Raw genomic sequence first — 43,240 nt, forward strand, 5'->3', positions numbered from 1 at the left:
GGGCAGGGGCAGGGGCAAGGCGGGGGCAGAGGCAGCGGGCTCGGAGGCCGGGGCGGGGGCGGTGGTGCGGACCGGCCGTGGCATCGTGACCGGCGGACCGGGTGCGGCGTACGCGGCGGACGGACTGGGTGTGGCATACGCGGACGCCGGACCGGGAGCCGCATACGGACCGGGACCGGCACACCTCCCACAGGGACACCGAGGGCGAGCGGACCGGAACGGACGGGAACCGACGGGACCTCGGCGGTGGGCGGGCCGCGGCCGGCCGGGGGTCAGACGCGGCGGTGGTGGCGGGCGAACCGCTTCTCGGGCTCCGCGAGGTACTTCCAGGGCCAGCTGTCGGTGTAGGCGCCGTCGAGCGTCTGGAAGACCCGCCGGATCGTGTGCCGTTCGTCGGCCAGCGACAGGGCCATCGCGAAGAGGTTGAAGTCGTACTGCCAGCCGGGCTGCCGCTCGTAGGAGGGGTGGAGGATGCTGTGGTCGGCCGCCTGCCGCAGCTCCGCCCGGATCTCGTCGGTCCGCAGGCAGTCCCCGCTGTCCGACTCGACCCAGTCCTCGATGTGCGCGATGGCGATCACGCAGCCGAGCCGGTGTCCCCGCGGGGCGCGGGCGAGCGCGTCGCGGGCGTACGCCAGGGCCTCGCCCGGCTCGCCGCCCCAACGGGGCTGCAACTGCGACACCCACTCGATGTGGCACTCCAGGTCCAGCGGGTCGCGGCGCAGGGCGGCGTCGCGCCGGGTCTCGTTGACGGCGGCGCCGAGCGACATGCCGCGGCCGGAGGTGAGCAGGCTGCGCCAGGGTGTGACCCATTCCGGCCGCAGTTCGGCGGCGGCGAACAGGTGCTCCTCGGCGATGTGGAGCCGCTCGTGGAAGGTCCGCCACTGCTCCTGTGTGACGTTCACGGCGCGGTCGCTGGTGCGTGCCTCCCAGCCCCAGCTGAGGTGGCGCTTCCCGGAGATCAGCAGGGCCGTCGCCCGGTGCTCGTCGTCCTTCTCCTCCTCGACGGCACGGCCGATCCAGTCCTGCACACCGTCCCGGTCGGCCAGCTGGCCCAGGACCTGGTGGTCACGGCCGGCGTCGAAGGGGGCCAGCGCCGTCTTGACCGCGTCCCAGTCACCGGCTTCGGCGGCCTCCACCAGGGCGTGCACCCGCTGGTCGCCGAGCGCGCGCAGCGTGTACACCCCGTTCTTCTGTCTGTGCGGAACGGGAAGGGCGTGCGGGTCCGCCGGTCTCTCCCCGCCCCTGCCGAACAGCTTGCCGAACATGCCGCGTCCTCCCCTGGTCCCGCGTGATCAACTGGTGCAGCATAAGCGGCCCCACTGACATCACGCCCACAGGGTGTTCACGGATGCTTCACGGACCCGGCCCCGGACTCCAGGCCCGCGGGGAGCACGGCGGACGCCGCCGCCCCGCGGTCCGTACGGTGCGGGGCGGCGGCGTGCCGGGGCGTATCTGATCAGTGTCCCGCGACGACCCCCGACAGCTCGTTGGTGCTCTCCGGCAGGGTCACGGAGGTGATCTTCTTGCCGGTCGCGAGGTCGACGGCGTGCAGGGCCTTCTCGCCGGGTTCGGAGACGTAGGCGGTGGTGCCGCGGACGAACAGGGTGGGCCGGGCCTGCTGCCAGTCCAGCGGTTCCTGCCACTCGGCCACGACGGGGATCTTCTTCTCGATCTTGCCGCTCGCCGGGTCGATCACACGGATCGCGCCGTCCGTGCCGAGGACGAGTGCCTCGCCCTCGGGGCCGCGGGCCAGTGAGCGGAAGGAGTAGCTGGTACCCAGGTCGACCAGGCGCAGCTTCTTCTTCTCGGTGTCGATGAGGGAGATGCGGGTGGGCCGCTCCAGCTCGGCCTCCGGGTCGGTCTTGTAGTCGCCGAGCAGGACCGGGGAGGCGTCGCTGCCGGCCTGGTTGCCGATGCGGCCGTAGTCGTCGGGGGCGTCGATCTTGGTGAACTCGCCGTCCTTGTAGATCAGTACGCCGTCCTCGCAGCCGACGGCGATCGCCTCGTTCTGCGCGGCGGCCTCACCGTGGACGCCGGGGCACTTCTCGTTGCGGTCGATCTCCTTGTTGTTCTTGTCCAGGACCAGCGCGCCCGTGCGCTTCTCCTCGGTGCCGAGGGTGCTGAGGAGTTCGCCGTTCGCCAGCTCGATGGCGACGCCGTGGTGGGCCTCGGCGGAGGTGTAGGTGCGGGTCTCGGGCTTCTTGCCGGCGCCGAGGTCGGCGGGGTCGAAGACGTTGACCTCGCCGGTGCCGTCGGTGAAGAGCACCGTCTTGCCCGCGTGGCGGACGACGTGGCCGGGCTTGGCGCCCTGGTACGCGATGTCGGTGAGGGCCTGGCCGGTGGCGTCCAGGACGCGGAAGCCGCTGTCGGTGGAGACGATGACGTGGTCCTCGTCGCCCGCGGGGTTGACCCGGTTGAAGCCGGCCAGCTCGATGGTCTTGCCGAGCTTCAGGGTTTCGCCGTCGAGGATGTAGAGGCCGCCGTCGAAGGTGGCGACCAGCGGGTCCTTGACCGCCGCGGCGGGTGAGGCGCTCGCGGTGTCCTCGGTCTTGGCCTCGGCGTCGGAGGAGGAGTCCTCCCCGCCGCAGGCGGTCAGGACGGTGGACACCGCCAGGGCGAGTGCCGTACCCGTGAGGGCTCTCCTGCGTGTGGTCGTGTTCACCGGTGTGTTCCTTCCGTGGCCGCGTGTGGCGGCGGGAGTTGGTGGGTGTCCCGGCCGGTCGGCCGGGGCCGTTCGGGTCGGTGGGAGGTCAGCCGCCGGCGGTCAGGCCGTCGGTCATGGCGGTGGTGTTGGCGCGCATCATCCGCAGGTAGGTGTCGGCGCCCTCGCCCTTGGCGGTCAGCGACTCCGAGTACAGCTCGACGACCCGCACCTGGCCGCCGAGTTCCGTCTTCAGGACCTCGGCCAGCCGTGTGGGCTGGGAGGAGTCGGCGAACACGGTGCGTACTCCGGCGTCCTCCATCGCCTGGGTGAGGGAGCGCAGGTCGGAGGAGCTGGGTGAGGCGAGCGTGGTGCCGCTGGGGATGACCGCGCCGATCACCCGGAAGCCGAAGCGGTCGGCGAGGTAGCCGAAGACGTGGTGGTTGGTGACCAGGGCGCGCTTGTCCTCGGGGACCCGGTCGAAGGACTTCTCCATCCAGGTGGTGAGGTCCGCCAGCTCCTTGTCGTAGCGGGCGGCGTTGGCGCGGACGGTGTCCTCGTCCACCGCGTCGACGTGCTCGATCACCTGGTCGGCGATGAGCCCGGCGGCCTTGCGCACCCGGTCCGGGTCGGTCCAGAAGTGCGGGTCGGGCTGTCCTTCCGCGTCCTCGGGGCCGCCGTCGTCACCGGCCTTGAAGGTGAGGGGGTCGGCGGCCTCGCCCGCGGCGAAGGTGGCGACGCCCGCTTCACGGGCGGCGGTCACGTGCCGCAGTACGTTCTCCTCCAGGCCCAGGCCGTTGTAGACGACGAGGTCGGCGCTCTCCAGCTCGGCGGCCTGGACGGCCGACAGGCCGAAGGAGTGCGGGTCGGCGTTGGGCTTCATCAGGACGGTGACGTCGGCTTCGTCACCGACGATCTCCCGGGTGACGTCGCCGAGGATGTTGGTGGTGACGACGATGGCGGGCCGGTCGTCACCGGTGGCGCAGGCGGTGGCGGTGGCGGCCGTGACCAGGGCGAGCAGGCCCATCAGCGCGCTGCGCAGCCGTGCGGCGCCCAGGCGCACCCGCCGCTTCGTCGCGCCGCGGCTCATCGGCCGGTCTCCGCCATGAGGACCGGCTCGATGTCCAGGTCGAAGGAGCGGGCGATGCGCAGGCCGTCGTTGTAGTCGATCTCGAACACCTGCTTGCCGTCCGGGTCGTTGACGTACGCGCGGCTGCGGTCCACCTCGATCACCGGTGCGCCGTCGTCCGCGCCCGCCCGCTGTTTCCCGGTCAGCAGGCTCTTGGTCCGGGCGGTCTGCTTGCCGGTGGCGATGTCGTAGCCGTGCAGTGCTCCGTCGGTCTCCAGCACGAGCAGCGGGGAGCCCTCTCCGGCGGTGTTGGCGGCGACCACGGGCCCGGTCTCCACCCGGGTCCAGCTGCGTTCGGTGACGTCCAGGACCCATACGGCGTCGTCGCCGGCCGGTGCGGTGAGGGTGTCGCTGCCGGCCCGCTGCCGGAAGGCGGTGGCGCGTTCCGCGGCCGGCACGTCCTCGTCGTAGGCGATCTTCTCGGCGGTGAAGGCGCCGTCCTCCTCGCGGACGAGCAGGGCGCCGTCGGCGCAGCCCAGCACCACGCCGCGCCGGGTGACGGCGTCGCCCCGCGGCTTCTCGCACGCGGCTTCGGGGGCGGCGACGCGCTTGCCCGCGCGGTCGAGTACGACGAGTTCCGTGGCGCCGTCCTCGCCGGTGAAGCCCAGGAGGTGTTCCGCGTAGGGGACGACGGCTCCGTCGTAGCTGCCCGGCAGGGTCCGGGAGGACGCGATCTCGCCCTGCTCCAGCTTGCTCCGGTCGTACAGGACGGCCTTGCCGTCCTCGTCGGTGACCGCGGTGACGGTGATGTCGCTGCGTATGCGCGCCTCGGCGCCGACGGGGAGTTCGCCGACGTCGCGTATGGCAGCGCGGTAGTAGTGGACGTGGTCGCCGTGGTCCACCATCCAGGAGCCGCTGTCGACGACGTGCGTGGCTCCGGAGGCGTGCAGATAGCCGAACCGGCCGTCCGTGGCCAGCCGGGCGGCGCCCGTCACCTGGTCCGTCTCGGTCACCTTGCCGGTGATGAGGTCGAGGACCCGGGTGTTCCCGCTCGCGGGGTCGTTGAGCAGCAGCCGGGACTGCTGCTCGGCGGCCTCCTGGGCTCCCTCGACATAGCCGTGCGGGGTGGCGGACGGCGAACTCGCCGCCGGCCGGCTGTCGTCGTCCTGCTCTCCGCCGCAGCCCGTGGCGAGCAGCGCGGTGAGCGCCAGTGCGGCCGGAGCCCATGGCTTGACGTTTCTGCGGACGGTGTTTCTGCGGACGGCGCCGGCAGTGTTCAGGTTGCGGACGGTCAAGACGATCGCCTCGGATTTCCTTCGGTCGGCTTCACAGGGCAGGGGTGGCGGCGAGACGCGCGCGGCGGTGGCGGAGGCCGGACGCCAGGTGGGAGAGGAAGAACAGGCTCACCGCGAGGGCGGAGACGGTCGCTCCGGCGGCGGTGCTCAGATGCCAGGACAGGAGCAGCCCGCCGAACGTGGCGACGGCGCCGAGGAGCGCGGCCAGGACCATCACCCCGCGCACCCCGCGGGCCCACGGCAGGGCGGCCGCCGGCGGGGCGATGAGCAGGCCGAGGACGAGCAGGGTGCCGACGATGTGGAACGAGGCGACGATCGCCAGCCCCAGCAGACCGAGCAGCACGGCGTGCGCGAGGCGCGGACGCAGCCCCAGGGTCTGCGCCTTGCGGGAGTCGAACGTGAGGGCGAGGAAGGCCCGGTGGCCCAGGACCGACACGACCAGGGCCGCCAGCAGCGCGCCCGCCAGGAGGAAGAGGTCCTGCTCCCGGACGGCGAGCACGTCGCCGAAGAGGAAGCCGGTCAGGTCCACCGCGAAGGACTGCGACCGCGACACGATGATGACGCCGAGCGAGAGCATGCCGACGAACAGCAGCCCGATCCCGGTGTCCTGGGAGAGCCGGGGCGTACGTCCGAGCGCCGTGACGCCGGCCGTCATCACGGTCGCGCTCACCACCGCGCCGACCATCAGGTTGCCGCCCAGCAGCGCCGCCAGCGCCACCCCCGGCAGCAGCCCGTGGGACATGGCGTCGCCGAGGAAGGCCATCCCCCTGAGCACCACCCAGGTTCCGGCGAGCGCACAGATCGCGGACACCAGGATCCCGCCCCACAGGGCGCGCTGCACGAAGGTGACCTCGAACGGGGCCGTCAACCAGTCCATGGCGAGGACACTACAATGAAAACCATGTTCAAAAAACCAGGCCCTTCGCCCGCCCCGCCCCGGAAGCGGACCGCACGCGTCCGCCTCACCGAGCTGTGCGCCGGCTATCCGGGGCGCCCCGTCCTGCGCCAACTCAGCGCGGACATACCGGGGTTGGCCATGACCGCGCTGGTCGGGCCGAACGGCAGCGGCAAGTCGACCCTGCTCGGCGTTCTCGCCGGTGTGATCCACCCGACATCCGGCGAGACGCACCACCACGGGGAGCTGCCGCCCGCCTTCGTGCCGCAGCGCGGAGCCGTCGGTGACACCCTGCCGCTCACCGTCCGGCAGACCGTGGAGATGGGCCGCTGGGGCGAACGCGGCCCCTGGCGCCGGCTGACCCGGCGCGATCACGCGACGGTGGACGCCGCGCTCGACCGGCTCGGCATCGGCGGCCTCGCCGCACGCCAGCTGGGCGAGCTGTCGGGCGGCCAGCGGCAACGGGCGCTGATCGCCCAGGGGTTGGCGCAGGAGTCCGACCTGCTGCTGCTCGACGAGCCGACCACCGGCCTGGACCCCGAGGCCAGGGAACGGATCGGGACGCTGCTGACGGACCTCGTCGCCGACGGCGTGACGGTCGTGCAGGCCACGCACGACCTGGCGGCCGCCCGCTCGGCGGACGCCTGTCTGCTGCTGCGCGACGGACACCTCGCCGGACAGGGACCCCCCGACCAGGTGCTCACCACGTCGGCGCTGGCCGAGATCTGGCAGCCGGCCTGACGGCGGAAACGCGCCGGCCACCGCCGGGGCGGCGAGGTGCCGTGGACCGCACCGTTAACAATGAACACCGTTTTCATATAGCGTCGTGGTTCCACTCATCTCCGCAGTCTCTGGAGGCGGCCATGACGGCACGGCGTGAGGTGTCACCCGGCACGGTGCAGGAGACCCTGCTGATCCCGCTGTACGGGCGCGCGGTGGAGAACCGCAAGCCCGAACCGGCACTGCACGATCCTCGGGCCGAGGAGATCGTCGCGGCGATCGACTACGACTTCACCCGCTTCGACGGTCTGCCCAGCCTGGTGGGTTCGGTCCTGCGCACCGCCCTGTTCGACCACTGGGTGTCGGAGTTCCTCACCGGCTCTCCCGAGGGGACCGTGGTGGAGCTCGGCGCCGGGCTGAACACCCGTCACGAGCGGATCGACAACGGCCGGGCGCGCTGGTTCGAGCTGGACCTGCCCGACGTGGCCGACCTGCGGCGGTCCTTCTTCGCCGACACCGCGCGCCGGACCTCGATCGCCGCCTCCGTGACCGATCTGTCCTGGGCGGAAACGATCGCCGCCGGGTCGACCGGGCCGTACTTCTTCGCCGCCGAGGCCGTCCTGCCGTTCCTCACGGAGGACGACGTGCGCGGCGTCGTCGACGGCATCGCCGAACGGTTCCCGGGCTCCCTGCTGGCCCTGGACACCGCCGGCCCCGGCATCGTCGGCGCGCAGGACGAGCACGACGCGCTCAGCAAGGTCGAGGCGCGGATGCGGTGGGCCTGTGCCGGTCCCGCCGACGTCGCCGCCTGGCTCCCGGGAACCGAGGTGCTCGCCTCGTGCACCATCGCCGCCCTGCCGTCACCCCTGCGCGACCGTCTGCCCGGCCCCTACCAGGAGATGCTCTCCGGCCTGGCGCGGCAACGCCTGCCGCAGGTCGAGGAGTACCGGCTCGGACTCCTGCGGCTCCCGTAGCACCACCTCCCACCACTCCCCCCGTACCCCCACGAAAGGATCCGCTCCATGGCCGTTGAGAGGCCGCCGTCACGACGTCTTCCCGTCACCGTGCTCTCGGGTTTCCTCGGCGCCGGGAAGACGACACTGCTCAACCACGTCCTCACCAATCGCGAGGGCCTGCGCGTGGCGGTGATCGTCAACGACATGAGTGAGATCAACATCGACGCCGCGCTGGTGCGCGGCGGCGAGGCCGCGCTCTCCCGGACCGAGGAGCGGCTGGTGGAGATGACCAACGGCTGCATCTGCTGCACCCTCAGGGACGACCTGCTCGACGAGGTCGACCGGCTCGCCCGGGAGGGCCGCTTCGACTACCTGCTCATCGAGTCCAGCGGCATCTCCGAACCCATGCCAGTGGCCGCCACCTTCGCCTTCGCCCGCGACGACGGCGCCACCCTGGACGACGTGGCACGGCTGGACACCATGGTCACCGTGGTCGACGCGGCCAACTTCCTGGCCGAACTCGACCGCGGTGACGACCTGGCCGAGCGCGGGCTGGCCCCCTACGAGGACGACGAGCGCACCGTCAGCGATCTGCTGATCGACCAGGTGGAGTTCGCTGACGTACTGGTGCTCAACAAGCTGGATCTGGTGGACGACGCCGAAGCGGACCGGCTGCGCGGGGTGCTGACCCGGCTCAACCCCCGGGCCCGTCTGATCACTTCGGTGCTCGGGCGGGTCGACGCGCGGGACGTCCTGGAGACCGGGCGGTTCGACCTGGAGCACGCCCAGCAGGCGCCGGGCTGGGTGCGGGAACTGAACGGGGACCATGTGCCGGAGACCGAGGAGTACGGCATCTCCTCCCTGGTCTTCCGGTCGGCGGCGCCGTTCCACCCCGGCCGGCTCTGGGAGTTCGTCACCGAGGGCCTGGACAGCGGGGCGTACGGCCGCGTCCTGCGGTCCAAGGGGTTCTTCTCCCTGGCGGGCCGCGAGGGCGTGACCGGGCTGTGGTCGCAGGCCGGTTCCGTCGCCCGGTTCGAGCCCTCCGGCACCCGCGACGCCGAGCTGCCGGACGCCCAGGAGCTGGTCTTCATCGGCGTCGGCCTGCGGGCCGAGGCGCTGCGGAGCGCCCTGGCCGGCTGTCTGCTGGCCGAGGGGGAACCGGTGCCCGCGGCCGATCCGTTCCCCGGCTGGGACACCGGGGAGGTCTGCGCGCACGAGCACGACCACGGACCGTCGTCCCTGGCAGCGGCCGTCTGACCGGGGGCGGGCCGTTCCCGCCGTGACGGAGGCACACCGATGTACGGAACGACCCGCGGCGCTTGGCGCTTCACCCCGCAACGGGCCGCCGTCCTGGAAGCGCTGACCGCGTGCGACGGCTTCACCTCGGCCCAGACCCTGCACGCGGCGCTCACGGCCGACGGGGTCGAGGTCGGCCTGACCACCGTCTACCGCACGCTCCACCTGCTGGAGTCCGCCGGGCAGGTGGACATGGTGCGCGACAGCGACGGCGAGCGTCTCTACCGGCCCCGGCCCGCCGACGGCCACCGGCACTACCTGCTGTGCCGGCGCTGCGGCCTCAGTCTCGCCGTCGACTCCGACGAGGTCGAACGGTGGGCGGCGGAGATCGCGCGCGTCACCGGCTTCCACGACGTGGACCACACGCTGGAGCTGACCGGCATGTGCGACGACTGCCACACCGGACGTACGGACGCCTGACGACACACGTGTGCCGCGCCCGGAAGGCGCGGCACACGTGTGTCAGGCCCCGCGGCCCGTGCTCAGAGCACCCCTTCCTCCATGCTCTCCGTCTCCGTGCTCTCCGCCGCCGTCCGGGCGCGGGCGAGGTCGGCGAAGGCGCCGACGGTCGGCCGGGCGAAGAAACGGGCGAGGGGCAGCCGTACCCCGAGTTCACCGGCGGCCCGTTCGACGAGCCGGACCGCCTGGACGCTGTCCCCGCCGAGGGTGAAGAAGTTGTCCTCCGCCGTGCGCACGGGGGTGTCCAGGACGCTCTCCCACAACCGCGCCACCGACCGTTCGACCTGGTCGAGTTCCCGGTCCGCCGCGTCCTGTCCGAGGTTCCGGTCCGCCGCCACGGCCGCGGTCACCGCCCGCCGGTCCACCTTGCCGTTGGCGGTCAGGGGGACGGCGGGCAGCGTCGCGATCCGGCGCGGCACCATGGCGGGCGGCAGCCGGTCCGCCAGCCAGCGCGGCAACTCCTCCGGGAGCGCCGCGCCTTCGTGCCCTTCGGCGGGTACGACGGCCGCCACCAGCTCACGTGCGGCGCCGGTGCCGGAGACGGCGACCGCGGCGCGGGTCACCGCCGGGTGCGCGGACAGCGCGGTCTCGATCTCCCCCAGCTCGATGCGGTGGCCCCGGATCTTCACCTGGTCGTCGGTGCGGCCGAGGAACTCCAGCACTCCCCCGGGCCGGTACCGGCCGAGGTCGCCGGTGCGGTACCAGCGCAGGCCGCCGTCGACGACGAACCGGGACGCCGTCAGCTCGGGTGCGCCCCGGTAGCCGCGGGCCAGTCCGGCGCCCCCGATCCACAGCTCGCCGGGCACCCAGTCGGGCCGGTCGGCGCCGCTGTGCGGGTCGACGACCCGGTAGCTCTGGTTGCGCAGCGGCCGGCCGTACGGGATCGACGGCCAGCCCGGGAGCAGGCGCTCGACGTCATGGGCGTTGGACCAGATCGCCGCCTCCGTGGCGCCGCCCAGCGCGACGAGCCGGGCGGACGGGACCAGCGCGGACAGCCGCCCCGGCAGGTCGAGGCCGATCCAGTCACCGGACAGCAGCGCCAGCCGCAGCGTCCCGGGCACCCGGCCGGGCTGGTGCTCGGCCACCGTCAGCAGCATGTCCAGCAGGGCGGGAACGGTGTTCCAGACGGTCACCCCGTGCCGGACGCACAGGTCGGCCCACCGTTCGGCGTCGCGGCGCTCGTCCTCGGCGACGGTGACCAGCGCGCCGCCGGCCGACAGCAGGCCGAAGACGTCGTACACCGAGAGGTCGAAGTCCAGGGCGGAGACGGCCAGGACGCGGTCGTCGGCGCCCACCCCGTAGCGGTCGTCGATGTCCTCGACGGTGTTGGCGGCGGCGCCGTGGGTGATCTCGACGCCCTTGGGGGCGCCGGTGGACCCGGAGGTGAAGATGACGTACGCCAGTTGGTCCGGCGGGGCGACGACCGGGGCCCGGAGCGGCTCGTGCCGGTCCGCGTCGGTGAGGGGCAGGGGTACGGCCGGCCAGTCGTCGGCGGCGTCCTCGGTCAGGGCCAGGCGTACGCCCGCCCCGGTGAGGATGCGGTCCCGGCGGGCCGGGGGCTGGTCGACGCCGACGGGGACGTAGGCCGCGCCGGCGGCGAGGACGCCGAGGACGGCGGCGATCTGGTCCGGGCCCTTGGGCAGGCTGACGGCGACGGGTTCGCCGGGGCGGACGCCGTGCGCGGTCAGCAGGGCGGCGATCCGGCGGGCCCGCAGCGACAGTTCGCCGTAGGTAACGGTGGTGTCGCCGGCGAGGAGCGCCGGGGCGTCCGGGCGGGCGACGGCGTTGCGGAAGAACGGCGTGTGCAGGGAGGTCTCCCGCAGGGGCGCGGCCGTGTCGTTGGCCCGGTCGCGCGCGGCGCGCTGGGCGGCCGGGAGGGGGACCGGGCGGGGTGCGGTCCAGTCGGCCTCCAGCAGGGTGCGCAGATGGGCGGTGTACGCGGCGAACAGGGCGTCGAGGACGCCCTCGGGGAACAGGTCCTCCACCGCGTCCCAGTGCAGGTCGATCACGGTGCCCTCGGGGGTGCGCCGCTCCACGGCCTGGTGGTCCAGCCAGACCTGGGGGGTCTGGGTGATGCCGTACACCTGGTCGGTGAAGAGGCCGGCCGGGTCGTCGCCGGTGTCCAGGCCGAGGGCGCTGGTGAAGACGACGGGCATGGTGACGTCGGCCTGTCCGGTGCGGCGGGCGAGCCGGCGCAGTACCTGGACGGCGGAGAGGGAGCGGTGGTCGAGGGCCTCCCACAGCTCGCGCTGGGTGCGGCGGGCGCCGGTCAGCCAGGGCTCGCCGGGCCGGTGCTCGTGGCCGACCAGGACGAGGGAGGTGAAGTCGCCCAGCACCCGGGTGATGTGCGGATGGGCCTCCCGCCGGTCGAACAGGGTCAGGTTGACCGTGAGGTCCGGTTCGGCGCTCCAGCGGGACAGCACCTCGCAGTACGCCGTGAGCAGCACGGCGGACGGGGTGACGCCGTGGGCGCGGGCGCGTTCCTCCAGGGCGCGGCGGGCGGCGGCGTCGAGGACGGCGGTGCGCCGGGCGAACCGGGGCCGGGCGAGGTCGGCCGGGTCGCAGGCGAGCGGCAGCCGGGGGGCGGCGGGCAGGGTGTCCAGCCGCTGCTCCCAGTGCCGTTCGGCGGCCTCCAGTTCGCCGGGGTCGGGCCGGGCGGCGAGGACGTGGTCGCGGAAGGAGACGTCCACGGGCGGCAGTCCGGCGTCCGGGTCGGCGTAGAGGGCGGAGAGTTCGGCGTAGAAGGTGAGGATGCTCAGGGCGTCCAGGACCAGGTTGTCCATGCCGACGGCGAGCCGTACCCGCTGCTCGTCGCGGACGGCGGCGACGCTGAACAGGGGCCAGCGGCCGGGGTCGAAGACGTGGTGGGACCAGGTGTCGCGCAGGGCGGCGCGGGCGGCCTCGGGGTCCGGTCCGGCGTCGGTGACCTCGATGGTGAAGCGGGGCACGTCGGGCAGGACGCGCTGGTGGCCGTCGGTGTCGAAGACGGCCCGGAGCATCTCGTGCCGGGCGACGAGACGGTTGACGGCCTCCTCCAGGCGGGCCACGTCGAGGCCGGGTATGTCGTACTCGCGGTAGAAGTGGCAGCCGACACCGCCCAGGGTGAACTCCTCGCCGCGGCCGAGCCAGTAGGCGAGCTGGACGTCGGTGGGCGGGAACGGGTCGTGGCGGTGCGCCGGGTCGGCGGCGGGCGGCCGGACCGGCGGGCGGGCCGGGCCGAGGTGGACGGTCTCGGCGAAGTCGGCGAGGACCGGGTGGGCGAACAGGGCGCTCAGGGCGGTGCCCCGGGCGCCGTCGGCGCGCAGCCGGGTGAGGAGCCGGGTGGCCAGCAGGGAGTCGCCGCCGAGGGCGAAGAAGTCGTCGGTGCGGCCGGGGCTGGGGATGTCGAGTACGTCCTGCCAGGCGGCGGCGACCAGGCGTTCGGCGTCGGTGCGGGGCGGCTCGTGCCGGTCGGGTGCGGTCCGCTCGGCCAACTGGGCGGTGACCGCGGCGCGGTCGGTCTTGCCGTTGCGGGTCAGGGGGAGTTCGGTGAGCACGGCCGTGGTGTCCGGGAGCATGGCGGGCGGCAGGAGGGTGCCGAGGTGCTCCGCGAGGCCGGCGGGTGTGGGCCGGCGGCCGGGGACGGGGACGACCGCCGCGGCCGGCCGGCGGGTGGGCAGCAGGACCGCCACGGCCCGCGCCACGTCGGGGTGGGCGGTCAACGCGGCCTCGATCTCGCCCAGTTCGACGCGGTGGCCGCGCACCTTGACCTGGTGGTCGGCGCGGCCGAGGAACTCCAGGTGGCCGTCGGGGCGGTAGCGGGCGCGGTCGCCGGTGCGGTACCAGCGCACGCCGTCGTGGTCGACGAAGCGGTCGGCGGTGCGCTCGGGGTCGCCGCGGTAGCCGCGGGCCACTCCCCCGCCGCCGATCCACAGCTCGCCGGGCACCCAGTCGGGCCGGTCCCGGCCCAGCGGGTCCACGACCCGGCAGCGCACGCCGGTGAGCGGACGGCCGTAGGGGACGATGCTCCAGTCCTCCGGGACGGGGAGGGTGACCTGCTGCCAGGTGGAGTGGATGGCGGTCTCGGTCGTGCCGCCGAGGCCGGCGAAGAGGCAGTCGGGGGCGCGGCGGGCGAGCCGTTCGGCGAGGTCGGGGGTGATCCGGTCGCCGCCGAGCAGGACCGCCCGCAGCGGCAGCGGCGTGGGCTGCGTCTCCGCGACGGTGAGGAGCATGTCCAGCAGCGCGGGTACGCAGTTCAGCACGGTCGCCCGGTGGGTGTGCGCCAGGCGCAGCCAGGCGTCGGCGTCCCGGCGGTCCGGTTCCCGGACGCAGATGACCGCGCCGCCGGTGCTCAGCGGCGCGAACAGGTCGAAGACGGAGAGGTCGAACTCCAGCGCGGAGAGGGCGAGGGTGCGGTCGGCGGGGCCGAGTCCGAGGCGGTCCCGGAGGTCGGCCACGGTACACATCGCCGCCGCGTGGGCCACCTCGACGCCCTTGGGTTCGCCGGTCGAGCCCGAGGTGTACAGGACGTAGGCGAGGTCGTCGGGTGAGCCGGGCACGGGAGCGGGCAGGGGCTCGGCGGTGCGGGCCGCGTCCAGGTCGTCCAGGAGCAGGCGGGCACCGGCGGAGGCGAGGACGCGGGCGCGGCGCGCGGCGGGCTGGTCGACGGCGACGGGCAGGTAGGCGGCGCCGGCCGCGAGGACGCCGAGGACCGCGACGACCTGCTCGGGGCCCTTGGGCAGGCTGACGGCGACCAGGTCGCCGGGGCGCACTCCCTGGGCGCGCAGGTGGCCCGCGACGGTGAGGGCGCGGGCGGCGAGGTCGCCGTAGGTGTGGTGCGCGGTGTCGTCGCCGAGCAGCGCGGGGGCGTCGGGCGCGGTGGCGGCGTGGCGGAAGAACTCGTCGTGGAGGCGGAGTCCGCTGCCGGGCGGACGGCCCGTGTCCTCGTCGGCGGCGTGCCGGGTGCGCCGCTGAGCGGCGGGCAGCAGGTCGCCGACCGGGGCGGTCCACGCCCCGGGGTCGTCGGTGAGCCGGTCCAGGAGACCCTCGTACGCGGCGAACATGGCGTCCAGCACGCCGGGCGCGAACGCGGCCTCGCGGGCGTCCCAGTTGACGAGCAGTCCGCCGTCGAGTTCGGTGATCTGGGCGTCCAGCCAGACCTGCGGGCCCTGCGAGATGATCCACACCGGTTCCCCGAAGACGCGGGTGACGGAGGCCGGGAAGAGCGGGCCGAGGCCCAGGGCGCTGGTGTGCACCACGGGGGCGAGCAGCTGGGCGCCGCGGCGGCGGGTCAGGTCCCGCAGCACCTCCACGCCGGAGTGCCGGGCGTGCGCGGCGTCGGCGTGGAACCGCTCCTGGAGCCGTCCGGCCCGGTCGGCGAAGCCGCCCGGCGCGGTGCCGTCCCAGGCGAGCAGGACCGAGGAGGTGAAATCGCCGACCAGGGCGTCGACGTCGGGGTGCAGCGGCTCACGGTCGAACAGGGGGAGGTTGAGCAGGAAGGAGGGCTCGGCGGACCAGGCGGTGAGGACCTCCGCGAAGACGGCGGTGAGGGCGAGCGCCGGGGTCAGGCCGTGGGCGCGGGCCCGCGCCTCGAAGGCGGCGGCCCGCTCGGGGGCGAGCAGCCGGTGCCTGCGCACGACGGTCGTGGCGTCGGCGTCGTGGCCTGCGGCGGGCAGCTCCGGCGGCCCGGGGAGCGCGTCGAGGCGCTCCCGCCACCAGGCCCGGTCCGCTTCCCGCGCGGCGCGGCCGGGGCCGGCCCGGTGGGCCTCCCGGTCGGACAGGTAGCGGCGGAAGGAGTAGCCGGGCTCGGCCCTGGGCACCTTGCCGCCCGCGGCGTAGGCGTCGGCGAGGTCGGCCAGCAGGACGCGCAGGCTGAGCGCGTCGGCGGCGATCATGTCGAGGTTGACGTGGGTACGGGTACGGCCGTCCGGCAGGAGGGTGAGCCGTACGTCGAAGACCTCGCCGGCGCCGATGTCCAGGGTGCGGTGGGACAACGCGGCGCGCAGGCGCTCCAGTTCCGCCTCGGCCCGCTCGGGGTTCTCGTGGCGCAGGTCGGTGACGCGGAGGCCGGGCCAGGGGGCGGCGGCGAGGATCTCCTGGGTGCCGTCGTCGCGGACGCGGACCCGGAGCATGTCGTGCCGGGCGAGGACGGACCGTACGGCGTCCTGGAGGCGGTCGGGGTCGACGCCGGTGCCGTCGAACTCGTGGTAGAAGTGCGCGGCCACCCCGCCGAGCCGCTGCCCCGGGGAGCGCCCGGCCCAGTAGGCGTGCTGCATCAGGGCCAGGGGGAAGGGGCCGGTCGCCTGGTCGCTCGCGGGAGCGGTGGCGGGGGTGGTGTCCGGCTCCGTACGGGTGGCGAGGAGCGCGTGCCAGGCCGCCGGGGTCGGGTGGGCCGCGAGGGCGCCGAAGGTGAGGTCGGCCCCGGCGCGGCGCCAGCGGGCCGCCAGCTTCATGAGGGTGATGGAGTCCAGACCGAGGGCGATGAGGTTGTCGTCGTCGTGGACGGCGTCGGGCGACAGGTCGAGGACCGAGGCGAGCCGGGCGCGCAGGGCGGGGAGGTCCGTCAGCTCGGCGGCGGCCGGGTCCGTCCTGGCCACCTTGTCGATCGGGGCGGTCTGACCGGTCTGGTCGGTCGTGGCTGTCTGGTCGGTCGGGTCGGTCAGCACGGTCTTCCTTCTGTCTCGCGGGTGCGCGGGGCTGTGTCGCTGGGGCGCCGGGGCTGTCTCGCTGGTGCGCGGGGCTGTCCCGCGAGGGCGCCGGAGCTGTCCGGCGGGGCGCGGCGGGGCTGTCTCGCGGGGCGCGGTGGCGCACGGCCCGGCGTCGGGCGGGGCGGGGGTGCGGGGGCCCGGCGGTGTCACCAGCGCACGGGCAGGGTGGCCGGGCCGCGCAGGAAGGCGGCCGGCCTCCAGGTCGCGTCACCGGCCGGACGCAGGCCGGGCAGCAGCCGGGCAAGGGCGGTCAGACCCTCCTGGAGTTCGACCCGGGCCAGGGCGGCGCCGGCGCAGTGGTGGATGCCGTGGCCGAAGGCGAGGTGCCCTGAGGTGTCGCGGTCGGGTTCGAGGCGGTCGGGCCTCGGGAAGCGCAGGGCGTCACGGTCGGCGGCACCGATCGCGACCAGGACGGGTTCGCCGGCGCGCACCTTCACGCCGCCCACCTGTACGTCCTCCAGGGCGTAGCGCGGCAGGGAGGCGGACGCGGCCAGGGGGACGTACCGGAGCAGTTCCTCGACCCAGGCGCGGGCCCGGTCGGGACGGTCGGCCAACTCGGCTAGGGCGTCCGGGCGTTCGGTGAGCAGCACCCAGGTGAAGTTGGCGAGCTGGGCGGCGGTGGTCTCGTAGCCGCCGAGCAGGATCGCGACGCACAGTTCGACGAGTTCCTCGCGCGAGGCCCCGCCGTCCGGGGCGTCCTCGTCGCCGGCGTGCAGCAGCGCGGTCATCAGGTCGTCGGCGGGGTCGGCCCGCCGGCGGTCGAGCAGGTCTCCCATGTACTCCTTGAGCGCGGCGGTGGCGGCCAGGACGTCGTGCGGTCCGGCGCCACTGGTGGACAGCACGGTGTCGCTCCAGCCGCGGAAGCGGTCGCGGTCCTCGGCGGGGACGCCGAGCAGTTCGCAGATGACCGCGATGGGCACGGGCAGCGCGACGTGCTCCACCAGGTCGGCGGGGGCGCCGGCGGCCGTCATGCGGTGGATGGCGTCCTCGGTGATCTCCCGCACGCGCGGGCGCAGCGCCTCCGCCCGGCGCGGGGTGAACGCGCGGGCGGCGGGGCGGCGCAGACGGGTGTGGTCGGGCGGGTCGGTGGCGACCAGGCCGATGGGGCTGACCGGGGTGGTGCGGGGCGCGTCCCGTCCGGCGTCCGCGCGGGAGAAACGGGCGTCGGCGAGGACGGCGCGGGCGTCGTGGTGGCGGGTGACGAGCCAGGCCGGTTCGCCGTACGGCAGTTGGACGCGGAGCAGGCCGGGGGTGCGCTGGGCGACGCGGTAGGCGTCGGCCAGGTCCAGGCCGTCGGGGGTGTTGAAGGGGTAGGGGCAGGGGGCGGGCGTGTCCGGGGCCGGCGCGGACGCGCCCGAGCCGGAGGCACGCACCCCCGGACCCGGCACAGACGTGTCCGAGCCCGAGGCGGGCGTCCCCGGATCGGCGGCGGGCGTGCTCACAGGGCCTCCGCGACGGTGTTCAGCGTGCGGGTGAGGGCGACGCGGTCGACCTTGCCCGCGCCGGTACGGGGGAAGCGGTCGACGGTGCGGACCCGGTCGGGGTGCTTGAAGGCCGCGACGCCCCGGCCGACGAGGTGGTCGATGAGGTCGCGCCGGGTGGGGGCCTCGCCCCGGGGGACGACGAAGGCGCAGGTCCGCTCGCCCATGTCGGGGTCGGGGAAGCCGACCAGGGCCACGTCGTGCACGCGGGGGTGGGCGAGGAGGTGGTTCTCGACCTCCTCCACCGGGACCTTGTCGCCGCCCCGGTTGATGACGTCCTTCAGGCGGCCCTCCACGACGAGGTTCCCGCCGGGCAGCCGCCGGACCAGGTCGCCGGAGCGGTAGAAGCCGTCGGGGGTGAAGGCGGTGGCGTTGTGCTGCTCGGCGCGGAAGTAGCCGCGCAGGGTGTAGGGGCCGCGCGTCCACAGTTCGCCCATCTCGCCGTCGGGGACGTCGGTGCCGTCGGGGCCGACGACACGTACCTCGTCCGCGTCGGCCAGCGGGCGGCCCTGGCTGGTGAACACCGTCTCGTCGGGGTCGTCGAGGCGGGTGAAGTTCAGCAGCCCCTCGGCCATGCCGTACACCTGCTGCAGGGCGCAGCCGAGGACCGGGCGTACGCGGCGGGCGGCCTCTTCCTTGAGACGGGCGCCGCCCGCCTGGAGGAGGGTGAGGCTGCTGAGGTCGGGGGCGAGGAGTTCGGCGGCGTCGAGCCAGGCCAGGACCAGCGGGGGGACGAGGGCGACGGTGGTGACGCGTTCGCGGGCGATCAGGTCGAAGGCGGTCTCCGGGTCGGGCGAGGGGGCCAGGACGGTGGTACCGCCGGCGTGCAGGGTGCCCAGCAGGCCGGGGCAGGCGAGGGCGAAGTTGTGGGCGGCGGGCAGGGCGAGGAGGGTGACGGTGGAGTCGTCGAGGCCGGTGACGCGGGCGCTGGCGCGCAGGTTGTAGGCGTAGTCGTCGTGGGTGCGCGGGATGAGTTTGGGCAGGCCGGTGGTGCCGCCGGACAGCAGCAGGACGGCGACGTCCTGGGGGCGGGCGTCGTCGGGGGCGCCGGGGTCCGGTTCGGCGGCGGTGAGCGCGTCGAAGGGGCGGTACGGGCCGGGCGCGACGGTGAAGACGTGGCGGACGGTGTGGGCGGCGGTGCTCACCGTCCGGGCGAGGCGCTCCTGCTCGGGGTCGCCGCCCGCCATGACACAGGCGGCGGCGCCGGAGAGGCGGGCGAGGTGGACGAGTTCGCTCTCCCGGTGTGCGGGCAGGGCGAGGACGGGGACGACGGCGGCGCGGAAACAGCCGAACAGGGTGAGGACGAACGGCAGTCCGTTGGGGAGGTGGACCAGCAGACGGTTGCCGGCTTTGAGGCCGTGGGCGCGCAGACCGGCGGCGACCCGGTCGGCGGCCTCGTCCAGTTCGGCGTAGGTGAGGCGCCGGCCGTCGGTGACCAGTGCGGTGTGTCCGGGGGTGCGGCGGGCGCCGTCCCTGAGGACGGAGCCGAGGGTGGTGCCGGTCCAGTAGCCGTCGGCGCGGTAGCGGGCGGCGGCGGGTTCGGGCCAGGGGGTGAATCCGTCGAGCAGGGGCACGAGGAGTCCTCCGTCGGAAGGATCGCGAGTAGCGGAGTAGGTGGCGGGGTCAGCGGGCGGCCGGGCCGAGGCGCAGCGGGAGGGACTCCAGGCCGTGCATGGCGGTGGAGAAGCGCCAGCGCAACGCGGACTCGTCGACGGCCAGTTCGAGGTCGGGGAAGCGGCCCAGGAGCCGGCCGAAGGCGATCTCGCCCTCCAGCCGGGCCAGGGCGGCACCGACGCAGTAGTGGATGCCGTGGCCGAAGGCGAGGTGGCCGCCGGCCGGGCGGGTGATGTCGAGCCGGTCGGGTTCGGCGAACCGTTCGTCGCGGTTGGCGGCGAGCCAGGACACCATCACGAAGTGGCCGGCGGGGATGGTGACACCGCCGAGTTCGACGTCCTCGGTGGCGTAGCGGGGGCTGGAGAGGTTGTTGGGGGTCTCGTAGCGCAGGAACTCCTCCACCGCCTGCGGCAGCAGGTCGGGGCGCGCCTTGAGCAGCGCGAACTGCTCGGGGTGGCGCAGCAGGGCGAGGACGCCGCTGCTGATGAGGTTGACGGTGGTCTCGAAGCCGCCGGTCAGCAGGACGACGGCGGTGGAGATCAGTTCGTCGCGGCTGAGCCGGTCGCCGTCCTCACTGACGTGCACCAGGCGGGTCAGCAGGTCGTCACCGGGGTCGCGGCGCTTGGCCTCGACCAGGTCACCGAGGTAGGCGGCCATGCGCATCGAGGCGGCGCCGATCTCCTCGGGGGTGACGGCGGCGACCATGGTGCGGGTCCAGGCGGTGAAGTCGTCGCGGTCCTCGAAGGGGATGCCGAGGAGTTCGCAGATGACGCGGATGGGCAGGGGCAGCGCGTAGTCGGCGAGGAGTTCGCTGTCCGGGCCGGACTTCTCCATGGCGTCGAGGAGTTCGTCGGTGATGGCCTCGATGCGCGGGCGCAGCGGGGCCACGGCGCCGGGGGTGAACACCTTGGTGATCAGGGACCGCAGCCGGGTGTGGTCCGGCGGGTCGAGGTTGAGGAGGTTCTTGGCCAGTTCGGGCGCGAAGTGGCTCTCGGTGTCCTCCCCGCCGCCCAGGCGCAGCCGCTCCAGCCGGTCGTAGACGCCGTCGCTGCTGAAACGGGGGTCGGTGACGGCGGTGCGGGCCTCTTCGTGGCCGGTGACGAGCCAGACGGGGAAGCCGCCGGGGAGTTCGACGAACCGTACGGGCGAGGCCGCGCGCAGGCCGGCGGCGACGGTGTGGGCGTCCTGGATGAAGCTCTCGTCGAGCGGGAGGGGGGCGGTGGTCACGGGGTTCTCCGGTGGGTCGGTGCGGCAGGGGGCGGGGCGGTCACGGGGTTCTCCAGTGCGCCGGCGGGAAGAAGGCCGCCCGTCACGGGGTCCTCCGGTGCGTCGGCCAGAAGGGGGCCGCCGGTCACGGCAGGTCCAGCGTGGGCCGGTACAGGTCGGCCCAGACGTGGAAGTCCAGGAGGCGTTCGAGGCCGGTGCGGACGGCGCCGGTGACGGCGGCCGGGTCGGCGGCGGCGGTGGAGCGGGCCCAGTCGGGGTCGAAGACGGCGAACACCGGGTGCCCGGGGTCGGTCAGCACCTCGCGGACCTGCTCCTGGAGGGCGGCGGCGTACGCCGTGTCCTGCGTGGACGGGTACGGGCTCTTGACGCGCTCGGTGACGGACCGGGGCAGCAGGTGGGCGACGGCCTGCCGCAGCAGGCCCTTCTCACGGCCGTCGACGGTCTTCAGGGACCAGGGCGCGTTGTAGACGTAGGAGACCAGCCGGTGGTCGGCGAAGGGGACGCGGACCTCCAGGCCGGTCGCCATCGACATGCGGTCCTTGCGGTCGAGCATGGCCCGCACCAGCCGGGTGATGTGCAGGTGGCTGCTGGTGCGCATCCGGCGTTCGAAGGCGTCCTCGCCGGGCAGGTGCTCCACCTTGGCGACGGCACCGGCGTACTCGTCGGCGACGTAACCGCCGATGTCGAGGGCGGTGCGCAGTGCGGGGCGGAGCGGTTCGGTGCGGTCGGCGGTGTAGGTGTTCTGGAAGGCGAGCCAGGGGAACGTGTCGGCGTCGCGGGCGGCCGGGTGGTGGAACCAGACGTAGCCGCCGAAGAGTTCGTCCGCGAACTCCCCGGACAGGGCCACGGTCGACTGCTCCCGGATGGCGCGGAACAGCAGCAGCATGGAGCTGTCGATGTCGCCGAGGCCGATGGGCATGTCGCGGGCGGCGACCACCGCGCGGCGCAGCGCCGGGTCGGTGAGCGCGCGGGAGTCCAGGACGACGTTGCGGTGGTCGGCGCCGACGTGGGCGGCGACCTCGCGGATGAACGGGGCGTCGGGGGTGTCGCGGAACTCGTCGGGCCGGAAGTTCTCCTCGTACCCGGCGAAGTCCACGGAGAAGGTGCGGAGTTTCTCCCCGGTCTCCCGCTGCCGACGGGCGGCGAGGGCGGTGACGGCGCTGGAGTCGAGGCCGCCGGAGAGCAGCACGCACTGCGGCACGTCGGAGACGAACTGCTCGGGCACGATCTCGCCGAGCAGGGCGGCGACCCGTTCGACGGTCGTGGCGGCGTCGTCGGTGTGTTCGGCGGTCTCCAGCCGCCAGTAGGTGTGCTCGCGCATCCCGTCGCGGTCGACGGTCAGCACGGTCCCCGGCTCGACCTCGTACAGGTCCTTCCACAGCGACCAGCCGGGCGCCTTGGTGAAGCCGACGAGTTCGCGCAGGCAGGAGGTGTCGACGCGGCGCGGGAAGGCCGGGTTGGCGAGGACGGCCTTGGGTTCGGAGCCGAAGAGGACGCCGTCGGGAGTGCGGTGGTAGTAGAGGGGCTTGACGCCCATGCGGTCGCGGACCAGGACGAGGCGCCGGCGCCGCTCGTCCCAGACGGCGAAGGCGTACATGCCGGTGAGGCGTTCGGCGACGGCCTCGCCCCACTCCAGGTAGCCGCGCAGCACGGTCTCGGTGTCGCTGCGGGTGGTGAACCGGTGGCCCCGGCGCTGGAGTTCGGCGCGCAGCTCGGGGTGGTTGTAGACCTCGCCGGAGTAGACGAGGGTGACGTCGCCGTCGGGGGTCTCGGCCGTCATGGGCTGGGCGCCGCCCGGCAGGTCGATGACAGCGAGGCGGCGGTGGCCGAGGGCGGCATGCCGGTACAGGCGCACGCCGCCCTCGTCGGGGCCGCGGTCGGCGAGGGTGGCCGTCATGGCGTCGACCGTGTCGCCCCGCAGGGTGAGGTCCTGGTCGAACGCCACCCAGCCGGTGATTCCGCACATGGGTGCTCCTTGGGTCGTACTCGTGGAAGGTCGGGTCAGGGGCGCCGGGCGGCGAACACCCGGTGGCCCAGCGGGTGGAGGGGGTGACCCTCGGCGGGCAGGTCGGCCACGGGCAGCAGGCCGGCGCCGTCGAGGACGGCCCGCCACTGGGTGTGGGTGAGGAAGCTGGAGCCGGTGGCCGCGCGGGCGTCCCGCGGGGCGGCCAGCAGGAAGCCCTGGGAGGCCAGCACCCAGTACTCCTCCCGGGTCGGCTCGGTGAGCACCAGCAGCCCGCCGGGCACCAGCAGCCGGGCCAGTCCCCGCACGGAGGCGTCGGTGTCGACGGCCGCGTTGAGGACACCGCCGGCCACCACCACGTCGAAGGAACCGGCCGCGTGCCCCTGCTCCACGGGGTCGCGGTCGACGTCCAGCAGGCCGTAGCGCAGCCGGTCGCCGAAGCGGGCGCGGGCGTGGTCGAGGAAGAACGGGGACACGTCGGTGAACAGGTACTCCACGGAGGTGCCGGGCAGCCGTTCCAGTTCCGGCAGGACCACCTCGGTGGTGGTCGCCGTCCCGCCGCCCGCCTCCAGGACCCGGCCGCGCGGGGTGCCCCGCAGGTGGTCCGCGACCAGCGCGGCGGCGGCGTGGTGCTGGTAGCGGGCGGTGGCGCTCTCCCGGTACAGCGAGCGTGCGGTGTCCGTCTCGCCGCGCGGGAAGAGCAGTGCGGCCGCCGACCGTTCGGCCCGCATCAGGGCGAGGAGTTCCCCGGCCGAGCGGCGGGCGTAGGCGACAGTGGCGTCGGAGCCGTGGGCGGCCCGCCAGCCGCGCAGGGCCGGCCGCCACACCGTGTCGAGGTCGGTGTACGTGTCCGGTGGCACGGTGGGGGTCAGCGCGCCCGACGGGGCGCGGTCGAGCAGGTGCTCCTCGGTCAGTACGGTCAGCCAGCGGTCCAGGAGCCGCCGGTGCTCGGGCGCCGGGCGCACCGCCGCCGCGATCTCCTGCGGGGTGTGCGCCCCGGGCCCGGTCAGGCAGCCGGCCCGGTGGAGGGTGTGCAGCATGCTGAGCAGGGCGGCCCGTGCCACCGCGTGGGCCGCGTCGACGCAGGCGGGTACGTCGAGTCCGCGCAGGGCCAAGTCGGCGCGGGCGGCTGCGTCGAGTCCGCGCAGGGCCGCGTCGGCGGCCACGGCGGGGGAATCCACGCTGGTGCGGGGAGCGGTCCCCGCCAAGCTGGGGGCCCCCTCCAGGCGAGGGCCCAGCTCCGCCCAGGCCGTGACGTCCGCCGCCGTGACGCCCGGTTCCGGGCAGCTCACGCGGGTCAGGGCGGACAGGTCGGTCAGCGCGGCGGCGGGCGTCGCGGGCAGGGCGCGCGCCAGCGCCAGTGGGAGGACCGCCTCGGTGGCCTCCGCCCGTTCCAGGGCGGCGAGCAGACGGGCCGGCGCGGTGTCCGGCGGCACCGCCGTGACCCGGCCGCGGCGGGCCCAGGCGTCGAGCGCCGCCGCCGCGCCCGCCGGGTCGCCGGTCAGCACGAGGGTGTGCGGCGGCGGCCCCGGGTCGGGTGCGGGCCGCGGTCGTACGGCGGTCAGGGCCTGGGCCAGGTCCGCGCAGAACCGGGCGGCCTCGTCCGGCAGGCGGCTCCCTGAGGCGTCCGGACGGTTCCCGGCGACGGCGGCGAGGACGGCCGCCGCGTCGAGGTCCGTGCCGTCGACCGTGCAGACCGGCTCCCCGTCCCGGCCGTCGAGGAGTCGGCGCAACTCCGCCGTGTCGACGGCGGCGGCCTCCGGGACGGTGGCGTGCCACAGGTACTGTCCGGCCGGGGCGGGCCCGGCGGTGTCGTCCGGGTGGCGGGCGCGGACGTCGAAGCCGGCCGCCGTCAGGTCCTCCTCCCACTCCCCCGCCGTCGGGAAGACGGTGGCGGTCCCCGCCCGGCGGTCGGTGAACCGGCCGTGCGGGTCGGTGGCGTGCGGGGACGAGGCCGGCGGGGAGAGCAGGAACTGCATGGAGGTCAGGACGGTGTCGCAGTCCCCCGCCGAGTCCACCAGCAGCAGCGTGCCGCCGGGCGCGAGCAGCCGCCGGACACGGCTCAGCGCGGCCGGTATGTCGGTGGCGTTGTGCAGGACGTTGGCGGCGACGACGACGTCGGCGCCGCCCGCCGGGAAGCCCTGGGCGGTGAAGTCGGCGTCCACGTCGAGCAGCGCGGTGGCGACCCCGAACCGTTCGGCGGCGGCAGCGGTGTAGAGGGGGCTGACGTCGGTGAACGTGTGGTCGGTGTCCAGGCCGCGCAGCGCTTCCGTGGTGGCGCCCGAGCCGCCGCCCAGCTCCACCACCCGCACCCGGCCGCCGGGCCCGCGCCCGGCCGCCGCCTCGGCCACCAGTTCCGCGCACCGGGCGTGCAGCCGTCCGGTGAAGGCGTTGCGCTGGTAGGCGCCGAGCGAGGCCACCACGTCGGTGCCCTCCTGCAGCAGGTCGGTGAGGGCGACCCGGTCGCCGAGCAGGTCGGGCAGCCGCTCCAGGGCGGCGCGGTGCAGGCGGGCCATCTCCGGGGGGAAGCCCAACCGTTCGTAGCGGGAGGGCAGTTCGTGCAGGGCGGGGGTGTCTGCCGGGCCCGTGGCGTGGAAGACGCCGTGCGCGTCGCGGCGGAGCGCGCCGGCCGCGGTGAGCGCGGTGAGCCACCGGTCGAGAAGGGCGCGGTGCCGTGGCGCCACGGGGAGGGCGGCGGCCAGGGCGTCCGCGGTGGCGGGCAGCACGGGGTGCAGTACGGCGGTCATGGCGGCGCGGCTGATGCCGTCCAGGTGGTGCAGGTCGCGGCGGAGCCGGAGTTCGGCGCCCGCGCCGGTGAGCGTGGAGAGCGTGCCGGTCACAGGGCACCCACCTCCGCCACCGCGTCCGGCGCGAACGGGTCCACGCCGTCCGGCAGTACGTCGACCCGCGCGCAGGGGCCCGCCGGGGTGCGGGTGAGGGCGGTGACGGCCGCCTCCGGGTCGAGGACCTCGGCGGCGAAGTGCCGTCCGGGCGGCAGGTCGCCGCGCAGCACGCTCAGTGCCGTGTGGGCGGCGACGGCGCCGCTCAGCGGGGCGTTGCCGGTGCCGTGCAGGACCGCGGTGCGCGGGGCACCGTTGGCCGTGAGGGTCACGGCCAGGGTGACCGAGGGGCGGTGTCCGGCGAGGTCCAGCGCGGCGGCCCGGCACAGGCGCCGTGCCGCCTCGTCGGGCGGCAGGACGTGCACCCGGTCGAAGGCGGCGAGGACGTGTTCGCCCCGGACCAGGGTCAGCCAGTCGCCGTCGCGGACGCCGAGGGCCCGCGCGGTCCGCGCGTCCTCGGCGGACAGCTGCGGCAGCTCGGCACCGGCGCCCGGGAAGAAGGGCAGGTCGGTGACGGTCCGGCGGGTCAGTGCGCGTGCCCGGGGCGCTCCGTCCCGCCAGGCCGCCAGAGGGCCGGCGCCCGGGGTCGAGGCGCCGTGCAGGTACTCCAGGGCGGAGGTGGTGGTGAAGAGGTCCAGTACGCGGGTGCGGACGGTGACCGTGTCCGGCCGGGCCGCCCCGGCGAGCCCCGCCCGGCGGGCGACGGCCCTCGGGAACAGCCCGGTCAGGCCGGGGCGCAGCCCCGCGGAGAGCACGGCGGTGCGGCCCGCGCGCCGGTAGCGGCCGTCGTCCAGCAGGGCGTGCAGCGCGTCGTCCCCGGCGGCGTCCACATAGTCGGCGCCCGCCCGGAGGGCGGCGTCGGCGGCGACGGAACCGGTGAGGTGGGACGGGCCCGCGCAGTTGACCAGGACGCTCAGGCCCTCGGCGAACGCCGTCACGTCGTCGCCGTCGCGGACGTCCACCACCCGGTGTTCCACCGCCTCGTCACCCGGCAGGTGACGGGCGACGAACTCCGCCGTGGCGGTCGCCGACCGGCCGCCGACGCGCACCGGGCGGCCCGCCCGGCGCAGGGCCAGGACGACGTGGCGGCCCACGTCCCCGTAACCGCCGATCACCCCGATCACCGGGTCACCTCCGCGGCATCCCCGGCGTCCGCTCCGTCCGCGGCGTCCCCGGCGTCCGCGGCGTTCTCCGGCACCAGCCGCCAGCCCCTGCTGCGGCGGCGCCGTTCCCAGAAGCGGGCGTACAGGCCGTCGGCGGCGAGGAGTTCCTCGTGGGTACCGCGTTCACCGACGCGGCCCTCGTCCAGGACGAGGATCTGGTCGGCGGCCACCACGGTGGACAACTGGTGGGCGATGACGATCAGGGTGGAGTCCCGCATCAGGGTGCGCAGGGCCCGCTGGACGTACTTCTCGTTCTCCGGGTCGAGGGCGGCGGTGGCCTCGTCGAGGAGGACGACGGGGGCGCGTTTGAGGACGGCGCGGGCGACGGAGACGCGCTGGCGTTCGCCGCCGGACAGGGAGGCGCCGCCCTCGCCGACGCGGGTGGCGAGGCCGTCCGGCAGCCGCTCGACGATCTCGTCGACGCCGGCGATCCGGGCCGCCTCGCGGACCTCGTCGTCGGTGGCGCCGGGCCGGCCGACGCGGATGTTGCCCTCCAGGGTGTCGTCGAAGAGGTACACGTCCTGCTGGACCAGGGAGACCTGGGCCATCAGCTGCTCCACCGGCATCTCGCGCACATCGGTGCCGCCGACCCGGACCGACCCGGCGTCCGTGTCGAAGAAGCGGGCGATGAGCCGCACCAGGGTGGTCTTGCCGGCGCCGGACGGGCCGACCACCGCCGTCATGGTGCGCGGCGGCACCCGCAGGGAGACGTCCCGCAGGACCGGCCGGTCGGCGTCCTCGTAGCCGAAGGTGACGTTCTCGAAGACGATCTCACCGGGGCGGTCGAGGCCGGCGCGCGCCGCGGTGTCGGGCAGTGGCGGCTCGTCCAGCAGGGCGGCGAGCCGGCCGAGGTCGTTGCCGGCCATGCGCAGCATGCCGCTCATGCCGGCCGCCTCGGAGAGCGGGCCGACGAAGCGGGCGGCCAGCGCGAGGAGCGCGACCAGGGCGGCGGGCTCCACGGCGTCGTTCAGGGCGAAGGCCACGCCGGTCGCGACCAGGGCGGCGAAGCAGAGCTGCACGGCGAGGCCGTTGGCCAGCAGCCGGGGCATGGTCTCGGCGAGCATCCGGCCGCCCGCCCGGCTGCGTTCCTCGACCGCCGCCTCCAATGGGGCGTAGCCCTGCCGGTCGCGGCCGAAGGCCCGCAGGGTCTTCTGCGCGCGGGCGAACTCCACCACCCGGTTGCCGGCGAGCGCGTCGGCGGACTCCCGCTGCTCCTCGCTGCGGCCGATCCACCCCGCCGACCAGCGGTGGGTGGCGTACAGCAGCGGCGCGCAGCACAGCAGGACCAGGCCGAGGCGCCAGTCCAGGACGAGCATGGCGACGACGACGGTGGCGGGGGTGACGACGCCGCTGACCACGGGGGTGAGCAGGTGGGCGAAGACGTTGGTGACGGTGAAGGTGCCGGTGGTGGCGGAGCGCGCGACCCGGCCGACCTTCTCGGAGGTGAACCAGCCCAGCGGCAGCCGCACCAGGTGGTCGCCGAGCCGGTCGTGCAGGGTGGTGAGGGTGACGACGGCCAGGGCGAAGCCGCGCATGGCCTGCTGGTAGCGGGCCACGCAGGTGGCGACGACCAGCACCGCGAGGACCGCGAGGCCCTGCCAGGCGCCGGTGGTGTCGCCGTCGAAGACCGACCGCAGCACGGGCACCAGGAAGGCCATGGCGACGCCTTCGAGGACCGCGTAGGCGATCAGCCAGGCCAGGAAGCGGCGCAGGGCGCCCCGGTGGTCGGGCCCCAGGACGGTGGCCAGGTGGCGGATCATCGGTCGGCCTCCTCGGTGAGCGCCCCGTCGGGGCGGTGCGCCGCCCACATCCGGGCGTAGCGCCCGTCGGCGGCGAGCAGTTCGGTGTGCGTGCCCTGCTCGACGACGCGGCCCGCGTCGAGTACGGCGATCCGGTCGGCGCCGGTGATGGTGGACAGGCGGTGCGCCACGACGAGGACGGTGCGGCCCCGCACCAGGGTGGACAGGGCGTCCTGGATCTCCGCCTCGGACTCGGGGTCGGCGTAGGCGGTGGCCTCGTCGAGGACGAGGACGGGGGTGTCGGCGAGCAGGGCGCGGGCGATGGTGAGGCGCTGGGCCTCGCCGCCGGAGAACCTGGCGTCCTCGCCGACGACGCTGTCGTAGCCGCGGGGCAGCCGGGTGACGCGGTCGTGGATACGGGCGGCCGTCGCGGCGGCGACGAGGTCGTCGTCGGTGGCGTCGGGCCGGCCCAGGCGCAGGTTGTCGGCGACCGTGCCGTGCAGCAGCTGTACGTCCTGGAGGACGAAGCCGACGTGCCGGTACAGCTCCTCGGGCGCGATGTCGCGGACGTCGGTGCCGCCGATGCGGACCGCGCCGGCGTCGGCGTCGTGGAACCTGGGGACGAGGGCGGCGAGCGTGGACTTGCCGGCGCCGGAGCCGCCGACCAGGGCGGTGACGGTGCCGGCCCGGCAGGTGAGGTCGACGCCGTGCAGGACGGGGCGCTCGGGGTCGTAGCCGAAGACGACGCCGTCGAAGGTGACGTCGTTGCCGTCGGGGCGCTGCGGCCGGTCGGTGACGGGGAGTTCGGGGACGTCCAGGAGCGCGGTGATGCGTCCGGCGGCGGCCACCGCCTTGCGCTGCGCGGTCAGGCCCTGGTTGAGGGTGAGCAGGGTGGTGGGCAGCACGGCGGCGACGAGCACCTCGGCGAGGACGTCGGCCGGCCCGACCCACCCCTCGTGCGTGAACCAGATGCCGCCGGCCAGTCCGACCACGGAGATCACCGGCACGGACAGCGCCATGGAGGTGTACGCCTCCAGTTTCAGCACCGGCCGGACCCAGCCCGCGTACTGGTCGCCGTAGGCGTGCACGGCCTCCCGGTACCCGGCGTGGGCGCGGCGGGTGCCGCCGAACACCTTGACGACACCGATGCCGTGCACGAACTCGACGACCGCCGCGCTGACCCGGCCGAAGGCGGTGTCCAGCGCGACCATCTTCTCCGCGAAGCCGCGCATCATGAACGCGTACGCCGTGAAGTAGACCGGCAGGGTGGCGAGCGCCAGCAGGGCGAGCCGCCAGTCCACCCACAGCAGGTAGCCGAGCCCGGCCAGCGGCAGGGCGACGGCGCCGGCGAGTTCGACGTCGTGGTGGGCGACGAGGTGGTGCAGGTCGTCGATGTCCTCCTGGGCGGCCTTGCGGACCTGCCCGGAGGTGGTGGCCGAGTACCAGCCCAGCGGGACCCGGCCGAGTTTGGCGACCATACGGCGGCGCAGGTCGGCCTGGAGCCGGCCGTCGGCGAGGTGGGTGATCCACAGGGCGGCGCCGTTGCAGCTCCAGCCGGCGACGAGGGTGACGGCGACGACGACGGCCGCGGTGACCACCCGGTCGCGGTCCAGCGGGCCGTCGGCGAGCAGCGCCCGGCCGATCTCGGCGATGCCGACGAAGGGCACCAGGTTCGTGACGGCGCCGAGGGCGCCCAGCACGATGCCGAGCCGGGTCATCCAGGCGACGGGGCGGCGCAGTTCGCGCAGGGCGCCGGCGGTGGCCGCCGGGGCGGGGGCCGGCCGCTCGGGCGCGGTCGCGGCTTCGGCGGTGGTCGTGGTGGTCGTGGTCATCGGGGGGTGTCTCCCTTGGCGTCCCGCAGGGGGGCCGCCAGGTGTTCGGCGACGGTGTGGACGTGCGGTGGCTCGATGACGCTGAAGTGGTTGCCGGGTACGTCGGTGACGGTGAACCGGCCCAGGCAGGTCTCCGCCCAGAACGGCTCGGCCAGGTGGCCGACCCCGCCGGTGACCCCGAACGACTGCTGCTCGGCGGCGCGCAGGAACGTCATGTCGCCCGCGTAGGGCTCCAGTTGGAGGTGGGCGGCCTTCATGCTGTGCCGGCAGGTGCGGAACAGGGCCGGGACCAGTTCGGCGTCGACGGGTACCTGGGCGTTGTCCTCGGCGGCGCGGGCGTACGCGGCGAGCCGCTCCTCCTGAGGTCGGGCGGCGGCCCGGCGGGCGGCGGCGGCCACCGCGGCCAGGCCCTCGTCGGCCCCGTCGGTCTCGTCCAGGGCGGCGAGCGCGCCGGCCGGGACGCGTCCGCCGCCGCGTTCGGTGAGCAGTTCCACCGCCCGGTAGACGTCCTGGTCGGCGACGTCCGGTCCGAAGACGGCCGGCACGGGGTCCAGGCCGAGGTTGGGTACGAAGATGGACTCGTAGGCGAGTTCCTCGTCGGTGTCCAGGAACATCGGGATGCTGTCGACCAGGGTGAGGTCGTCCACCCGCAGCCCGCGTTCGGTCAGCCGGCGGGCGACCTCGGTGGCGAGCAGTCCGCCGAGGCAGTAGCCGATCAGCTGGAAGCGGGTGTGGCCCTCGTCGGCGAGGCGCTGGGCGTACCGGTCGGCGACGGTGGCCACCAGGCGTTCGGGCGGGGTCGCGGTGTACAGCTCGGCGTCGGCGACGGCCACGCCGAGCACCGGGCCGAGGTCCTGGGCGGCCAGGGCGCGGCCGAGGTGCTGGAAGTAGTCCAGGGTGCCGAGCGCCGCGTGGAACATGACGCGCACGGTGCCATCGGGGTGCGGGGCGCCGCCGAACGGCACGAGCAGGGCGTTGCCGCTGGTGTCGCGGGCTCCGGCGTCGGCTGCGGCGGGTGCCGCCGTCGTGCGCAGGGCGCGGGCCAGGGCCCGTACGGTGGGCTCGTTGAGCATCTGCCGCAGCAGGGCGTCGTAGGTGAACTCCGCCGCCTCCGGCACCTCTTCGCGCAGCCGGCCCGCGACCCGGGCGAGGATCAGGGAGTCGGCGCCGTGGTCGTAGAAGTTGTCCTCGGGTGCGAGGGCGGTGATGCCGAGGGCGGTGGCCCACAGGGCGCACAGCCGCTCCTCCAGCCCGGCGTCCCCGTCCGCGACGGCCGCTTCCGCGCCGGCGAGTTCGCCGGGCCGCCGGGCGGCCAGCGCGCGGCGGTCGATCTTGCCGTTGGCGGTCATGGGCAGCGCGTCGACGACCTGGAGGTGGCCGGGCACCATGGCGGCGGGCAGCCGCTCGGCGACGAACGCGGCCAGCTCCTGGGACCGCAGCGGCGTCCGGTCCGCCTTGGCGCGCAGCACGAACAGCCGGTGTCCGGCGGAGTCGAGGGCGTGTCCGGCGCCGGGCAGGGTGAGGACCGGGTCGGCCCCGGCGCGGTCGAACAGCGCGCGCCAGCCGTCCTCGTCGAGCAGCGGGCAGGCGCCGGCCTCGCGGTCGCCGTCGGCCGGTTCCATCATGAAACCCTGGGTGAGCAGGATGTGCGGGTGGGCGCCGACCGGTTCGGTCACCACCAGCAGCCCGCCCGGGGCGAGGAGTTCGACGGCGGTGCGGACGGCGCGGGCGCTGTCCCGGGCGCTGTTGAGCACGCCGGCGCAGAGCACGAGGTCGGCGGAGTTGGGCGGCAGGCCCTGCGGGAGCGGGTCGCGGTCGATGTCCACCACGCCGTAGCGCAGGCCCTGTCCCTGGAACGCGGCGCGGGCGCGGGGCAGGAAGGACGGGCTGACGTCGGTGAACAGGTAGTCGACGTCGAATCCGTCGAGCAGCGGCAGTACGGACTCGGTGGTCGCGCCGGTGCCGGCGCCGAGTTCCAGGACGCGCAGCGGGCCGGGGCCGTCGTGCTCGGCCGCGCGGCGGTGGACCACGGCGGCGACGGCGGCGTTGAGGTGCCGGGCGAGGGCGTCGTCGCGGTAGACGGCTCGGGCGGGGGCGTCGTCACCCTCGGGGAAGAGCAGGTCGAAGGGGTTGAGGCGGTCGTCGAGCAGGTCGTCGAGGCGGTCGGTGTGCGCGCGGTGGTAGGCGAGGTAGTCCGCCGTGCAGAGGCCGTCGGCGATTCCGCGGGCGGCCTCCGCCCAGGCCGTGTCCGGGTCGTCGACCGCCTCCCCTGCGCGGTAGCGGCCCGCCTCGTCCCGCTCCAGCAGCCCCGCCTCCGCCAGCGCCGTCAGCCAGTGGCGCACCAGCCAGCGGTGGCGGGGGGCCACCCGGGCGGCGTCCAGTACCTCGTCCGCGCTCCGGGCGACAGCGGAGGCGGCGGCTCCGGCTCCGGTGAGCGCGCCGCGGCGCCGCAGGGCGTGCAGCATGGTCAGCAGCGCCGCCCGGTGCAGGGCCCGGTGGTGGGCGGCGGTGCGCTCGGGACCGGCGTCCGGCAGGAGCCGGTCGGCGTGGCGTTGGGCGGCGGTGCGCAGCCGGGCGTCCCGGGCCGTCTCGTCCGGCGCGGTGCGCGGGGCCGGTTCGACGAAGCCGAGCAGCATCCGGTCGCCGTCGTCGTCGCTCACCACGGCCGCGGCGGCACCGACGGCCGGTTGGGCCAGCAGGGCGGCCTCCACCTCGCCGAGTTCGATCCGGTGACCGCGGATCTTGACCTGGTTGTCCTCCCGGCCGAGGAACTCGATCTCCCCGCCGGGCAGATACCGGCCCACGTCCCCGGTGCGGTACAACCGCTGTCCGTCGTGGGGGTGGCCGGGGAAGCGGCGGGCGGTGAGCTCCGGGTCGTCGAGGTAGCCGAGGGCCAGCCCCTCCCCGGTGATGCACAGTTCGCCGGGCACCCAGACCGGGCAGTCGCGGCCGTCCTCGTCCAGCACCCGGAAGCCCTGGTTCCGCAGCGGGACACCGTACGGGATGCTGGTGCGTCCGTCGTCCGCCTCGGTGACCGGGTGGTGGATGGACCAGATCGCCGCCTCCGTGGCGCCGCCCAGGGACATCAGCGACAGGCCGGGCAGCAGCTTGCGCAGGCGGCCGGGGAGCGTCACCGGGATCCAGTCGCCGGAGAGCAGCGCCAGCCGCAGCGAGTCCAGTTCGGCGGGTTCGGTGGTCAGGTAGTCGGCGAGCATGTGGAGCTGGGCGGGGACGGAGTTCCACAGGGTGACGCCGTGCCGGGCGATCAGCTCCGCCCAGTGGGAGGGGTCGGCGCCGCGCGCCGGGTCGGGCAGGACGAGGGCTGCGCCGGTGGCGAGGGCGCCGAAGACGTCGTACACCGACAGGTCGAAGCCGAGCTGGGCGAGCTGGAGCACCCGGTCGGTGCCGGTGACGCCGAACCGCTCGTTGACGTCGTCCACGGTGTTGAGGGCGGCGCGGTGGGAGGTGACGACGCCCTTGGGGTCGCCGGTGGAACCGGAGGTGTAGATGACGTACGCGGGTGCGCCGGGGTCGCCGGCCGCCGGTACGGGTATGGACGGGCCGGGTATGAGCCGGTCGACGTCGACGCGGGCCACGCCCTCGGGGCGTCCCTCGCCGTCCTCGACCCAGGACTGGGTGAGGACCTGCCGGACCCCGGCGGAGGTCAGCAGCCGGGCGCGGCGCAGCGCGGGCTGCGTGGTGTCGACGGGCACGTACACGCAGCCGGCGAGCAGCACGCCGAGCACGGCGGCGGCCTGCTCGGGGCCCTTGTCCATGACGACGGCGATCCGGTCGCCGCCGGTGCGGCCCGCCGCCCTCAGCGCGTCGGCCACGGCCCCGGCGCGGCGGGCGAGTTCGCCGTAGGTGACCGTGCCGAAGGCGCCCAGCAGGGCGGGGGCGTCGGGGGTGCGGGCGGCGCGGGCGAAGAAGCCCTCGTGCAGCAGGCCCTCGGGCAGCGGCCCCGCCGTGTCGTTGACGGCCCGGCGTTCCCGCTCCTGCCAGGCGGGCAGGGCGACGAGGTTCGGGCGGTCCCAGGCGTCCGGGTCGTCGGCCAGGACGTCCAGCAGCGTGCCGAAGGCGGCGAGCATGTCCTCGGCCACCCCGTCGGGCAGCACACCCTGCCGGATGTCCCAGTTGACCTCCAGGTCCCCGGAGCCGTCGCCGACCTGGCAGTCCAGGAAGACCTGCGGGGTCTGGGTGATGCCCACGCCCAGCCGGCGGCCGCTGCGCTCCGACGAACCGGGGCCGAGCCCGAGCGAGCTGGTGAAGACGTACGGCATCAGGGCCGCCTCCCGGCCCCGGGCCCGGGTGAGGTCGCGGATGACCTCCACGCCCGAGTACAGGCGGTGGTCGAGGTCGGTGAAGAGCCGCTCGCCCAGCCGCTTGGCCCGCTCGGCCGGCGCCGCCCCGGGCTGTGCCTCGACGGCGAGCAGGGTGACGGAGGTGAAGTCGCCGACCAGGCGGTCGACGTCGGGGTGCAGCGGCATGCGGTTGAGCAGCGTCAGGTTGACGGTGAAGGAGGTGCGGCGGCTCCAGCGCTCCAGGACCGACACATAGGCGGCGAGGACGGCGGTGGTCGGGGTCAGTCCGCGGGCCGCCGCCTGGCCGCGCAGCCGCTCCCAGGCCGGGGCGGGCAGGCGGTGGGAGAGCCGTGCGAAGCGGGGCGCTCCGCCGTCCGGCGCGCTGACCAGGGGCAGGTCGGGGGCGGGCGGCAGGGACGCCAGCCGGGAGCGCCAGTAGTCGCGGTCGCGGCGGTGGCGGGCGGTGTCCTTGAGGGCGCGTTCGGCCAGCACGTAGTCGCGGAAGGAGATCGCGGCCCGCGGCAGGGACGAGGTGTCGGTGGGGTCGGGCGAGGCGAGCAGGGTGTCCAGTTCGTCGAGGAGGACGGCGGCGCTGGCCCAGTCGGCGACGAGGGAGTCGAGCGAGAAGTGCAGGACGTCGCCGTCGGGCAGCCGGGTCACCCGCAGTTCGAACAGGGGCCAGCGGGTGGTGTCGTACGTACGGTGGCCCAGGTCCGCCCGGACCGACTCCAGGTGCCGTTCCCGGCCCGCCGGGTCGTCGCGCAGGTCGGTGACGGCGATCCGGCAACGCGGCACCTCGGCGAGGGTCCGCTGGTAGCCGTCCTCGTGGACGACCGCGCGCAGCATGGCGTGCCGGGCGATCAGCGCGTTCCAGGCGTCCTCCAGCGCGGCGGCGTCGAGGCTCGGGTAGTGGATCTCCAGGTAGCCGTGGCAGGCGACACCGCCGAGCCCGAACGGGTCCCGCCGGCCCAGCAGGTAGGCGCTCTGCACGTCGGTGAGGGGGAACGGCTCGTGGGCGGCGGCGGGGTCGGCGGTGACGGTGCGGGCGGCGTCCTCCGCGTCGAGCAGGGCGACGACCCGCTCCTTGTGATGCCGCAGCGCGGCCCGGCGTTCCTCGGTGAGGACGCCCTGCGGCGCCCGGAACCGTATCTGTCCGTCCTCGCTCCACAACTCGACGCCGAGTGCGGTGAGTTCGTCGATGAGGCCGGCCGCGGTGGTGGGTGCGGTCATGACGTGGAGGACCCCTTGCCGTGTGTGGTGGGCGGTACGGGTGCGGTGCCGGCCGGGAGCAGCACGGCGCCGTGCAGCAGGGCCGGGTCGAGCGGTGCGGTCAGTCCGGCGAGGTGGACGGCGCGTACGGCGGTCACCGGCGCCTCCTCCAGGCGGAGGCCGGGGGCGTCACCGGCCAGGCGCCGTACGGCGGGCAGGTCGGCGGGGCGGACCCCGAGGACGACCTCGGTCAGGGCGGTGGCGCCGTTGGGGTGGTGTACGCCGGGCGGGTGCTGGGGCGGGTCGTAGGGGGTGACGAGGAAGGGGAGGCGGCCGGACCTCGGGTAGGAGAAGGCGAACCGGGTCTCGGCGCCGTCGGGGCGCTTGCGGGTCCAGCGCACCACGCGCCCGCAGGGCACCTGCCGGGTGAGAACCTCCAGTTGGGCGTCTTCGACCAGCAGGGCGAGGTCGCAGAACCCCTCGTCCTGGCGGGCCCAGCGGACCATGCGCTCGCCCGCGCCCCGGCCGAAGCGCAGGTCGACGGGGAGGCGCATCCAGCGCGCCCCGGGCGGTGTGGCCAGCAGCTCGATGACCGGTCCGGAGGGGAACCAGACGTGCGCGTGCAGGGCCTTGTGCTCGGGGGCGGTGGCGTAGGCGACCTCGAAGCCGGCGGTGCGGAAGTCGGCGACGGCGCGGCGCAGGTCGTGCACGCGCAGGAGTACGTGACTGCACCGGCGGGCGGGTGTGTCGGTGGTTCCGGTAATTCCGGGGGTGTCGGGGGTGTCGGTCATCGTGCCTGGCCTCCTGCGGGGGCGGTGACGGATGAGGCCGCGGCGTCCCGCAGGTCGGTCCAGGGCACGACGGGCGGTTCGGGGGGCCGGATCAGCTCCGGCAGGCCGAGCTGTGCGGTCAGGTCGGCCCAGCAGCGGGACACCGACAGCGCCCACTGCCCGGCCGCGGGCCGCAGCGCGGGGTCGGCGGCGGCGGCGCGCAGCCGGTGCAGGGCGGCCAGGACGGCCCGCGGCCACAGGTGGGCGAAGACGTCGTGGTAGCTGTCGGCGGCCGGGTGCAGTTCCACGGTGGACGGGGTGGCGAGCCGTTCGGTGCCGGGCCCGGCGAGGACCAGGCGCCCGGTGGTGTCGCGGGGCGCGTGCAGACGCGGGTTGAACAGCACCGGACCGTGGGTGTCGGCGAGGGTGAGGACGCCGGCGTCGGTGCCGAGCGCGACGCGGTGCAGCAGGTCGGAGTGGTTGTCGGGGTCGTCCGGGTGGACCTCGTTCTGCACCCGCAGGGTGACGGGGGCACCGCCGACCACGGCGTGCAGCGTGCGGAACGGCTGCGGCTGTCCGGTGAGTCCGGCCAGTTCGGCGTCGGGGCCGGGCTGGGCGCGGAAGGCCCAGGGGCGCAGCGTCCCGGCGGCCCGCCCGAGGACGTCGAGCAGGGGGTAGGCGACCTGGCTGTTGCAGGCGGCGTCGAGGAACCGGACCGGCCCTCGGGCGCGCAACACCTCGGCGGCGGCCAGGAACGCGCGCACCGGCGCCAGGTCGGGGTAGAGGGTGCCGACGGCGTAGGCGGCGTCGCCGTCGCGGGCCGCCCGCAGGTTGCCGGCGAGCTCGCCGGCGTGGACGGGGTGTTCCTGGAGGACGTGGATGCCGCGGCGCAGCGCGGTGCGGGCGATGTCCGACCCGGGGCCGCCGGTGGCACCCGAGCGGACGACGACGCAGAGGACGTCGGTGTCGTCGGGAAGCCGCTCGGCGTCGGTGAACAGCGGCACTCCCGACCGCTCGGCCAGCCGCCTGGAGTAGTCACCGCCCTTGGCGAGGATGCCGGTGAGGGTGAAGGCCTCCGGGTCGCCGCGGACGGCGTCGAGGTAGATCCGGCCGAAGGCGGTACCGGCGACGACGACCCGCAGGGGACGCCGGGCGCGGCTCACGAACGCGCCCCGACGGCCACCGCGTCCGTGCCGGTGTCTGTGTCTGTGTCTGTGCCGATGCCGGTGTCTGTGCCGATGCCCGCGCCCGTGTCGGCGCTTGTACCCGTGCCAGCGCCTGTGCCCGTGCCGGCGCTTGTGCCCATGCCAGCGCCTGAGCCCGTGCCGGCGCTTGTGCCCATGCCGGCGCCTGAGCCCGTGCCGGCGCCTGTGCCAACGCTCGTGCCTGTGCCCGCACCCGCACCCGCACCCGCGCCCGACACCTCCACCCGGGACACGGCCACGAGGTGGCCGCTGACCGCGCGCAGCTTCTCCCGGGTCTCCTCCAGCTCCCGTTCCGGGTCGGAGTCCGCCACGACCCCGGCTCCCGCCCGCAGCCAGGTCCGGCCGCCCCGGCGCAGTACGGTGCGCAGCACGAGGGCCGCGTCCAGGGTGCCGTCGGCCTCCAGCCGTACGACCGCGCCGCTGTACAGCCCGCGTTCGCCGGGCTCGGCACGGCGGATCGCGTCCAGCGCGCTCCCCTTGGGTATGCCGGAGGCGGTCACCGCGGGGAACAGGGCGGCCAGCGCGTCCCACCGGTCCCGGCCGGGCGCGAGCCGGCCCCGCAGCCGCGAGGCGAGGTGCTGCACGCTGCCGCGTTCCTCCACGGCCATGAACTCCTCGGTGCGCACCGTCTCCGGCAGGCACACCGCGTTCATCTCCTCCTGCACCAGACGGACGGAGACGGCGTGCTCGTACACCTCCTTGGCGTCGCGGTGCAGTTCGGCGCGGCGGGCGGCGTCCGCGGCGGGGTCGCCGGTCAGCGCGCGGGTGCCGGCCAGCGGCTGCGCCGTGACGGAGCCGTCGGCGTCGATCCGGGCCACGATCTCGGGGCTGAAGCCGGCGGCCTCCCAGCCCCCGTGCCGCAACAGGAAGGAGCGGGCGGGCAGATGCCCGCGCCGGCCGGCCACGTAGGTCGCCGGGAGGTCGAGTTCGACGGGTACGGACACGCTGCGCGAGACGATGGCCTTGTCCAGCTCCCCCGCGCGGATGGCACGCACCGTGCCGGCGACAGCCGCGCGGTACCGGTCGGCGTGCTCCTCCAGGTCGACGCCGACGCGAGCGCCGGGCGGCTCGCCCGCCGAGCGCACGGCGGCGCGCAGCAGCTCCTCCAGTTCGTCCAGGGCGGCCTGGTCCGCCGCCCGCAACACCGCTGCGACGGACGTCAGTTCGATCTCGCGTTCCGGGACCACGAAGCGGGCGAGAGCGGCGCCGGTGGGCGCGTCGCCGCCGTGGTAGGCGTGGGTGAGCTCGAAGGCGATCCAGCCGTGCGCCGATCCGACGCCGCCGGTGTGCCGCTGGAGGAGTTCACCGACGGTGGCCAGCGGGTGTGCGCCGACCGGCAGTTCGGCGGCTTCGACGTCCGTGCCGTGCAGCCGGGCGGTCGTCCCGTCCGCCTCGACCACGGCCGACTCGCCCTCGCTCCATACGACGGAGCCGTCCCGCTCGTAGAGGAGGTGGGGCGCCTCGGAGGCCGCGGCGAGGGCGGCGGCGACGGTCACGGGGTCGGCGGTGAAGGTCAGTTTGCGTTCGGGGAAAGGGGCCCGAGGGGTGAGGGCGTCCCGAGGGGTCACGAAAGGTTCTCGCTTTCCAGTCGACAGCGGGCGCCGGTGGCCGCGGCGGTACGGGTGACGTCCGCGAGGAGGCGCAGCACCGGCTCCCGGCGGGGGGTGAAGTAGAAGTGGCCGCCCGGGAAGGCGCGCAGGGTGAAGGTGCCGGTGGTGTGCGCCGACCACGCGCGGGCCTGTGCCTCGTCGACCTCGGTGTCGGTCTCCCCCAGCAGGGCGGTCACGGGGCAGTCCAGCGGCGGGGAGGCGGGGCGGTGGTAGGTCTCCGCGAGCTTGAAGTCGGCGCGGACGGCGGGCAGGTAGGCGGCGCGGACGGCCGGTTCGGCCAGCAGCTCGCCGCGGGTGCCGCCGAGCCGGGCCAGTTCCGCCACCAGGTCGTCGTCGGGCCGGGTGTGCAGGTCGCCGCGGGCCGGCAGCGCGGGGGCGCGGCGGCCGGACACCACGAGGTGGTCGGGGGCCGCGCCCCAGGCGGTCAGCCGGCGCGCGGTCTCGTGGGCGACGACGGCGCCGAAGCTGTGGCCGAAGAGCACCAACGGCCGGTCGGTCAGGGGCAGCAGCGCCGCGCAGACGCCGGTCACCAGGTCCTGGAGGTCGTCGGCGGGCGGTTCGGACAACCGGTCCTCCCGCCCCGGGTACTGCACGGCGGACAGCTCCACGTCGTCGGGGAGGCCGGTGCCCCAGGCCGCGTAGGGCCCGGCCGTGCCGCCGGCGTGCGGCAGGCAGACCAGGCGGGCGGAGGGGTTGTGTCGGGGTGTTCGGCAACGCAACCAGGCGTCCGTCACGTGCGGTTCTCCCTCGGGCTGCGGGATGACGTCGGGCGCTGCCCATACAAGCTTTAGTGAAAACGATTGTCAATACCGTCAATTGGGTCGTGGGTATAGTCGTCGCCGGAAGGCCGCCGCTCGGGGAGTCGCGGCGACACCCGCGGGAAAGGCGGCCGGGCGAGGATGCATGGGGCAGAGGTCCGGCGTGCGACGGCCGCGGCCAGGTCGACCGCCTCGTCACTCGGTCTGACGGTCGACGACGCGATCGTTCTCCATGACTCGAACAAGCTCACCCTGCGTCTGCTGCCGTGTGACGTCCTGGCCCGGGTGGCGCCCGAAGCGGATCAGGTCGCGCGGTTCGAAGTCGACCTCGCCCAGCGGCTCGCCGCGTCCGGATGCCCGGTGGGCACCCTCGACCCGCGCGTGCAGCCGCGCGTCCATGAGCGCGACGGCTTCGTGATCACGCTCTGGACCTACTACGAACCCGTGCCGTCCGCGGAGGTCTCACCGGCCGACTACGCCGACGCGCTCGCGCGGCTGCACGCCGGCATGCGCGGACTCGACGTGGCGACACCGCACTTCACGGACCGGGTCGAGCAGGCGCAACGACTCGTGGCGGACCGCGACCGGACCCCGGAACTGGCCGACGCGGACCGGGAGCTGCTCGGCCGCACGCTGCGGAACCTGAGCCGGACGATCGGCGAGCGCGGCGGCACCGAGCAGTTGCTGCACGGCGAGCCGCACCCGGGCAACGTGCTCACCACGCGGCACGGGCCGCTCTTCATCGACCTGGAGACGTGCTGCCGGGGCCCCGTCGAGTTCGACCTCGCCCACGCGCCCGAAGCGGCCGGCGAGCACTACCCGGGCGCCGATCAGGACCTGCTGCGCCAGTGCCGGATCCTCGTCCTGGCAATGATCACCGCCTGGCGCTGGGACCGGGGCGACCAGTTCCCGGACGGGCGCCGGCTGGGCAGGGAGTGGCTCGGACAGATTCGCGCGGCACTCGCGCGCGACGACGGCCCGGACACGCGCGGCTGATCGCGGACCTCCGGGGCCGGGCGCCGGTCCGTCCTCGGGGTCACCCCCTCCTCACCCCTTGACCGCCACCAGTACGCAGCTGTCGCCCACCTGCCACACCGGTGTGACATGCCGGAAGCCCGCCTGGTGCAGCAGTTCGGCGTGGCGGCGCACGGAGAGGTGCCGATTGCCGCCGCCCCCGCCGGACGACGGACGGCACCGCTCCCGCTGCTCGAACAGATCGGCCAGCTCCGGGTCGGCGGCCACCGCCTTCCACCAGGAGTCCCAGTCCTCTTGAGCGTGGTCGCCCGCGCGCTCGGCCCGGCAGCGCCCCACATGGGCGGTCAGGTCGGAGCAGGACCGCACGTCCGGCGGGAAGTGATCCCCGTTGATCAGCGCCCCGCCGGGGCGGAGCAGGGCCCCGAGGCCGCGGTAGGTCTCCAGCAGGACGGGTTCCGGAAGGTAGTGCAGGGCCGTCGTCGAGACGGCGACGTCCAGGCTGCGGCACAGCTCCAAGGCGTCGGTCCACCCGTCCTCGCCGATGACCGCGTCCACGTACCGCGCGGCGTCGGCGTGATGGGTACGCCCCAGCTCCAGCAGCACGGGGTCCATGTCCACCGCGACGATCTCCGCGTCCGGCAGCCGGCGGGCGAGCCGGGCGGAGAGGGAGCCCGGTCCGCAGCCCAGGTCGAGCAGGAGCGGCCGGGAGCGGCCGGCGCAGATGTGCTCGACGACGTCGGAGATCACGGTGAACCGTTCCTCACGGTCCACCGCGTACAGCTGCTGCTGCCGCTCCCAGCGCTCCACCCACGTCCTGGCCGTCTCCATGCTCACGCCCATCTGGTCGCGCCACCTCTTTCGTCTCTCATCTGTCGCGACTACCACGCAATCTACAGATGGAAACGATTATCAGTAGCCATTCACGCCAACGACTCGAGTACGGACAGCAGGCGGTCGATCTCCTCCTCCGTGTTGTGCACGTGCAGACTCACCCGCACAACCCCGTTCCTCTCGTCCGCACCCGCCTGGCAGAGGCTGTCGGCGCGGACCATGAACCCGTGGCTGAAGAGGATGAACCCGAGGTCGTCGGAGGGTATGTCACGGTGCCGGAAGGTGACGATGCCCTGCCGCCGCTGCCCCTGCGGCAGCGGCGAGTCGGCGGCCAGGCTCGCGGTGCAGCCGAGGATCTCGTACACGTCCAGCAGCCGCAGCCGGTCGGTCAGCCGGGTGGCCAGGCGGACGGCGTGCCGCGCGACGCGGTCGACGCCGGCCGCGTCGAGCCAGTCCAGCGCGGCCAGCAGCGACACGATGCCCACCGTGTTGGGGGTGCCCTCCCACCCGGTGGGCGTCAGGGCGGGGCCGCGGGTGTTGCGCGCCCAGACCGCCCCGGTGCCGGGCAGCGCCATCACCTTGTGCCCGGAGAAGACCACGAAGTCGACGTCGAGATCCGGGTCACCGACATCGACGGGGAGGTGGCCCACGCTCTGGGCTGCGTCCAGACAGATCGGTACCTCCGGGCCGACGGCGGCCCGCAGGCGGTGGACGTTCATGTCGCCGCCGTAGACGTGGTGGACGTGGGTGGCGGCGACGAAGCGGGTACGGGGGCCGACGGCCTCGGCGAGGGCGCGGTGGTCGTAGTCGCCGGAGGCCGCCTGGTACGGCAGTGCCCGCAGGCGCACGTCGACGCCCCGGGCGGCCAGCAGCCGCCGGGTTTCCTCCCAGGGTTCCAGGTTGGCCTGGTGATCGGAGAAGGGGACGAGGATCTCGTCGCCGTCGGTGAGCCGGGGCACCAGCCAGTCCCGGGCGATGGTGCGCAGTCCCTCGGTGGTCCCGCTGGTGAAGTGCACCGAGGAGTGCTCCGGCCGGGGGTCGCCGAGGAACTCCTTGACGCGCCGCCGGGCCCGTTCGACCAGCTCGGTGGTCTTGTTGGCCCAGGGGTAGGTGCCCCGGCCCGCGTTGGCGTTGGACGTGGTCAGGTAGGTCTGCACGGCGTCCAGCACCGCTTGCGGTTTCTGCGCGGTCGCCGCGCTGTCCAGGTACGCCAGTTCCGGATGCGCGGCGATGATCGGGAACTGCTCCCTCAACCGCCGCTGCCACAGGCGGTCTTCGTCAGGTGTGTGTCCGTCCATGACCTCACTCCCGTACCAGTGGGGCGCCCGCGTCCCGCCAGGCGACGATCCCGCCCGCCAGGCTCCGCACGTCCGGATGCCCCATCCGCGCCAGTGCCGCCGCGTACCGCAGCGACTTCTCACCGACCGGACAGGCCAGCAGGACCGGTGTGCTCTTGCTGAACGGCAGCCCGCCCCGCAGGAGTTCCTCGAACACCTCGTCCACGATGTTCAGCGAACCCTCGATGTGCAGGGCCGCGTAGGCGTGCGGGCCGCGCAGGTCGACCACGAGGGGGCGGGGGTCACCCGCCGTCACCCATCCCCGGGCCTCCTCGACACCGATCGTCCGGGCCTCCGCCTTCGCCTCCTCGGCGCTCGGCACCGAGGAGGCGCGTCCCGCGCCCGACCGGCCCAGCAGCTCGGGGCGG

27 protein-coding genes are annotated in these 43,240 nt (G+C 74.8%); 5 read left to right on the forward strand and 22 right to left on the reverse strand.

Annotation, left to right across the window (positions count from 1 at the left end; translation table 11 throughout):
* Positions 1–272: 272 nt before the first annotated feature.
* The 5 genes from J7I94_RS24040 to aztB all read right to left on the reverse strand — a co-directional run bounded on the left by J7I94_RS24040 (position 273) and on the right by aztB (position 5,882).
* Positions 273–1,265 carry a hypothetical protein gene (locus tag J7I94_RS24040; RefSeq protein ID WP_215169907.1) on the reverse strand — a complete coding sequence of 331 codons (993 nt, stop codon included), beginning with the start codon at positions 1,263–1,265 and terminating at the stop codon, positions 273–275.
* A gap of 191 nt (positions 1,266–1,456) precedes the next feature.
* The gene (aztD, locus tag J7I94_RS24045) at positions 1,457–2,662 is read right to left on the reverse strand and encodes a zinc metallochaperone AztD (RefSeq protein WP_215169909.1); all 1,206 of its coding nucleotides are present in this window, start codon (positions 2,660–2,662) and stop codon (positions 1,457–1,459) included.
* Positions 2,663–2,750: 88 nt separating this feature from the next.
* Positions 2,751–3,731 carry a zinc ABC transporter substrate-binding protein AztC gene (aztC, locus tag J7I94_RS24050; protein ID WP_215169911.1) on the reverse strand — a complete coding sequence of 327 codons (981 nt, stop codon included), beginning with the start codon at positions 3,729–3,731 and terminating at the stop codon, positions 2,751–2,753.
* Positions 3,728–5,005 carry a hypothetical protein gene (locus J7I94_RS24055; RefSeq protein WP_374198414.1) on the reverse strand — a complete coding sequence of 426 codons (1,278 nt, stop codon included), beginning with the start codon at positions 5,003–5,005 and terminating at the stop codon, positions 3,728–3,730. Before J7I94_RS24055 ends, aztC begins: the two co-directional genes overlap by 4 nt.
* Before the next feature lie 31 nt (positions 5,006–5,036).
* Positions 5,037–5,882 carry a zinc ABC transporter permease AztB gene (gene aztB, locus J7I94_RS24060; protein WP_215169912.1) on the reverse strand — a complete coding sequence of 282 codons (846 nt, stop codon included), beginning with the start codon at positions 5,880–5,882 and terminating at the stop codon, positions 5,037–5,039.
* 15 nt (positions 5,883–5,897) lie between these two features.
* Between aztB and aztA the strand changes: the two genes are divergently transcribed.
* The 4 genes from aztA to J7I94_RS24080 all read left to right on the forward strand — a co-directional run bounded on the left by aztA (position 5,898) and on the right by J7I94_RS24080 (position 9,292).
* Entirely contained in the window at positions 5,898–6,641 is a 744-nt protein-coding gene (aztA, locus tag J7I94_RS24065) for a zinc ABC transporter ATP-binding protein AztA (RefSeq protein ID WP_215169914.1), read from the forward strand.
* A gap of 122 nt (positions 6,642–6,763) precedes the next feature.
* Positions 6,764–7,594 carry a class I SAM-dependent methyltransferase gene (locus J7I94_RS24070; protein ID WP_251075638.1) on the forward strand — a complete coding sequence of 277 codons (831 nt, stop codon included), beginning with the start codon at positions 6,764–6,766 and terminating at the stop codon, positions 7,592–7,594.
* 48 nt (positions 7,595–7,642) lie between these two features.
* Positions 7,643–8,833 (forward strand): GTP-binding protein, encoded by a 1,191-nt coding sequence (locus tag J7I94_RS24075; protein WP_215169916.1) that lies wholly within the window; start codon positions 7,643–7,645, stop codon positions 8,831–8,833.
* Between the two features lie 39 nt (positions 8,834–8,872).
* Positions 8,873–9,292, forward strand: a complete 420-nt coding sequence (locus tag J7I94_RS24080) for a Fur family transcriptional regulator (RefSeq protein ID WP_215169918.1) — start codon at positions 8,873–8,875, stop codon at positions 9,290–9,292.
* 62 nt (positions 9,293–9,354) lie between these two features.
* Here J7I94_RS24080 and J7I94_RS24085 read toward each other — a convergent pair whose 3' ends face one another.
* The 14 genes from J7I94_RS24085 to J7I94_RS24150 form a co-directional block, all read right to left on the reverse strand.
* On the reverse strand, positions 9,355–15,975 hold the full coding sequence (locus J7I94_RS24085) for a non-ribosomal peptide synthetase (protein ID WP_308114677.1): 6,621 nt from the start codon (positions 15,973–15,975) through the stop codon (positions 9,355–9,357).
* 188 nt (positions 15,976–16,163) lie between these two features.
* Positions 16,164–17,390, reverse strand: coding sequence for a cytochrome P450 (locus J7I94_RS24090; protein WP_215169955.1), 1,227 nt, complete (start codon positions 17,388–17,390; stop codon positions 16,164–16,166).
* Between the two features lie 65 nt (positions 17,391–17,455).
* Positions 17,456–19,072, reverse strand: coding sequence for a (2,3-dihydroxybenzoyl)adenylate synthase (locus J7I94_RS24095; protein WP_215169920.1), 1,617 nt, complete (start codon positions 19,070–19,072; stop codon positions 17,456–17,458).
* Between the two features lie 49 nt (positions 19,073–19,121).
* Positions 19,122–20,339 (reverse strand): cytochrome P450, encoded by a 1,218-nt coding sequence (locus J7I94_RS24100; protein WP_215169922.1) that lies wholly within the window; start codon positions 20,337–20,339, stop codon positions 19,122–19,124.
* A 124-nt stretch (positions 20,340–20,463) separates the two neighbouring features.
* Positions 20,464–22,305 carry an asparagine synthase (glutamine-hydrolyzing) gene (gene asnB, locus J7I94_RS24105; RefSeq protein WP_215169924.1) on the reverse strand — a complete coding sequence of 614 codons (1,842 nt, stop codon included), beginning with the start codon at positions 22,303–22,305 and terminating at the stop codon, positions 20,464–20,466.
* A gap of 35 nt (positions 22,306–22,340) precedes the next feature.
* A complete protein-coding gene (locus tag J7I94_RS24110) occupies positions 22,341–25,142 on the reverse strand; it encodes a methyltransferase (RefSeq protein WP_215169926.1) in 2,802 nt (933 codons plus the stop codon).
* Complete coding sequence (locus tag J7I94_RS39030) at positions 25,139–26,266, reverse strand: saccharopine dehydrogenase NADP-binding domain-containing protein (protein WP_215169928.1); 1,128 nt, start codon at positions 26,264–26,266, stop codon at positions 25,139–25,141. Before J7I94_RS39030 ends, J7I94_RS24110 begins: the two co-directional genes overlap by 4 nt.
* The gene (locus J7I94_RS24120) at positions 26,263–28,065 is read right to left on the reverse strand and encodes an ABC transporter ATP-binding protein (protein ID WP_215169930.1); all 1,803 of its coding nucleotides are present in this window, start codon (positions 28,063–28,065) and stop codon (positions 26,263–26,265) included. The genes J7I94_RS39030 and J7I94_RS24120 overlap by 4 nt, the downstream gene beginning before the upstream one ends.
* Complete coding sequence (locus tag J7I94_RS24125; protein WP_215169932.1) at positions 28,062–29,876, reverse strand: ABC transporter ATP-binding protein; 1,815 nt, start codon at positions 29,874–29,876, stop codon at positions 28,062–28,064. The genes J7I94_RS24120 and J7I94_RS24125 overlap by 4 nt, the downstream gene beginning before the upstream one ends.
* Positions 29,873–35,407 carry a non-ribosomal peptide synthetase gene (locus J7I94_RS24130; protein ID WP_215169934.1) on the reverse strand — a complete coding sequence of 1,845 codons (5,535 nt, stop codon included), beginning with the start codon at positions 35,405–35,407 and terminating at the stop codon, positions 29,873–29,875. The genes J7I94_RS24125 and J7I94_RS24130 overlap by 4 nt, the downstream gene beginning before the upstream one ends.
* On the reverse strand, positions 35,404–36,177 hold the full coding sequence (locus tag J7I94_RS24135; RefSeq protein WP_215169936.1) for a VOC family protein: 774 nt from the start codon (positions 36,175–36,177) through the stop codon (positions 35,404–35,406). Before J7I94_RS24135 ends, J7I94_RS24130 begins: the two co-directional genes overlap by 4 nt.
* Entirely contained in the window at positions 36,174–37,319 is a 1,146-nt protein-coding gene (locus tag J7I94_RS24140; RefSeq protein ID WP_215169938.1) for a Gfo/Idh/MocA family oxidoreductase, read from the reverse strand. Before J7I94_RS24140 ends, J7I94_RS24135 begins: the two co-directional genes overlap by 4 nt.
* On the reverse strand, positions 37,316–38,929 hold the full coding sequence (locus tag J7I94_RS24145; protein ID WP_308114679.1) for a salicylate synthase: 1,614 nt from the start codon (positions 38,927–38,929) through the stop codon (positions 37,316–37,318). The genes J7I94_RS24140 and J7I94_RS24145 overlap by 4 nt, the downstream gene beginning before the upstream one ends.
* Entirely contained in the window at positions 38,926–39,705 is a 780-nt protein-coding gene (locus tag J7I94_RS24150; RefSeq protein WP_215169940.1) for a thioesterase II family protein, read from the reverse strand. The genes J7I94_RS24145 and J7I94_RS24150 overlap by 4 nt, the downstream gene beginning before the upstream one ends.
* Positions 39,706–39,870: 165 nt before the next feature.
* Here J7I94_RS24150 and J7I94_RS24155 point away from each other — a divergent pair, with 165 nt between their 5' ends.
* Positions 39,871–40,725, forward strand: coding sequence for a phosphotransferase enzyme family protein (locus J7I94_RS24155; RefSeq protein ID WP_215169942.1), 855 nt, complete (start codon positions 39,871–39,873; stop codon positions 40,723–40,725).
* A 51-nt stretch (positions 40,726–40,776) separates the two neighbouring features.
* On the opposite strand, the gene J7I94_RS24160 is transcribed toward J7I94_RS24155, so the two are convergent.
* The 3 genes from J7I94_RS24160 to J7I94_RS24170 form a co-directional block, all read right to left on the reverse strand.
* Positions 40,777–41,544 (reverse strand): trans-aconitate 2-methyltransferase, encoded by a 768-nt coding sequence (locus J7I94_RS24160; RefSeq protein WP_215169944.1) that lies wholly within the window; start codon positions 41,542–41,544, stop codon positions 40,777–40,779.
* 80 nt (positions 41,545–41,624) lie between these two features.
* The gene (locus J7I94_RS24165) at positions 41,625–42,833 is read right to left on the reverse strand and encodes an aminotransferase class V-fold PLP-dependent enzyme (RefSeq protein ID WP_215169946.1); all 1,209 of its coding nucleotides are present in this window, start codon (positions 42,831–42,833) and stop codon (positions 41,625–41,627) included.
* Positions 42,834–42,837: 4 nt separating this feature from the next.
* On the reverse strand, positions 42,838–43,240 hold a 403-nt coding region (locus J7I94_RS24170), incomplete at its 5' end, for a rhodanese-like domain-containing protein (RefSeq protein ID WP_215169948.1).

Origin of the sequence: Streptomyces sp. ISL-12 (genome assembly GCF_018614415.1) — a bacterium.
GTDB lineage: Bacteria > Actinomycetota > Actinomycetes > Streptomycetales > Streptomycetaceae > Streptomyces.

Coding starts and splice junctions, on each gene's coding strand:
- J7I94_RS24135 (WP_215169936.1), bottom strand. CDS start 36,177: ATGACCGACACCCCCGACACCCCCGGAATTACCGGAACCACCGACACA.
- asnB (WP_215169924.1), bottom strand. CDS start 22,305: ATGTGCGGAATCACCGGCTGGGTGGCGTTCGACCAGGACCTCACCCTG.
- J7I94_RS24070 (WP_251075638.1), top strand. CDS start 6,764: ATGACGGCACGGCGTGAGGTGTCACCCGGCACGGTGCAGGAGACCCTG.
- J7I94_RS24040 (WP_215169907.1), bottom strand. CDS start 1,265: ATGTTCGGCAAGCTGTTCGGCAGGGGCGGGGAGAGACCGGCGGACCCG.
- aztA (WP_215169914.1), top strand. CDS start 5,898: ATGAAAACCATGTTCAAAAAACCAGGCCCTTCGCCCGCCCCGCCCCGG.
- J7I94_RS24120 (WP_215169930.1), bottom strand. CDS start 28,065: ATGATCCGCCACCTGGCCACCGTCCTGGGGCCCGACCACCGGGGCGCC.
- J7I94_RS24165 (WP_215169946.1), bottom strand. CDS start 42,833: ATGGACGGACACACACCTGACGAAGACCGCCTGTGGCAGCGGCGGTTG.
- J7I94_RS24080 (WP_215169918.1), top strand. CDS start 8,873: ATGTACGGAACGACCCGCGGCGCTTGGCGCTTCACCCCGCAACGGGCC.
- aztB (WP_215169912.1), bottom strand. CDS start 5,882: ATGGACTGGTTGACGGCCCCGTTCGAGGTCACCTTCGTGCAGCGCGCC.
- aztC (WP_215169911.1), bottom strand. CDS start 3,731: ATGAGCCGCGGCGCGACGAAGCGGCGGGTGCGCCTGGGCGCCGCACGG.
- J7I94_RS24155 (WP_215169942.1), top strand. CDS start 39,871: ATGCATGGGGCAGAGGTCCGGCGTGCGACGGCCGCGGCCAGGTCGACC.
- J7I94_RS24125 (WP_215169932.1), bottom strand. CDS start 29,876: ATGACCACGACCACCACGACCACCGCCGAAGCCGCGACCGCGCCCGAG.
- J7I94_RS24130 (WP_215169934.1), bottom strand. CDS start 35,407: ATGACCGCACCCACCACCGCGGCCGGCCTCATCGACGAACTCACCGCA.
- J7I94_RS24160 (WP_215169944.1), bottom strand. CDS start 41,544: ATGGGCGTGAGCATGGAGACGGCCAGGACGTGGGTGGAGCGCTGGGAG.
- J7I94_RS24075 (WP_215169916.1), top strand. CDS start 7,643: ATGGCCGTTGAGAGGCCGCCGTCACGACGTCTTCCCGTCACCGTGCTC.